The 57671-nt window shown below is 43.2% G+C and carries 42 protein-coding genes and 1 tRNA gene (2 of these 43 cut by a window edge); 9 read left to right on the top strand and 34 right to left on the bottom strand.

From position 1 onward, the window contains the following. On the bottom strand, nt 1–333 hold the 5' portion of the coding sequence (gene fucI, locus AB5062_RS03605; protein ID WP_005849650.1) for an L-fucose isomerase. The gene continues 1443 nt to the left of window position 1, outside the view; only the first 333 of its 1776 coding nucleotides appear in the window; the start codon lies at nt 331–333; its stop codon lies beyond the left edge, outside the window. Nucleotides 334–354: 21 nt separating this feature from the next. Further along, a complete protein-coding gene (locus tag AB5062_RS03610; protein WP_022508263.1) occupies nt 355–1335 on the bottom strand; it encodes a GntR family transcriptional regulator in 981 nt (326 codons plus the stop codon). Between the two features lie 448 nt (nt 1336–1783). Here AB5062_RS03610 and gpmI point away from each other — a divergent pair, with 448 nt between their 5' ends. From gpmI to AB5062_RS03635, 5 genes are all read left to right on the top strand, one after another. Continuing rightward, nucleotides 1784–3298, top strand: a complete 1515-nt coding sequence (gene gpmI, locus AB5062_RS03615) for a 2,3-bisphosphoglycerate-independent phosphoglycerate mutase (RefSeq protein ID WP_005849646.1) — start codon at nt 1784–1786, stop codon at nt 3296–3298. 102 nt (nt 3299–3400) lie between these two features. Next, nucleotides 3401–3982 (top strand): DUF3109 family protein, encoded by a 582-nt coding sequence (locus AB5062_RS03620; RefSeq protein ID WP_005838895.1) that lies wholly within the window; start codon nt 3401–3403, stop codon nt 3980–3982. A gap of 66 nt (nt 3983–4048) precedes the next feature. Beyond that, the gene (locus tag AB5062_RS03625) at nt 4049–5236 is read left to right on the top strand and encodes a porin (RefSeq protein WP_005849642.1); all 1188 of its coding nucleotides are present in this window, start codon (nt 4049–4051) and stop codon (nt 5234–5236) included. A gap of 267 nt (nt 5237–5503) precedes the next feature. Then, nucleotides 5504–7360 (top strand): S8 family serine peptidase, encoded by a 1857-nt coding sequence (locus tag AB5062_RS03630; RefSeq protein ID WP_008668516.1) that lies wholly within the window; start codon nt 5504–5506, stop codon nt 7358–7360. A gap of 22 nt (nt 7361–7382) precedes the next feature. Beyond that, nucleotides 7383–8363 carry a PorV/PorQ family protein gene (locus tag AB5062_RS03635; protein ID WP_008668515.1) on the top strand — a complete coding sequence of 327 codons (981 nt, stop codon included), beginning with the start codon at nt 7383–7385 and terminating at the stop codon, nt 8361–8363. Nucleotides 8364–8449: 86 nt separating this feature from the next. On the opposite strand, the gene AB5062_RS03640 is transcribed toward AB5062_RS03635, so the two are convergent. The 8 genes from AB5062_RS03640 to AB5062_RS03675 all read right to left on the bottom strand — a co-directional run bounded on the left by AB5062_RS03640 (nt 8450) and on the right by AB5062_RS03675 (nt 23673). Then, entirely contained in the window at nt 8450–9592 is a 1143-nt protein-coding gene (locus tag AB5062_RS03640) for a glycosyl hydrolase 53 family protein (RefSeq protein ID WP_368326835.1), read from the bottom strand. A 13-nt stretch (nt 9593–9605) separates the two neighbouring features. Further along, a complete protein-coding gene (locus AB5062_RS03645) occupies nt 9606–11687 on the bottom strand; it encodes an alpha-amylase family glycosyl hydrolase (protein ID WP_005838908.1) in 2082 nt (693 codons plus the stop codon). Nucleotides 11688–11818: 131 nt separating this feature from the next. Beyond that, entirely contained in the window at nt 11819–13234 is a 1416-nt protein-coding gene (locus tag AB5062_RS03650) for a DUF5115 domain-containing protein (protein ID WP_005838910.1), read from the bottom strand. A 22-nt stretch (nt 13235–13256) separates the two neighbouring features. Then, on the bottom strand, nt 13257–14414 hold the full coding sequence (locus AB5062_RS03655; RefSeq protein ID WP_005838912.1) for a SusF/SusE family outer membrane protein: 1158 nt from the start codon (nt 14412–14414) through the stop codon (nt 13257–13259). Nucleotides 14415–14450: 36 nt separating this feature from the next. Further along, nucleotides 14451–16073 (bottom strand): RagB/SusD family nutrient uptake outer membrane protein, encoded by a 1623-nt coding sequence (locus AB5062_RS03660; protein ID WP_005838915.1) that lies wholly within the window; start codon nt 16071–16073, stop codon nt 14451–14453. 11 nt (nt 16074–16084) lie between these two features. Continuing rightward, nucleotides 16085–19165, bottom strand: a complete 3081-nt coding sequence (locus tag AB5062_RS03665) for a TonB-dependent receptor (protein WP_007841979.1) — start codon at nt 19163–19165, stop codon at nt 16085–16087. A gap of 399 nt (nt 19166–19564) precedes the next feature. Beyond that, complete coding sequence (locus AB5062_RS03670) at nt 19565–21781, bottom strand: glycoside hydrolase family 97 protein (protein ID WP_005849631.1); 2217 nt, start codon at nt 21779–21781, stop codon at nt 19565–19567. 41 nt (nt 21782–21822) lie between these two features. Then, nucleotides 21823–23673: a glycoside hydrolase family 13 protein gene (locus tag AB5062_RS03675; protein WP_032952207.1), complete on the bottom strand. Its 1851-nt coding sequence runs from the start codon at nt 23671–23673 to the stop codon at nt 21823–21825. Nucleotides 23674–23921: 248 nt separating this feature from the next. On the opposite strand from AB5062_RS03675, the gene AB5062_RS03680 reads away from it, so the two are divergent. Next, a complete protein-coding gene (locus AB5062_RS03680; protein WP_005838923.1) occupies nt 23922–25517 on the top strand; it encodes a DUF6377 domain-containing protein in 1596 nt (531 codons plus the stop codon). 106 nt (nt 25518–25623) lie between these two features. On the opposite strand, the gene AB5062_RS03685 is transcribed toward AB5062_RS03680, so the two are convergent. The 9 genes from AB5062_RS03685 to AB5062_RS03725 form a co-directional block, all read right to left on the bottom strand. Further along, complete coding sequence (locus tag AB5062_RS03685; RefSeq protein WP_032952208.1) at nt 25624–25920, bottom strand: hypothetical protein; 297 nt, start codon at nt 25918–25920, stop codon at nt 25624–25626. Nucleotides 25921–26043: 123 nt separating this feature from the next. After that, nucleotides 26044–26289 carry a hypothetical protein gene (locus AB5062_RS03690; RefSeq protein ID WP_005838925.1) on the bottom strand — a complete coding sequence of 82 codons (246 nt, stop codon included), beginning with the start codon at nt 26287–26289 and terminating at the stop codon, nt 26044–26046. 139 nt (nt 26290–26428) lie between these two features. Next, the gene (locus tag AB5062_RS03695) at nt 26429–28915 is read right to left on the bottom strand and encodes a PL29 family lyase N-terminal domain-containing protein (protein WP_032952209.1); all 2487 of its coding nucleotides are present in this window, start codon (nt 28913–28915) and stop codon (nt 26429–26431) included. A 72-nt stretch (nt 28916–28987) separates the two neighbouring features. Continuing rightward, nucleotides 28988–29473 (bottom strand): AraC family transcriptional regulator, encoded by a 486-nt coding sequence (locus tag AB5062_RS03700; RefSeq protein ID WP_022508113.1) that lies wholly within the window; start codon nt 29471–29473, stop codon nt 28988–28990. A gap of 705 nt (nt 29474–30178) precedes the next feature. After that, a complete protein-coding gene (locus AB5062_RS03705; RefSeq protein ID WP_005849623.1) occupies nt 30179–31534 on the bottom strand; it encodes an MFS transporter in 1356 nt (451 codons plus the stop codon). A gap of 73 nt (nt 31535–31607) precedes the next feature. Then, entirely contained in the window at nt 31608–34286 is a 2679-nt protein-coding gene (locus AB5062_RS03710; protein ID WP_117829695.1) for a 4-alpha-glucanotransferase, read from the bottom strand. 327 nt (nt 34287–34613) lie between these two features. Further along, nucleotides 34614–36578 carry a DNA topoisomerase (ATP-hydrolyzing) subunit B gene (gyrB, locus tag AB5062_RS03715; protein WP_005838938.1) on the bottom strand — a complete coding sequence of 655 codons (1965 nt, stop codon included), beginning with the start codon at nt 36576–36578 and terminating at the stop codon, nt 34614–34616. Nucleotides 36579–37024: 446 nt separating this feature from the next. Then, nucleotides 37025–37279 (bottom strand): 30S ribosomal protein S20, encoded by a 255-nt coding sequence (gene rpsT / locus AB5062_RS03720; protein ID WP_005838940.1) that lies wholly within the window; start codon nt 37277–37279, stop codon nt 37025–37027. Between the two features lie 42 nt (nt 37280–37321). Beyond that, nucleotides 37322–37393: transfer RNA gene (locus AB5062_RS03725), tRNA-Glu, on the bottom strand. Between the two features lie 243 nt (nt 37394–37636). Here AB5062_RS03725 and recO point away from each other — a divergent pair. Then, complete coding sequence (gene recO, locus AB5062_RS03730; protein ID WP_005838942.1) at nt 37637–38362, top strand: DNA repair protein RecO; 726 nt, start codon at nt 37637–37639, stop codon at nt 38360–38362. Between the two features lie 540 nt (nt 38363–38902). Here recO and AB5062_RS03735 read toward each other — a convergent pair. The 14 genes from AB5062_RS03735 to mraZ all read right to left on the bottom strand — a co-directional run bounded on the left by AB5062_RS03735 (nt 38903) and on the right by mraZ (nt 54980). After that, nucleotides 38903–39352 (bottom strand): GatB/YqeY domain-containing protein, encoded by a 450-nt coding sequence (locus AB5062_RS03735; protein ID WP_005845298.1) that lies wholly within the window; start codon nt 39350–39352, stop codon nt 38903–38905. A 21-nt stretch (nt 39353–39373) separates the two neighbouring features. After that, a complete protein-coding gene (ftsZ, locus tag AB5062_RS03740) occupies nt 39374–40678 on the bottom strand; it encodes a cell division protein FtsZ (RefSeq protein ID WP_005845300.1) in 1305 nt (434 codons plus the stop codon). A 37-nt stretch (nt 40679–40715) separates the two neighbouring features. Further along, nucleotides 40716–42218, bottom strand: a complete 1503-nt coding sequence (gene ftsA, locus AB5062_RS03745; RefSeq protein WP_032952211.1) for a cell division protein FtsA — start codon at nt 42216–42218, stop codon at nt 40716–40718. Nucleotides 42219–42221: 3 nt separating this feature from the next. After that, nucleotides 42222–42959: a cell division protein FtsQ/DivIB gene (locus tag AB5062_RS03750; protein WP_005845306.1), complete on the bottom strand. Its 738-nt coding sequence runs from the start codon at nt 42957–42959 to the stop codon at nt 42222–42224. Further along, on the bottom strand, nt 42956–44332 hold the full coding sequence (murC, locus tag AB5062_RS03755) for a UDP-N-acetylmuramate--L-alanine ligase (RefSeq protein WP_008668485.1): 1377 nt from the start codon (nt 44330–44332) through the stop codon (nt 42956–42958). Before murC ends, AB5062_RS03750 begins: the two co-directional genes overlap by 4 nt. Next, the gene (gene murG / locus AB5062_RS03760) at nt 44322–45452 is read right to left on the bottom strand and encodes an undecaprenyldiphospho-muramoylpentapeptide beta-N-acetylglucosaminyltransferase (protein WP_368326834.1); all 1131 of its coding nucleotides are present in this window, start codon (nt 45450–45452) and stop codon (nt 44322–44324) included. Before murG ends, murC begins: the two co-directional genes overlap by 11 nt. A 64-nt stretch (nt 45453–45516) precedes the next feature. Then, nucleotides 45517–46914, bottom strand: coding sequence for an FtsW/RodA/SpoVE family cell cycle protein (locus AB5062_RS03765; protein ID WP_005845316.1), 1398 nt, complete (start codon nt 46912–46914; stop codon nt 45517–45519). 23 nt (nt 46915–46937) lie between these two features. Further along, nucleotides 46938–48272, bottom strand: coding sequence for a UDP-N-acetylmuramoyl-L-alanine--D-glutamate ligase (murD, locus tag AB5062_RS03770; protein ID WP_011965167.1), 1335 nt, complete (start codon nt 48270–48272; stop codon nt 46938–46940). Between the two features lie 14 nt (nt 48273–48286). Further along, nucleotides 48287–49555, bottom strand: coding sequence for a phospho-N-acetylmuramoyl-pentapeptide-transferase (mraY, locus tag AB5062_RS03775; RefSeq protein WP_005845319.1), 1269 nt, complete (start codon nt 49553–49555; stop codon nt 48287–48289). 12 nt (nt 49556–49567) lie between these two features. Beyond that, nucleotides 49568–51022, bottom strand: coding sequence for a UDP-N-acetylmuramoyl-L-alanyl-D-glutamate--2,6-diaminopimelate ligase (locus AB5062_RS03780; protein WP_117870492.1), 1455 nt, complete (start codon nt 51020–51022; stop codon nt 49568–49570). Between the two features lie 18 nt (nt 51023–51040). Next, nucleotides 51041–53221 carry a penicillin-binding transpeptidase domain-containing protein gene (locus AB5062_RS03785; RefSeq protein ID WP_016271910.1) on the bottom strand — a complete coding sequence of 727 codons (2181 nt, stop codon included), beginning with the start codon at nt 53219–53221 and terminating at the stop codon, nt 51041–51043. A 4-nt stretch (nt 53222–53225) separates the two neighbouring features. Further along, entirely contained in the window at nt 53226–53600 is a 375-nt protein-coding gene (locus AB5062_RS03790; protein ID WP_005845324.1) for an FtsL-like putative cell division protein, read from the bottom strand. 4 nt (nt 53601–53604) lie between these two features. Then, complete coding sequence (gene rsmH / locus AB5062_RS03795) at nt 53605–54519, bottom strand: 16S rRNA (cytosine(1402)-N(4))-methyltransferase RsmH (RefSeq protein ID WP_016271911.1); 915 nt, start codon at nt 54517–54519, stop codon at nt 53605–53607. Further along, nucleotides 54516–54980, bottom strand: coding sequence for a division/cell wall cluster transcriptional repressor MraZ (gene mraZ, locus AB5062_RS03800; RefSeq protein WP_005845333.1), 465 nt, complete (start codon nt 54978–54980; stop codon nt 54516–54518). Before mraZ ends, rsmH begins: the two co-directional genes overlap by 4 nt. A 367-nt stretch (nt 54981–55347) precedes the next feature. On the opposite strand from mraZ, the gene AB5062_RS03805 reads away from it, so the two are divergent. Both AB5062_RS03805 and AB5062_RS03810 read left to right on the top strand, forming a co-directional pair. Next, nucleotides 55348–56166 carry a 1-acyl-sn-glycerol-3-phosphate acyltransferase gene (locus AB5062_RS03805; protein ID WP_005845335.1) on the top strand — a complete coding sequence of 273 codons (819 nt, stop codon included), beginning with the start codon at nt 55348–55350 and terminating at the stop codon, nt 56164–56166. Nucleotides 56167–56189: 23 nt separating this feature from the next. After that, nucleotides 56190–57170, top strand: coding sequence for a GNAT family N-acetyltransferase (locus AB5062_RS03810; protein ID WP_005845337.1), 981 nt, complete (start codon nt 56190–56192; stop codon nt 57168–57170). 88 nt (nt 57171–57258) lie between these two features. On the opposite strand, the gene AB5062_RS03815 is transcribed toward AB5062_RS03810, so the two are convergent. Next, a protein-coding gene (locus AB5062_RS03815; RefSeq protein ID WP_008781261.1) for a deoxyguanosinetriphosphate triphosphohydrolase crosses the window boundary here: on the bottom strand, nt 57259–57671 show its 3' portion. The gene runs 919 nt beyond the window's last position; 413 of the gene's 1332 nt are visible here — the last part of the coding sequence; its start codon lies beyond the right edge, outside the window; its stop codon occupies nt 57259–57261.

A 57671-nucleotide genomic window follows, 5' to 3' on the forward strand; every position in this document is an offset into this window, starting at 1 on the left:
TGTGCCGTTGAATCCCCAGACTGCTTTCGGCCAGTGCGGGTGCATATCCATTGTTTCGGAGCCATAGCACCAGCAACTGGTTACGGTAATGGTGGCACCTACTCCTTCGCGTTCGAATTTCTCGGCACAAGCGGCGCTTTCGGCTACACGACCGATGGTGCTGTCTGCTATTACACATTCCACGGGGCTTCCGTCACCGTTTTTCAAGTTAGATGAAATCAGTTCGGCAACAGCTTTTGCCAGGTTCATAGTTTTGTCTTCAAGGCTTTCGCGGACACCACCCTGGCGGCCGTCGATAGTGGGACGAATCCCGATTTTAGGATACTTTTTCATGATATACATAGGTTTTAGTTGTTAAATTGAATTTCTTAAATGGACTTCGGTAGGGAGATAAGTTCTTATTTCCTGTCCGGTTAGTACAAATTCTGCGGCTTTCCGCCCCAGCTCTTCCCAGTTGATACTGAGTACCGTAATCCCTTGGTCTATTACCTCGTAGGCAGGAGTGTCATTGTAGGCTATCAGTCCGAAATCTTCTCCGCATTTCAGCCCGGTTGTCCGGCTTTGCTTGATTATATTGACTACCTCTATCTGACGGATTGCAATGTATACTTCTCCTTTACGGACTTGTATCCGGTCTGTATTTTCCACAATGGCTGAATCAATGTGATAATCCTGACAGAAACAATTGAAATACTGACAACTGCTACGGGGGTGTTTGATGTCTTCGGGAAATAAAAGTACTAGTTTCTGATATTTTCTCAGATGTTCTTTCAATGCGGCCAATGCATGATAAAAGGAATCGTCAAAATCCTGACATACGTATGAATAGTCCTTTTTATCGAACTTCCCGAAATCCAACAGCAGCAACTTAGACGAATCTATTTTGTAAAGATGGGGGGATAGTTTCTCATTGTCGAAGTTCATCACAATGTATTTATTGTATCTGCCTATTGATTCACGTAAGATGGTATTGAAAAGTCGTTCATTATATTGATGAAACAATAAATCTACTTTGTAGTTGATGGATAGTTTTTTGATAAAACTATTATATAACGAGTATTTAAAGGGAGAATATTCGTCCAGCAGAAGCAGAATGTTTGTAAGCTTGTTGGTAACGTAGTAACCTTTTCCCGGAGTAGAGTCTATTATTCCCCGGTCTTTTAAATCAATGAATGCTTTGAACACCGTATCCCGCGACACTTGATACTCACGGCTCAGTTTGTTGATGGACGGTAATGTGCAGTCCGATTTATATTTGCCCATGGAAATCTCCTGACTGAGTAAATCAGCCAGTTGTTTCACTTTAGTGGTCTGCTGTCCAAAGGTAACTTTCATGAACTGTTTAAGGTTTTACGCGGACAATGCAAACTGTGCTGAACTGTCCCGATGCAAAGGAATGCAATTTATTCATAAACAGCAAGATGAAAAGGTATGTTTTATAACACAAGAATCGAAGCTTCTATATCGATTTCCGGAAGAATGTGTAGTACGTACTAATCAAATAATATAATTAGAGTATTTGCCGAAGTATATTAACCGCATTACAGAACAAAGGGAGGGAGTCGTGTCTTGCCGGTGCGCCGGATATTGTTTTGCTGGTTTGTGAAATGATTGCCGGGCGTATGAATGCAAAATTGACTCGGGATATGGAATTTAAAGACGGACTGCATTTTATCATCGAACTTCCTCTATAAAAAATAGGTGAAACATTATTCATTGACAGGGCTTTTTTGTACCTTTGCACCCGGAAAAAGCAAGGATAAACTTTAAACAAAATAAGATTATGAGTAAAAAAGCCCTTTTAATGATTCTTGATGGTTGGGGTATCGGCGATCAAGGTAAAGACGATGTAATCTTTAACACTCCCACTCCTTACTGGGATTCTCTGTTGGCAAACTATCCGCACTCTGAATTGCAGGCTAGCGGTGAGAACGTTGGTTTGCCCGACGGACAGATGGGTAACTCCGAAGTAGGACACTTGAATATCGGTGCAGGACGTATCGTTTATCAGGATTTGGTAAAGATTAACCGTGCATGTGCCGACAACAGCATAATGAAGAATCCCGAGATTGTTTCCGCTTTCTCTTACGCAAAGGAAAATGGCAAGAACATCCACTTTATGGGATTGACTTCAAACGGTGGTGTACACAGTTCATTCGATCATTTGTTCAAACTTTGCGATATCTCTAAAGAATATGGCATTGAAAATACATTTATCCACTGCTTTATGGATGGTCGTGACACAGACCCGAAGAGTGGTAAAGGCTTTATCGAACAACTGACTGCGCACTGTGAAAAATCAGCCGGTAAAATCGCTTCTATCGTTGGTCGCTTCTATGCTATGGATCGTGACAAGCGTTGGGAACGTGTGAAAGAAGCATACGACCTGCTGGTTGAAGGTAAAGGAAAGCAAGCCACCGATATGGTTCAGGCTATGCAGGAATCATACGATGAAGGTGTTACAGATGAATTCATCAAACCGATCAATAATTCTACCGTAGACGGTACCATCAAAGAAGGTGATGTGGTTATCTTCTTCAACTACCGTAACGACCGTGCCAAGGAATTGACTGTAGTGCTGACTCAACAGGATATGCCGGAACAAGGTATGCATACTATTCCGGGCTTGCAGTTTTATTGCATGACTCCGTATGATGCGTCTTTCAAGGGTGTTCATATTCTGTTCGACAAGGAAAATGTTCAAAATACGTTGGGTGAATATCTGGCTGCTAACGGTAAGACTCAGTTACACATTGCAGAAACGGAAAAGTATGCTCACGTGACTTTCTTCTTCAATGGTGGTCGTGAAACTCCGTATGATGCCGAAGAGCGTATCTTGGTTCCATCTCCGAAAGTGGCTACTTACGACTTGAAGCCTGAGATGAGTGCTTATGAAGTGAAGGATAAATTGGTAGAAGCCATCAAGACCCAGAAATTCGATTTCATTGTCGTGAATTACGCTAATGGTGATATGGTAGGTCATACAGGTATCTATGACGCTATTGAAAAAGCAGTGAAGGCTATTGACGAGTGCGTGAAAGATACAGTGGAAGCTGCCAAGGCTAATGATTATGAAGTAATCATTATTGCCGACCACGGTAATGCCGACCATGCACTGAATGAAGATGGTACACCTAATACGGCTCACTCTTTGAACCCTGTTCCATTTGTATATGTAACAGAGAACAAGAATGCTAAAGTGGAAAATGGTGTATTGGCAGATGTTGCTCCTTCTATCTTGCACATTTTGGGTATGCCCCAGCCTGCCGACATGACCGGACGGGATTTGATAAAATAATGTAGAAAGTATATTTATTTGTCATTCTGAACAAGGTGAGGAATCTGTAATGAAGCATGGATTCGTCACTTTGTTCGGAATGACATTTTAATTTAATAAGAGATGATACAGATAGATGATGTTGTAATCTCCCTTGATGTGTTTCGTGAGAAATTTCTTTGTAATCTCGATGCCTGCAAAGGTGAGTGCTGCATAGAGGGAGATGCCGGTGCACCGGTGGAATTGGATGAAGTGGAAAAACTGGAAGAGGTGCTTCCTGTTATTTGGGACGAGCTTTCACCCGAGGCACGGGCGGTGATTGATAAGCAGGGAGTGGTTTATACAGATGAAGAGGGCGATTTGGTAACTTCCATCGTCAATCAGAAAGATTGTGTATTTACCTGTTATGACGAGAAAGGGTATTGTTATTGTGCCATCGAGAAAGCCTTCCGGGCAGGTAAGACCGATTTCTATAAACCAATCTCTTGTCATCTTTATCCCATCCGTATAGGTGATTATGGCCCTTATAAAGCGGTGAATTACCATCGTTGGGATGTATGTAAAGCCGCCGTGTTATTGGGAAAAAAAGAGAACCTTCCTGTATACAAGTTCTTAAAGGAACCGTTGGTGCGGAAATTTGGTGAAGAATGGTATAAAGAGCTGGAGGTTGCGGCAGAAGAATTGAAGAAAAGAGGAATGATTTAAGCATCTTCGGTTTTATTATCCCTGATTTATTACATTAACCGAAATTTAATACTACGAAAATACCCCATGAAAAGACTACTCTTGTCATGCTGTATCTTATTATGCGTCGTATTGACTTTGAAGGCGCAAGAACAGCCGTTAATCAGTCCGGATGATTCTATCCGTAGTTTGGTGGGACGTTTGTTTCCTAATAGCAATCCGAATCTTTCGGCACACATGAACCTGCAATTCTCCACTTCGGGAGTTGCCAACTTTATTGAAGGAGATTTAGAGGATGCCTCTTTTAAACTGAATCGTGTAAAACTGGAGATATTAGGTTCTTTCAGTAAACAATTTTCTTATCATTTCCGTCAGTCGTTTAATAAATACAGCAATCCCCACTCGTTGGATAATTTGTCCTCTTCCATTGAGTATGCTTTGGTGAATTGGAAAATGTCTGATAAATTCACGTTGACTGCCGGAAAACAAGATATCGCTTTGGGTGGCTATGAATATTATGTCAATGCCATCAAAGTCCGCGAGTATAGTGAGTTTAATGATAACATCAGTTGTTATCAGGCAGGAGTGGCGGGAAGATTCAATCTGTCATCCACCAATGAGTTGGTGCTTCAGGTAGTAAATAACCGTAGTGGAGAAAATGATGAAACCTATCTTTACGGTTTGCCGCAAGGAGTGGAAAAAGCTAAAGTTCCTGTTCTGTCAACAGTCAATTGGAACGGGTTCTTCTTTGATAACGCGGTACAATTACGATATGCGGCCTCATATGGGCAGCTGGCGGAAGGTAAGAATCTTTGTTGTTTTACGGCGGGTAATATTTATGAGAAAGGCCCTGTTATTGCTTATATTGATTTAATGTATTCTCGTGAAGGGCTGGATAGCAAAGGCATTATCAGTGATTTGCAAGGTCCTGTTTTAACAGCTCCGTCCACGGCGCAGAATGCGGAATACTTTAGTACCGTGGTAAACTTTGACTATCGCGTTCATCCCAATTGGAATCTTTATTTGAAAGGCGCTTATGAGAGGGCAGGCATTTATAAAGCAAACGGGCATTTTGAGAAAGGGCTTTATCGTACTACATGGAATGCGCAGGCGTGTGTGGAATATTTCCCGATGCGTAATAGTGAACTGCTTATCTTTGCCCATCTTTTATATAAAGGGCATCATTTGACCCGGCGTGCGCAGGCTTTGGGAAGCACGAGTCCGGACACGCAACGTATTTCTGTCGGGTTGGTTTACTCTATTCCCGTTTTTTGATGTTCCTTATCATATCTTCACTCCGTTCCGTTTGATATTTCACATGGGTGAAGCAACTGCTTCACCCATGTGACAACGGCTGTTTACCTAAGTGAAATCGCTTCTTCACCAAGGTGAAGCAATGAACGCAGCCGGACAAAAATACAAGAAAAAAGGCTTACCTTTTTATTTCAATGAGGTTGTTTCCCCTTTTCATTGCAAGACCGGGGAAATACGCTATATTTGTGAAATAATTAATTACTTCAACTAACAACACAGAATATTATAATGAAAAAGACTGTCCTTTTTTTTCTGATGATTATATTGATAGCCTCGTGCCATCAAGAAGAAATTCCTTCTGTTTCCGATAAACCGGAAGGGAATCAGCTGATTTTTGATTTATCAGATGAAGATGCACTTCAGGGTTGTATTTATGTGAAACTGAAAGAAGAACCTACAGAAGAGGTGCAGATAAGGAGTATTGGCAACACGGTAAGGACAGGAATTAAGGTGTTGGACCGGGCTGCCTCTTCTTTGAAAATAGAGAGAATGGAACGTACGTTTCCCTACGCCGGCAAATTTGAAGAACGTACTCGTAAGGAGGGGCTTCATTTATGGTACAATGTTTGGTTCTCCAAAGACACATCAGCGACTCGTGCAGCTGCTGAAGTAGCTTTTCTAGATGGTATTGAAATGGCTGTTCCTGTTCCTAAGATAGTTTCCAGGGCAAGGCCGGAAACAGTATGGGATATGTATGGTATCAGAGTGGGGGAGTGGTTGTTCAATGATCCGGATTTATCCAAACAATGGTATTTTGATAATCCCGGTACAGAATCCTGGCAGAGGGAAGGTGCGGATATCCGTTTAGTTGATGTGTGGAAACAATACAATGGGAATCCGGCTATTATTGTAGCGGTTGTAGATGGCGGCATTAATCAGGAGCATCCTGATTTGCAGGATAATTTATGGACGAATCCGGGTGAGATACCAAAGAATGGTATAGATGATGATGGCAATGGGTATATAGATGATGTACATGGTTATAATTTTGTAGATGATAATGCAATTTTGGTCCCTCATCGTCACGGAACTCATGTGGCGGGTACTATTGGTGCGACAAATAATAATGAAACAGGTATCAGCAGCATTGCAGGAGGGAACGGAACTCCCGGCAGTGGGGTGAAACTCATGAGTTGCCAAATTTTAAAAAGTCTGACTTCCACTGGAGGAGAAGTCGCTTCTGATCCGTTTATTGCTGCCGCTATTAAATATGGTGCTGATAATGGAGCTGTTATCAGTCAGAATAGTTGGGGATACGCTGTCGGAACGGGGAGGAATACCTCTTCATATATTAATCCTGTACATAAGGAAGCCATTGATTACTTTATAAAATATGCCGGATGTGATAACAACGGAGAGCAACTTGACGGAAGTCCAATGAAAGGAGGGATTGTATTGTTTGCATCAGGCAATGCGAATACTTCTGACCCCAGGATAGCGGCGCCGGCTGATTATGACAAGGTAGTTGCGGTTGCAGCCATTGAGGCCGATTATAGAAAGGCTTCTTATTCCAATTATGGTACATATATGGATATTTCTGCTCCCGGAGGAGCATTGAACGGAGATGGGCGGATATGGAGTACGACTACAAAACTGGCCGGTAATTATGAATATCTGGCCGGTACATCTATGGCGTGTCCGCTGGTCAGCGGTGTGGCAGCACTGGTGATAGAGAAGTATGGGGTAGGCAAGAAAGGTTTTACACCGGAAACTCTGAAGGAAATCCTCTATCAAAGCGCATACGATTTGGATGAATATAATCCGAGGTATACCGGCCAGTTGGGGCACGGATGCGTGGATGCCACAGCTGCTTTAAAGATAGATGTTTCTAATCTTCATCCTTTTACATTGAAGTCCAATCAGGTAACTGATAATACTCTGATATTTAGTGTAAGCAGCAGTATGGCTGGTAATGGAGAACTGACTTTGTATAATGGCATTGGCAATAAGGTGCTGAGTCTTCATTTGGAACTTGAAGCCGCCTCCTTGCATTCTGTGGACATAACCAAGCTTTCTGCCGGATATTATACATTGGTGTACCGAGCGAACGGGATGGAGATCAGAGAGAAATTTATCAAGTACTAATCCTGATAAAATGAAATAGGACATGAAACGAATAGGACTATATCTGTTTATAATAGGCATAACTTTTATTAAAGCTTATGGACAAGAGGATTCCGGACCTGTCAATACCGGAGCGGCAAACTATCTGACTATACCGGTTGATGCACGCAGCGCAGCCATGGGAGGTGCCGGTGTGGCGATTTCGAGGGGAAATAATGCCGTTTTCCATAATGGTGCGGCAACTTTATCGGAGGCCATGCACAAAGGTGGGGTTACGTATACTTATTCCCCGTGGATGCGTGACTATGAGTATGGATACTCTCTTCATAGTTTAGGCGGTTTTTATAAAATTAATAAGCGCAATGCCATTCTGTTAGGTTTCCGTTATTTCGGCTATCCGGAGATGGATGGAATAGGGGAGGATGCTTCGGGAATACATCCCAAAGAAATAGCTGTGGCGGCAGGTTATGCATACGAGGTCATAAAGAATCTTTCGGTTTCCGCTACTTTTAAATATCTGTATTCGGATATGGGTAAGATAGGAAATAGCAACGGTGCGAGTTCTGTGGCTTTTGATTTGGGGATATTATATAAGCGTGAGATAAAGGATTGGGAAGGTGCCGGTTGGTCGGTCGGGATTCATGCGAGTAATCTTGGACCGAAAATAAAATACCTAACCTCTAAAGAGGCTCTTCCTGCAATGGTCAAAGTAGGAGGTGCTGCTGACTTGCCTTTTGCATCAATGCATAGGTTGACTTTGACCGCTGATCTGGGTTACAGGCTTTCCCCCGATGATGTACAGGCGTTAAATGTAAGTGCCGGGGCGGAATATGCATGGATGGAGCATCTCATGTTGCGTGGCGGTTATCATTATGGTGATAAGAATAAAGGAGATGCCAGTTATGCTACGGCCGGGGCAGGAGTGGAATATGCAGGTGTGCATTTGGATTTTGCGTGGATGTTTGCGGGACATGAATGTCTTGCCAGAAATACGTTTTGGATTTCTTTAGGATACTCTTTTTAACTCTTGCACGGTTAGTCCTAGAAGCCTATATACATATATTAGGCTTCTAGGTTATCGATTATTAACAGGAAGATTATGAGTTATCTTTACTTTTTTTTTGTAGATGATTGGAATGCATTCATAATGGCTGTGGGTTTTCCGTTTTTGTCAAAGGCTCCCATATCATATCCGTTCCATTCGTAACATTCCGGTTCCCAGTACCATACACCAGCGCAAGATTCCATGTCTCGGGCTTTGTTTATAAAATCGGCAAGGACTTGGGCGGAAGCGGAATCATTTTGTTTTACCCCTATTTCGGTTATCATGACTTTTACTTGGAAAGTCTTTGCTAGTTGGCTGATGTGTTTTAATGCTAACAAGTTCATTTCTTGCCATAATTTTGTGGAATGAGTTTGTGGATAGTGTGACAGGCCAATCATATCCAATTTTCCTCCAGCTTCTTTGAACTGCTTGAACCACCAAGTTAAGTCGTCCCAGGCATTGTCTATGTGAACAATAACGATACTTTGGGGGAAGATTTTTTTTACGGCATCGTAGCCGGTATTGACAAACTCGGCCAGATTTTGTGTGTTTTGTGGATATTTCACTCGCTCATTGGTACTGTTTAAGCCTTTGACATCACATTCTCGGATATCATAGAATGCACCGCTGAGTGCGACATTCTCATCCCACAACATTCCTGGACGGATTTCGTTACCCACTTGTACCCATCGTGGGGATATGTCTTCCGCCTTTAATGCTTGCAAGATGTCGATGGTATGGGCGGCAATGGCCGTCTTTAGTTCCGCTACTGATTTGCCGATCCATGCCTTGGGCTTGAACTGTTGTCCGGGATCAGCCCATGAGTCGCTGTAATGGAAGTCTACCATGACATCCAGACCTTGTTCTTTGGCTCGTCGGGCTTTGTTCACAACGTCTTGTTTACTGTTCCATCTGTCTTTGGGATTTACCCATACGCGCAGGCGGATGGCATTTATGCCCAGCTCTTTCATCAGTTGGAAGCAGTCGGTTTCTATGCCTTCATGATTGTAAAACTTCAACCCTTTTTTTTCCATTTCACTCACCCAACTGATGTCGGCTCCTTGAGTAAAACTGGTTTTGGAAGGTGCTGGTGTATCGGAATTATCTGTTCCGGACTGTTCGTTGCCGTGGCTTCCGCAAGCTGACGAGGATAATACCAGCAAAGCGGTTAGCATATAATTCTTGAGGTTATGATATATTTCTTTCATGTGTTTTCGTATATTAGTTTTTTAGAAGATAGACAACGGAGGCATATCCGTCTAGTTTTAAATAAAAGTTTCCATGGTCTTCCTTCTCCTGTACATTTCCGGATACGGCGATAGCTTTCTCCGTCCTGTCCGTCAAGGGAATCTCTATTTCAGAATTGCCAAAATTATGAATAACCAATAGTTTCTCGCTATCTTTAGTCATGTACCAGGCGGCAATACTTTTGTATTTTTTTTCTCCCTCTCCCGATTCGTTGAACAGAGCATGACGGGTCATGGTTCCTTGGGCCAGCGCTGGATAGGTGTTACGCAATGCGGTAAAGATCAAGTAGGTATTCAATACTGACTGATGGTCTGCCGTCTGTTTGGTTACATCGGGGATGTTTGTGCTTACTGTGGCATCTATTTTGTCGGTATAGTGGGTGGTATAACTGTCTCCCCACAACATAGGTCCGCGTACATATTCATCTCCTTTGTCTTTGGTGCCGTATAATCCTAGTTCTTCACCATAATAAATATAAGGTGAGCCGGGAGTAGTGAGCAGGACAGCGGCTGCTAATTTCTCCTTGGCGGTAGATTTACCTAGCTTGGAGGCTGCACGATCTTCATCATGGTTGCTTAGTTTGGTTGCTGCGATGTACCCGGGACGATAGGCGGCATATTCTTGCCTATAGTTCAGGATGTCTTTGGTGAAATAACATCCGGTGGCATTATTGAGAGCCCATTCCAGACGATACCAGAAAGAGAACTCGAACAAAGCGGGCAGACCGGCATAATAGGGGGCTACTTCGTTGTATTCGGACAGTACTTCACCCACCATGTAGAAATTGTCTGTGTGTCCTTTTTGCTTGTAATAAGTGTTCATGTCTTCGTAGAACATATTCAGGAAACGGGGATTTTCGTTGCTGGTAGCACTGTGGTAGATGTGCTTGACAGCATCCAGCCGCAGTCCGTCCACACCTCGGTCTATCCATCCTTTGGCACTGTTTGCCATGGCTATGTACGCAGGGGAAGAAGTGGCTTGTTCCACCGCACCATAGTTGAGGTCGGCAAAGTAGTCGGTGGCAAACTGGGAATGATAATACCATAAGTTCATGGAATCGAACAGAATATCGGCCGCTGTTTTGTTATCAAGAGTGAATGCAGTTCCCAAAGTGACTTTGTGGGAAGCAGAAGTAGCACCGTATTTAGTTCCTGCAGGCCAAGAAGGATCGTTACTAGTGCGGATTAGAAATCCCCAAGAGGACACGAAGTCTGTGGTCAGTTCATAATGGTTGTTCCCTTTGTCATAGAATTTTTTACATATGCCTTCTCCGAAATAAAGGTATTTGGCTCCGTTTGTGCCGGGGTCAGGGTTGTCCGCATCGGCTTTTTCGGCCCGGGTTACTGTGACGGTGGGTTGCGAGGCTTTGCTCCAGTCGAGGCTGAATGTATAGATGCCTTTTACTTCTGTATCTTCGGAGGAGGTTGCGAACCATTCATTGGCGGCATATTCTTCTTTGGGTATCATGGCTATTTTTCCTTCTGCTATCTCTGTTTGAGGAGATTGGGAGAAGAGATAGTAGCTACGATAAAGATTATCAGTAGATGAGGTGGCTTCCTTGAACCAAGGGTGGGCTTTGCCCGTATGGTTCATTACATAATCCAGGTATATTTTTATGTTGCGCTTGTGGGCTTCGGTGATGAGGCGGTCGAAGTCGGCCTCTGTACCTAGTTTGGGATTGACTTTGGTATGGTCTGTCACATCATAGCCGTGATAGGACATGGCAGGATGGATGGGGGAGAGCCAGAGGGCTGTCACTCCGAGGCTGTTGATGTAATCCAGCTTGTCAATGAGTCCGTTGAGGTCGCCGTATTTGTCACCGTCTTTGTCTGCAAAGGAGTAAACTAATAATTGATAGGAGATGTCGGCACGCTTGGTACCATCCCAATTGTCGGGGGCGGCAGTGATATTTTTCCAAGTGGCGGTAGGAGGATCAGGGTTTTCGGGAGTCGGAGGAACCGGTATTTCCGGCGAATCGTCAGAACAGGCTTGTGACAGAGGTACCAAGCAAAGCAGGAATAGTATACCTACTAGAAAGAGATGGATTCGTTTCATGGTTTCTTTGTTTATAAGGGGTAAAAGAATAAGGCGGAGTACAGTATTACGGAAATTCCGCAAGCCGTAAACCGCCTTTTGTCGGTATAGGTACGGGGAGGATACAAGAAGCGTACCTATACTTGTATTGATTAGTTCTTAGTTAGGGTCAACAGGTTCATGCCGTCGCATTGAGGGATGAACCTGATGGTATAGTTTCCGGCCGTAACAGCGATGTTGCCGGCATTGAAAGTCGGTTCGGCTATCGAACCACCCCAGTTGATGTCCCAGTCATTATTGGCGCGGATTTTGATTTCACCATCCGTTAGGTTGGTGGTCAGATTCCAACTTCCATCTTCTTCGTTGTAAGTCATGTCGGTATCGGCATCCCATCCGGATGGGGTGGCGCTACCTATCACTCCGAGAGTTGAGATGAGGGTATGCTTGTAAGTCATGGCAGTCAAATCCACTTCCATCATGTAGAACCCTGCTTCCGGAGCGTCGATATTTCCTGCACCGTTTTCATCAAGTGTACCTGCCAGAGCATCACCACTTACTTTTTCCCAATCGCCTGTCCAGTTATCTTTTTCTGGGTTCGGCTTGTATTTGAATTCTCCGTTCAAATAGGCGAAACCTCTGTATTTGCCATCAAAGTTTATTCCGGCTAGCGGGCAAGTACCTGACCATGAGGTGTTATTACCTATTTCATAGATGTAAGGAGCGAAACCCAGCTCTTCCAGTGTGTAGGTGTATTCCATCATATCCAATGTCATTCTATACATGCCGGCTTGAGTTATCATGCCGGCTTGTGGATTGTTTGTTGTAAGTGTTCCTTCGGTAGCGGTATCTCCATCGGTTACGGTTCCCAATACACCAGCTCCCCAGAATTCTCCCTCGGTATTGGTCTTCGGAATAATTTTCCAGCATTGATTATCAGCGGTTGTGGTGAATACGATGGAAAATTTGGAATCTTCATAAACGTCTGTTCCCGAATGGCTGAATCCCACCATGCCGTCAGCGCTCCAACCATTTACCGAGGTTTCATCCTTGTCGTTCTTTATTGTGAACATGTCGCCTACAAGATAGTAACCGGTGTCAATAAATGGTGCGGCCGGAGTGAAATTTACGTCAAACGAACCGGCATTTACCAATAAGGCTTGTCCGTCTTTTATGGCATTGGCATATACTTGGGCAATGAAGGGACGCGCTATAGGACGTTTCCCGTAAGTTTCCACTACCAGCTTCTGAATGGTCAGGCTGTCAATCATTCCGTCTGTATTGGATTCCAGTTCTCCTGCCTTACCTTTCTCGGTAGAGAGCTCTACCCGTACATTGCCCAAGGTATATCCTTCGGGAAGTGTGGCATTAGATAGAGTGAACAATTTGATGCTGCTCCCCGGATTGGATAAATTGATGTCATCGACCTTGGATGCCGAGAAATCGGGAAGGGTTATTGCAGCTTCTTGTTCGTTGGCTTGAGGAGTTGCCCAATCAGTGTAATCATCTGTGCATGAAGACATGCACAGAACAGTCAGACCGATTAATGAATGGATTGATATATTTTTCATCTTGATTCAATTAAAAAGATTATTATTTGATTTCGCCTTCGCCGGTAGCGAAGTTCAGGTAGAGCTGCTGTCCCGCTTTGCCTGCTACTCGTGCTTGGTCTCCATCGTTGGCACGATATTCAATTTTGCCGTCGAAGACCATGAACTCGCTCTTCCACCACTCAAAGGTAGGAATTTTTACGTATGCACGCACACCGTCACCATCGCCACCCGGGACACTGGCAGCAAAAGCAGGTGAGACAAAAGAAGCGTTAAAAGTATCGGGAATGGTACATAACCAGCCTTCAGCCTGCTCTTTCCAGTCGCTGTTGCCTACAACAGGTCCCATCAACCATATTTCAGGTTTGTTAAACTGTATATCATAGACGAGGTTGCGTCCCGAAACGGAAGAGGTGATTACCATTAAGTACCATCCCGGAGTATCAGTAGCGATATTGTCTCCGTTGTCTTTGATATTGCCTGCCAAATCGCCGTTTATACTGTTTATACCAGAAAATCCTGTTTCATTTCCATCCCAAGCTTTGCTCTGATTGAATTTGATGCCGGCATCGTCTATCCATACCATAGACCAGAATACATGAGTTGCACCGTTTACGGGAATCATCTTGGTTGCCGAATCCCAGTTCCATTCGTTAAATCCGCCTACGATATATAAGTTTTCGGGGGTATTGACCGGAGGAAGCGAGAAAAGTAAATGTACTTTATTCAATGACACTACATTGGAAAGTATTTCGGTTCCTTCTATTGCTTTGTTATCACTGGTCATCATAACTGCTCTCAAGCGGATATAGACCGCTATATCCATCGGAAAATCAACATCGGTTGCACCTTTGTTTACTTTCATATCTGTAAGTGTACTAGCTAAAAGAGGTGCGTCTATACTGATTTTTGTTCCTGCATTGACATTACCTATTTCTGTAAAATCGGTCATGGATTCATCGAATGCCACTTGCACATAGTATCCAACGTTGGCGGGGAAGCCGTAGTCGGGTTGTGAACAGGATATTTCGATAGAGGAAGAATTGGCCAAATCGATTACTGTACCGCTGATAGCTGGAGTGTTTAGGACAAATTCGGTGGGTGAGATTAGCGTTGGGTTGGAGTCGCGATCATCATCACATGCGGTGAATATACCCAGTCCCAATCCGATAATCAAAAATGATTTAAGTATTTTATTCATTGTATTTTCATTTAATATTTATAAAACAAAAAGTTTTCAGTATCCCGGGTTCTGAGTCAAATTGGAGTTGGCAGTCAACTCATTGGTCGGGATGGCAAAAATATTAAGATGTGCATCAAAACTACGTCCTTCATAAGATCCGCCTTTCCATTGCCAAGTGTAATTGTTGTTGCCTCCATAGCGGTTGAATCTAATTAAGTCCATACGGCGGCGGCCTTCAAAATAGAATTCTCGGCTCCATTCATCGCAAATATCATCCAGGCTATATGCATTTGTACGGGTAGAAGCATGTGCACGACTTCGGATGGAGTTAACTGCTTGTGTACCTTCAGATGTAGTGTTTCCTCCATTCAAGCGAGCATCGGCTTCTGCAAAAGTCAGATAGGCTTCTGCAACACGTAGCAAGAAGTAGTCGGTATCGGCGAAGGTGGCATCATGTCCGGCTGAACCGTCTGTTTTGAAGTTGGTGAATTTTGCAATAGCATAACCGCTTTTAAAGGTAGATACATCTTCATTGTTTAAGGTACGTCCCACACCGTCGAATAAAGCACGGTCGTCTTTGGCTGCTACATACATGTCGTAGCTTGGCAGTTCGGGGGCATCATTCTGAGGGAAGAATTTGCGGATGAGGTCAGGACGTGCGCGGTTACCGCCCCAGTTTTGTGCAGAAACACCGTTGGTGGCTGTCAGGTCATTAGGGTTTGCATGCATCTCACCATCAAAGCAACCAGCTATCAAGAACAGGGAAGTACCCCAACTGGTGGTTGTCAGACCGTCTTGAAGTAAGGGTAGAAGAGCTTCGTAAGCAGCATCAGTTTCCCCGTTGTCACCCATGAATAACATTTGATAGGCAGTCCATCCGCCTTTTCCCACAGTATTGAGCCGGTAGGAGGATTTTATTACTTTGTCGGCATATTCTTTTGCTTTTTGCCATTGGGCCGTTCCTGTATAAATTTCCGAATTCAAGTACAGGCGTGAGAGCAACAGCCAGCAGGCAGCTTTGTCTACACGACCATAACCGGCATCTGTCGATTTTTTTGCTTTTGCTTCGGAAAGGGCCGGTTCTATTCCGATCAGTTCCTGTTCAAGCCATTCATACATTTGAGCTCTGGATCTTTGTTCAGGTTTGGTCATTGGTTCCAATGTAAAGGGTATGTTTCCCCAACCATCCATCAGTAAGAAGTAGTGTAGGGCACGTACAAAGCGGATTTCGGCAGACATGGTGGCATCTGTATCTCCAGCCATAGCCAGATATTGGTTACAATAGGTGATGCCGGTAGTCAGACGGGCATAGAACCCGTTTAACATAGGATGGGAAGCATTGTAAGTATTGTAGCAGAAACTGGCTACACCTTCATCTCCCCAGCCGCAGATAGCTTCATCAGTGGTCAGTTCGTTGGAATTGAACAATTGGCGGATAAAGCCTGTCGTACCACCATCCAAACCGTCAATATCACAGTCACCGTTAGCACCACCGTTTCCGGCTAATGCCATATTGGCGTAGCACTTGTTGAACAATCCGTTTAAATCAACATTGGTATCGATGTTCGGATCGATAGGATCTACATCTAAGTCTCCGATACATGAGGTTGCCCCCAAAGCCAACATCATGAATGTGGCAGGAACGATATTCTTTATGTATTTTTTCATATACTGCATAATTTTGCGAATTAGAAATTCAGGTTAAGACCAATAATAAATGAGATAGGACGCGGATAGAGATTGTTATCGAATCCGTTATTGATTTCGGGGTCGATGCCATCATAGTTTGAAATGGTGAAAACATTCGATACGGTTCCATATACGCGTCCATTCAAACCGCGATAGCTTCCGTTCTTGAAGAGATTGGAAAAGCTGTATCCTAAAGTGATGTTGTCACACTTCAAGAATGAGGCGTTACGCACCCAGTAGTCCGAAGCTTTGGCGGTAATTTCGTAAGTTTGCCAATTTCTGGCTACAGCGTCTACCGGACGGTTAGACAGGTAATTCAAAGAGTTGGACCATACTTCACCAGGATTCATGTTGCTCCATCCGGCGTTGATTCCATCATAAACATAGTTACCTAGACTGGCACGCAGTGAGAATCCGAAGTCCCAATTTTTGTATTCCAGGCGGGAGGAAAGCCCCATAGTTACGTCGGGAGCAGCATTTTTATAAAGGTATTTGTCATTTTCGGTAATCTTACCGTCACCGTCCCGGTCTACTACTGCATTTTCTATCGGGTTGCCTTGTGGGTCATATACTTGTTGGTATACATAGAATGAATTAGCTGGATACCCTACTTGATTGTATTGCAGATAAAAACCCGAACCTTGACCTACTTTGATATCGGTATTGGCTACAGGAGCACCACTATCGGATACACCACTTAGATCGGTAATCTCATTCTTATTATAAGTAAGGTTATAATTAATAGTCCATATTAAGTCATTGTTTACAATGGGTTTCCAGTCTAAGGCAAATTCGATGCCTTTATTTTCCAACGAACCGATATTTTGCCATGCTTGATTTCTATAGCCAGCCATGGACGCTAATGGTGCATAGTTCAGCAAATCTTCGGTTTTACGGTAATAAGCATCAATACTGGCTGTCAGCCGTTGATCCATAATACCAAAATCAACCCCAATATTATAGGTAGTAGTGGTTTCCCATTTTAAATCAGGAGTATAGTTGTCCGGGCGGTATAGGGTTCCGTTACCTATCAGTGGATAAAAACCGTTAGTACCTGTGCTTACTGAGTATGTGGGAATCCAGTTATAATTGTTAATTTTTTCTCCTGCCTGTTGACCTGTCATGCCCCAGCCTAAGCGAAGTTTCAAGTCAGATATCCAAGATATGTCTTTTAGGAAGTTTTCTTCTTTTGCTTTCCAAGCTAAGGCTACAGACGGGAACCACGCCCAATGGTCTTTGAAGCGTGAAGTTCCATCATCGCGAACGGTAGCTGTAAGATAGTAACGGTTCATAAGTATGTAGTTGGCACGTCCGAAGAAGGAAACCAAATAACTGTCGGTCTTGTATTGATACGGAGTGTGAGGACGCTCTGTGCCGGCTAATGTGGGGTCATCGTTCGTCATCGGATAACGACCTACGTAGTCACTGTTTGTGCTTTTCCAAAAATGTTGCCATTCGTAACCTCCCATAATATCAAAATGGTGGTTATCATTAAAGTCTTTATAATATTGGGCGTATGCATTCAATGAAAGGTTGCGTTTTAGGATACTTTCACCTCCAACAGAACCATAATACATGGCACTAGGGGAAGCAGTAGATTTATTCTGTGCTTGGCGTCCTTTGGAAACATCGGCACCTAGAGATAAATGAAGGCGAAGGTCTTCAAGACCATGTACTTTATAGTCGATATCGGCACTTCCCACAAAGGCGCGGCTGTGGGCAACTTCTGTGTTAAAAGCAAGCATGGCTAATGGGTTGGCACATTCTGCCGTGCTGTTATAGATGAACGGCCATGTGGAGTCGCCTAATGATGCGGCTGATGACCATTGGAAAAATCCCCCATAATTTTGTAATGTCTGATCCAATGCATTGCCGAATTGGGCTTTGTGATATTCGGATGTGAAATTATAAGGATCTTGGGTAGGGTCCATCTTTACAGCAGCACCTACGGCTCCACCGTCGGCATATGCAGAACGTGCGTACATTCCTTTCGCATTGAGGTTCATAGTCAAATGATCGTCAAAAAAAGACGGATTAAGATTCAATGCAGCTGTGACACGTTTGAAATCAGAATTTTTCAAGATACCTTCTTGATTGGTGAAACCTACAGATACACGATAAGGAAGGTCTTTTACTGCACCCGATACGGTTATATTGTGGTCATGACTGAGAGCGGTACGGTAAATAAGATCTTGCCAGTCGGTGTTGGCTGTACCCATGGCACGATAAGCATCGCTGTTTTCTCCGTATAAATCGGTGATAAGTTGACGGTATTGGTTGCTGTCAAGTACATCAACTGTTCCTTTTTTCTGACTCAATGTGACACTACCTGAATAGGAAACTGAAGGCTTTTGCCCTTTGCGTCCCTTTTTAGTAGTGATGATGATAACACCGTTTGAGCCGCGTGAACCGTAGATAGCAGTGGCTGAAGCGTCTTTTAATACGTTGAATGATTCGATATCCTGCGGATTAATCATGGCTAGTTTGTTAGAGAGGCCTTTTACTCCCTCATTGTCCATAGCCATACCATCAATAACAATTAGAGGGTCATTAGATGCGTTCAGTGAAGAACCGCCACGTATACGAATCTGGGCGCCACTGCCTGGGGCACCATCATTACTTGTTACATTGACACCGGCTATTTTCCCAGAAATCATATCCTGTGCGTTTATTACTAAGCCTTTGTTCTTTCCATCCGGTTTCATGGCTGTTACCGAACCGGTCAGGTCATTCTTTTTAGCCACACCATAACCGATAACGACTACTTCTTCCAAAGTTTCCGTATCATCTTTCAGTATCACATTTAGTGAAGTAGCAGCCGGAAGTTCCTGGGTCAGGTATCCGATAAACGAAATAACAATTATATCACCTTTATTGGCGTTTAACAGGAAGTTACCGTCAAAATCAGTGATAGTACCATTGGTTGTTCCTTTTACCACAACATTGGCACCGATAATTGGTTCGCCTGTTGTGTCCTTTACAAGTCCTTTGACAGTCATTTGCTGGGCAAATGCGTCTATGGACAAGAAGCATCCTACTATCAGTGTGAGTAGGATCTTGAACATCAAGTTTCTTTTCATGTCTTTAAATTTAAAGTTAAATAATTATTTCAAGTTTATATTCTCAGTTAAAAAATACCTATTGAAAACTGTTTTCCCAAACAACCTGATTTTCTAATCAATCTCTGTTATAATGTATGTTTTTACCTTTTAGAATGATTGGCGGCTGCTTTAGCTAACCATCATCCTCACTTACTTTTTGTTTTGTTTGTTACAAATGTAGCGGTCTTATAAAGCGATTTTTGAGATAAGAATAAAAATATAAATGATTTAGTGCTAGTGCAAATCATATATAATTGATTCATAGTATAATATACTGATTGGCTTATCTTAAAAATATAACTATATGTGAACTGTTCAAGGCTCATTCGGCTACATTTTATGAGGATTAATGTTAACTGTTTGTCAAAAGATCACTTTCTATAATCTCTTAATACCTTTTAATTCTGATTTATCTTTTACCTCTTTAATGCTGATTGCATAACCACCACCGCTTGCTGCGTGTAAGTTCAGTTTGCTTTTGTTGGTCACAATGCCTTTACGGATGGTATATGCCTGCGGATTATCTTTCCAGTCGGCATCTTTTGCGTCTGCATATACAGTTGCGATGTATTTTTTGTCCGGATCAAGGAAATCAAATATCAGTTTTGAAGAATGACCGTTCTCATCTGCCGTACAGCCGATATACCAGTCGTTGGTTCCTTTAGCTTTGCGGGCAATGGTAATATAGTCTCCCGGTTCGGCTTCCAGATATTTGGTTTCATCCCAGTCAATGGCTACATCTTTTATGAATTGGAAGGCATCCATGAAGCGTTCATAGTTTTCAGGTATGTCGGCAGCCATTTGTAATGGGCTGTACATTGTTACATACAGGGCCAGTTGGCGTGCCAAAGTAGAACGTACCTGTGAATTGTTGGTAGGATTCATTTTGTTACAGCGGGTTTCAAAGATACCCGGAGTGTAGTCCATCGGACCACCTATTAATCGTGTGAAAGGCAAGATGGTAGTATGGTTTACGTTGTTACCGCCAAATGATTCATATTCAGTTCCGCGTGCCGATTCGTTACCGATCAGGTTGGGATAGGTGCGGCATATTCCGGTAGGGCGTACAGCTTCGTGGGCGTTTACCATGATTTTGTAGTCCGCTGCTTTTTTCACCGCATACAGATAGTGGTTATCCATCCATTGTCCATAGTGGTGTTCGCCACGTGGAATAATGTTGCCTACATAGCCACTTTTTACAGAATTATATCCGTTGTCTACCATGAATTGGTATGCCTGGTCCATGTGGCGTTCATAGTTACGTACAGAAGCCGAAGTTTCATGATGCATCATCAGTTTTACGCCTTTGCTTGCAGCGTAGCTTTGAAGTTCTTTCACATTGAAATCGGGATAGGGAGTTACAAAATCAAAAACATAATCTTTGCTTTTTCCGAACCAGTCTTCCCAACCTTCATTCCAGCCTTCTACCAATACTTGGTCGAATCCATGCTCTGCTGCAAAATCAATGTAACGTTTTACGTTGGCAGTGTTGGCAGAGTGTTTGCCGTTAGGTTTTGTTTTGTTGTAATCTGTTTCACCCAGTTTTACACTGGATAAGTCGTCCGTGTAAGCCCATGAGCCTTTTCCCGTAATCATATCCCACCATACGCCGATGTATTTCACAGGCTTGATCCAGGAAGTGTCTGCTATTTTGCAAGGTTCGTTCAGGTTTAACGTAATGCGTGAGGCAAGAATGTTGCGGGCATCATCACTAACGATGACGGTACGCCATGGTGAAGTGCAGGGAGTCTGCATATATCCTTTGTCACCTTGTGCGTCCGGAGTCAGCCATGATTCGAAAATCATGTTCTTGTCATCCAGGTTGAGGTGCATGCAGGCATAGTCTATCAAAGCTGCTTCGTGCAGATTGATGTACAGACCGTCGTCTGTTTTCATCATCAGGGCAGTTTGTACACCGGTGGGGCTGAATGCGGTTTGCGAGGAGTTCTCCGTATAAGCCTTTGAAAACAATCCTCTGATTTCCGACAGGCGGGAAACGGTATAGTCATATTCCTGTGTGTCATAATCTCCCGGAATCCAGTAAGCGGTGTGGTCACCTGCCATGGCAAATTGTGAATGTTCTTCTTTGATCACGAAATAGTTCAAGTTCTTCTGCTGCGGAAATTCATAGCGGAAACCCAGACCGTCGTTGAACAGGCGGAAACGGATGATTATAAATCTGTCATTGGCAGGCTGGTTCAATGTGACCGCCAATTCATTATAATGGTTACGGATTTCTTTTTCTTCTCCCCATACCGGCTGCCATGTTTCATCGTTGGTAGATGTCCGGACATCCTTTATCTCGAAACCGTTATAAAGGTTTGTCTTGATGTCCAGTTTGTCTATGTCTTTTTTATCAGTCCATTCGAAGTCGGTTTTGGCGTTTGCGTCTTCTTTTTTTAATTCCAACCCCAATTTACTGGGTTTGATAACTTCCTTTTGTTTATAGGTCAGTTCATACGTGGGAGTGCCCTGACCATCTAGAGTAAATGTCATCTCCAGATTACCATCCGGAGAGTTCAGTTTTTGTTGTGCATTTGCAATGAATGAGATACAGAGAAATGCGATAAGTGAAAGATTCTTTTTTAAATTCATAATATGTACTGGTATTAAATTATAAGCTTTTACTGGTTGTTTTAAAATTCTAAAACTAGCATTTCACGCCCCGGAAGTGTTAGGTTTTTATTCAAGTCGATATTTTGATCCGTTAAAACATCATGGGCTGATGTTGTTGGAAGTACTTCTTTGTATGGAGTCAGGTTTATGGTTTGCGTTTTGTCTGTTCCATTCATGAGAACCGTTATCGATTTGTTTCCGTATTTTCGTTCATAAACGTAAATCCCTTTGTTGGGAGCGAAGTGTTTCAATCTGCCTTTGGCTATGACTTCATTCCCTTTTCTCCATTGGAGTAATTTCTGCATATAAGTAAAGGCTTCATTTTGCTGCGGAGTACGGTTAGCCTCATTGAAACAGTTGCGTGGGTCATTTTTCCAACCTCCGGGGAAATCACAACGTAACAGACCGTCGCCATTGGCTTTATCTGCAGCCATCAGAATTTCTGTCCCATAATAAATCTGGGGAATGCCACGTGTGGTCAGCAGGAATACAAGTGCTTGTTTGTAGCGGTCAATATTTTGCGTGGCTTCTTCATTTAAATAAAAGCGTGAAGTATCATGGTTATCAAGGAAAACGAGCAGATTCATCGGATCTGCATATACCAAATCCTGAGTAAGATAATCGTAAAGACGATATAATCCGCCGTTCCAGTCAGTTGTTTCTTCGTCAAAGGCTTTGTTCATTTGTTCCATCAGCGGGAAATCCATCACGGTACGGAGATTGGAGTTTCTGGGAGCAGCCAGTCTGCTGTCTTTCTGCCAGAAAGAAACCAGCACATTACTGTTCAACCAAGTTTCACCTACTATGTTGAAATCAGGGTACTCATCGGTCACGGCTTTACACCATTCTGACATCATGTCGAAATCTGCGTAAGGATGTGTGTCTTGACGGATGCCGTTAATCCCTGCATATTCTATCCACCAGATACTGCTTTGGATCAAATAGCGGGCTACATGGCGGTTGCGTTGGTTCAAGTCGGGCATTGATTCTGTAAACCATCCGTCTACGGCTATCTTGCGTTCATAATCAGAAGCGTGGATATCCTGTACACTCGCTGTTTTATAAGAAGTTTGTGTGTAGTTTCCTTTAAAATTGAACCAGTCTTTGGAAGGCATATCTTTGAAAAGATAGTTTTCGCTGCCACAATGGTTGAAAATCATGTCCATAACAACTTTCATTCCTTTGCTGTGTGCTTGTTCTACCAGCTTGCAGAATTCTTCATTGCTACCTAATCTGCGGTCTACTTGATAATAATCGGTAATGGCATAGCCATGATAGGATCCTTCTTTCATGTCATTTTCCTGTATGGGGTTCAGCCAGATTGCCGTAACTCCCAAGTTGGAGAGATAATCCAGATTATTTTCAATACCTGCGAGGTCGCCCCCGTGACGGGCGAACGGATCGTTACGGTCTACCTTTGCTTCCAACATTTCCGGTACGACATCGTTCGAGGGATTTCCGTTGGCGAAGCGGTCTGGCATAATCAGATATAATACGTCACCCGAGTTGAAGCCTTCCACGTTGGAAGCATCTGCCTTACGCTGTTTTATTTCATATGGCACAACAGTTTGCTTTTTACCTTGTTTCAGTGTAATATGAAAAGTCTGCGGAGTAGCTTCCGATAAATCCATATATAAGATTAAGTAATTGGGATTTTCTTGTTTCACAACATCTTTCAGAAGAATGTCTTTAGAAGAGATGCTTACATCACTGGAGGAAATATTGTCGCCATACAGTAGGATCTGTAGTTCGGGATTCTTCATATCCGCCCACCAGAAGGTTGGGGCTACTTTTTTAATTATGGCTGCGGACACTGTGTGTTGCAAACCGAATAACGCGAGTAATGCCATAAGTGCGAATGTTCTTTTCATAATATATAGAAATTAGTGTTTATATCTTCATTTCATTTGGATGTTGCAAATGTAGGAGTGGAATAGCTGAGATTTGAGTACTAGAATAAAAATATAAATGTTTTATAGATTCAACTTATTGATAATTAGGCGCATTTGTCTTTGCTGTATTGCTGAAAATATAAACGTCAATGAAAATATTTTCGTTGAAAAACTTTATTCTAATTACTTATATTTATATATTTGTGAATCTATAATAAGTATATAAGATGAAGAATGTAACCTATTTCTTTATATTGTTTTTGTTGACTTTGACAACTCCTTTGTTTGCTGATAAAAACAGCAATGAAGAAGTGTTGAAAAGGTTGGATCGGGTCATAGATAATAAGACCGCTTGTCATGTACAGAAGGAAAAAGAGATTGTGGATTTAAAGCAACGTCTTCACCGTTCTAAAGATAATAGGGAGAAATATGAACTTTGCGGTTCTTTGTTTAACGCTTATCTGCATTATCAAGCTGATTCCGCATTGTATTATATTAATGGAAAAATGAATTTGTTGCCTCTGTTGAATCATCCGGAGTTAAAGAATGAGATTGTCATTAACCGTGCCGAGGTGATGGGGGTGATGGGAATGTATAACGAGGCTTTGGAACAATTGGAGCGGGTAGACCCGTTGGAATTGGAACGGGAGACTTTGGCTTATTATTACCGGACCTATCGGGCTTATTATGGTTGGGTGGCCGATTATACCACCAATGATGCCGAAAAAGTGAAATATTTGAAAAAGACCGATGCTTACAGGGATTCTATTCTTATTGCTACTGATCCTTGTGTGGACAGGAGCATTGTATGGGCCGAGAAAAAGATTATTAATGGCAGGGTGGATTCTGCTTTGGTTATATTGTCGGACCTATTGAAAGAAACGCCGGATGAACGGCAAAAAGGGTATATTTATTATACTTTATCCGAGGCTTACGATATGCGGGGAGATATTCAGAAAGAAATTTATTATCTGGCCTTGACCGCTATTACAGATTTGAAATCGTCTATTCGTGAATATGCATCCTTACAGAAATTGGCTCAACTGATGTATGAGGTAGGTGATTTGGATCGTGCTTATAAGTATTTGAATTGTTCAATGGAGGATGCGGTAGCTTGTAATGCCCGTTTGCGGTTTATTGAGGTAACGCAGTTCTTTCCTATTATTGATAAAGCATATAAATTGAAAGAAGAAAAAGAGAGGCAGATTTCCCGTACTCTTTTAATCAGTGTCAGTTTGCTTTCTTTATTTTTGCTTGCTGCTATTTTTTATCTGTACCGATGGATGAAGAAATTATCAGTGATGCGCCGTAATCTGAGTCTGGCTAATCAGCAGATGCAGGAAGTAAATGCTGAGTTGGCACAGACGGGGAAGATCAAGGAAGTATACATTGCCCGTTATTTGGACAGATGTGTGATTTATCTGGACAAGTTGGAGTTTTATCGTCGTTCTTTGGCGAAACTGGCAATGGCCTCCCGTATAGACGATTTGTTTAAAGCGATTAAATCCGAGCAGTTCATACGAGATGAACGGAAGGATTTTTATAATGAGTTTGATAAGTCTTTCCTGGAGTTATTTCCTCATTTCATTACTTCTTTTAATGAGTTATTGGTAGAGGAAGGAAGAATATATCCCAAATCGGGCGAGTTGCTGACTACGGAATTGCGTATATTTGCTTTGATCCGTCTGGGAGTGACTGATAGTAATCGGATTGCCCATTTCTTGGGGTATTCTTTGGCAACGATTTATAATTATCGCAGCAAGATGCGTAATAAGGCGATAGGAAACAAGGAAACTTTTGAACAGGAAGTGATGAACTTGTAGAGATATGATTACAATAATACCAGCAAATGTAATATAAGTGTATTCACTGTTATTCCGTGCTTCAGTAAGTATTAGCTCTAACCTTGGGAGTTTGGTCGTATTTATTCTAAATGTGGCAAAATGTAATTGTTCCCCAAACGGATAGCATTACTTGTCCAATAACACAATTGATTTTAGAAGATGGATAAGTCCCGCCTTGGACATTGAGGATAGGCAAGTCGAATATCTTTTCAGTTAACTTGGTCTCGAAACTTTCTAATTGTTGAAATTGGAAAGCACCTATTTTGTCCTCGTTATTATTATTTTTTATTTTGTTCAGGTACTTGTCATTTTCTTCATAAACAGCAATGGCAACTTCATAAATTTCAAACCATGTCTTTGAATCTTCGACCATTAAATTCATAAAACAGAGAGTACAGTACCTATGTGAGAGATAAAAATAGCACCACAACTAGTAAACTTCCAATAAGTGTTCAGCGTATCTTCGGAGATGTTTTGGTAGAAAATAGTAACATTGATAGCATATCTATACAGGTAGATAACCATAGGCTGAAAGACAAAATACTATAAATGTAATAGGAGAGATAGAGTATTGCCATAGGTGGCTTATTTCAATATTGCGGCAATGTCGGTAGGTGCGATAAATATCTTTGGAAATCAATGGAGTGGATTCTGTAAATACGACCTCATTTGTCATTTTGATTTCTTTAGGAACGGTTTTTGTCATCGAATCGCTGATGCTATTGAATGCCTGATAAAAATTATTGGACATAGTACTGATTGTTTGGCATAAATAAAAAAGCAGAGAGAGAATGAGAGTTGAATAACTCAAAATAATTCTCTCTCTGCTTGGGAGTAGTTCTACAGAGAGGAGGATATTAAATCCTTATCTCTGTGTGTTTAGACTTTGATTACTGTGCCGGATAGGGAGTCAGGTTTACAGTAATGGTGTCTTCTACTTTTTCATTTGTTGAAGTAGTGATAGTCAATTTCACATTGACTGGGGTTGCTACAGATACTTTGTTTGCATCACCAGCATTTGCTGTAAGTTTAATATCTTTACCGTTTATATTTGCTGTCAAATATTGGGTATATTTAGCTTCGACTTCGCAAACTACATTTTGAATATCATCTTGTGTTCCAGAAATGTTATCTACACGGTAATAGATGTTCTTGTCATTCTTATCAGCAGCTTTACCATATTTCACAGTTACTATGTTACCACTACCAGAGATGATAGAAATACCAGCAGGCATAACTGTTGTATAGTTTTTGCTTTCAGCAAACATAACTTTGAAGTCAGCAATCGGGAACTGTACGCCTGCATAGGTAACCTTACCACCTGTTAACGTATAAGCCTTGTTAGTTTCCCCTTTTTCAGTTAATGTGATAGTACCGTTGTCACTAACAGCAATCTTGTCAGCATCATCTTCAATAGCTTTGTATCCACTTACAGTTCCAGCAGAGAAAATGTTGGCTTTAGTGATTTCACTAGCATAAACTGTTACAATCTTATTCAAATAGTATGACGGGTTAAATGTATAAGCTGCTGCCAATGTTGCATCGCTTGGCTTTTCAATAGTGAACGGCAAGTTAATAACAGCAATTGTTCTGAAATAATTGAGTGTTCCAATTTTAACAGCTGCAACAACATTTACCTTAGCTGTAAACTCACCACCATTTTCAATGATTTTGGCTAATTGACTACCGTAATTTGTGTTGAAGTTAACTTTGATACCTGCTATTTGGGCTGCTTCAGTTGTTGTTTTACCTTCAGAGTCAACAGTAGCGATATTCTTAACAAGATCGGTTAGATTTTCAGTTTCTATCTTGCCTGTTTCAGCATTTTCATATACCCATTCTACTTGGGGTTCAAGTACCATTTCTTGATATTCAGCATTCCAAACGACACGTTTGTCTGCACCCATGGCATCGAAGTAGGGCTTTAAGTCAGAGATAAATGCTTGTTCAGCAGTTTCAGTCACTTCTGTTACAACATGCTTCTTGCTTACGATAGAAGTAATTTCTTCTGCATCAGGAGTTTTTTCATTAAAGTTCAAGGTTACATTGTCAGATTTAACCTTACCGAAAACATTCATATAATGAACTGTAAAGTAAACATTTCCTGCAGCCTTGTCATTAAGATTGATAGTCATACCATCGAATGATACGCCATAACGGATAGAGTCTGCTTTTGCTTGAGCATTATCAGCCATTGTGATGTATGAATCGAATAGTTGACCTGCCCATTTTTTTTCAGGGACAATTGTTACAGATTCACCTGGCTTAGCATCCACGTATGATGTGAGATAAGTATCACCTTGCTCATTAATCTGGTATTTACCGAATGGAATATTAACATCTTGGGCATCCACCAAACTAAAATTAAAATCACCATTGAATGGAGAGTAAACATTTTCGTTAACAACCAATGACGCTACAGCATTGCTATTGCCGTATGATTCAACTATTTCATCATTAACAGTAATACCTTCTACAGGAATTTCATACAATCCGGTTGTAGAAGCTGCTCTGCTGCTGCTTAATACTCCACTAAAAGGAACTACTTTTCCTAATTTGATAGGCAGTTCTTCACCTTTAGAGTTTACAGCCTTAACGGTTTTTCCTGATAAATCGTAAGAAACCGGGGATATCTGAACTATAATAGAACTGGTAGATTGTCCTACCATATATTCACCTTTGGCAGGTTTTTCTTTAGAACCACCTTCCCATTTCGGCCATGCTGTTCCTTCTTTAGCAATGCTATAAGCAATATTGAAATTGTTTTCCAATACAGTAATCTGAGCCAATCCTTCGTTCAAGGGCAGACGAACAGATTTTTCATTCTTACCGTCTTTGTCACAAACAACCATGATAACGTAGTTGTTAGGATCAGTAGGATCAGCGTAGTAGTAAGGAACATTTGTTGCAGGAGTAGCGCCGGCAAATTCTTCAAATTCTGTACCGTTCCACAAATACCACTTGCCGTTTTCCTTTTTCACTTCAGGTTGAGCATCCTTGCCCGGTTCACCCTGTGCGCCGTCCTGGCCTACAGCTTTAACGGTAGTCTTCTCACCGTTGCATACCCAAAAACCATCTTCCGAGATAGTCCATTCTGTACCTGCAGCACCTGCTTCACCGTCCTTACCGTTGGTAATGGTGTAGCTGCTACCGTCATTGAAAGCAACAGTGAAACCGCCTGTGGCAGGAGTTACAGAAGTAATCCAGTTGGCAGCATTGATTTTTGCTTCCAGGTCTTTGATTTGACCTTCAACGCCATCCACGCGCGAAGTCAGCTCGTCAATGTCATCATCGTAGTCTTTACAAGACACAAATGTTCCTGTTGACGAAACCATTAAGGCTCCGAACAGGATTGCACTTAAAAACTTTTTGTTCATAATAGAAAAACTTTAAATTTATAAATTTAAAAAACTAAAATTGGTTATACATACCATTTATTATAAAAGGACTTAATTGTTTTCCTCCTGTTTCAGCGGATTCCTCTCGTGTGCCACATACTGCCGGGGCGTCATGCCCGTCACTTTTCCGAACGCCACATAGAAAGGGCTTTTCGAACCGAAGCCGCTGCGTACGGGAACTTCCTCTATGGGGCATCGTTCGCTGCGGAGCAGTTCTTTGGCGTATTCCACTCGGTAAGTGTTTACTAGTTCTTTCAGGTTGCAGCCGAAATAGCGGTTCACCACATTACTTAAATAAGTCTGGTTTGTCTCCAGCATCGCACTCAGTGTCTTCAGCGAAAGAGAGGAATCGAGGAATACTTGACGCACTTCCATCAGGTATAATATACCTTTATATATAAGAGCATCTATCCGGCGGACGTCCGTCCGCAACGCAAACTCCTTCTCCCATCGGCGAGAGGCGGCACGATAGAGCAAAGTCTTTTGGCGCACCGAAGTGTAGCGGGTCTTTTTACGTCGCAGAAACAGGTATTCCATTCAATTCTTTTTTCGTTTTTTTATTTGCTTATTTTGTCGATCTCTTAGTAAGAGATCGACAAAATAGATGTAATATGCATAAAATCAAATAATTAAATCAGTGAGAAGTGGCCTGTTGAGAGAAAGATTAAATAAGAAAAAAGGCTTTTTTTTGCTTTAGATCGTATTTTTTTAATGAAAAGTGTATTAGTTATCAAAACTTTCCTTATTTTTGCACGAGAATTATATATCTCTTACTAAGAGATATATAAAAACCTATCTTGTATTTTGTAGTCTAAACAGATAAAAATCAATTATTTATCTCTTCGTTTTATTATATACTTGGGCGCAGAATGTAACTCATGTGTCAGAAATGAGTACCGCTTTGTACTTTATTATATGGCGTCTGATTTTTTCTATCGGCATCCAGAATTCATGGAGAAGTTGGAATAATGCTGGACGGAATGAAGATGAATGTGTCAAAACCAAAATGACAGCTTTGAAAAGTTGCAGATAGTAATTATAACGCGTAAAAGGGTCGTATCAAACTCTGTATTGAGTAATGATACGATCCTTTCTTTAGTCTTTTAGGATGCTCAAATTTCAGATTATAAGTTCATGTTTTCAAAAACAAAGTTTTGACACCGCGGAGTGAATTTCAGTTTCGGGAAACAGAACATTGAACGGTGGTGATGGAATGAGCATATATTACTTTCGGGAAACGCTTTACCTCTCTTTGATAATACTTACACAGCCGGCACCGATAATCAGGAACACTCCAGCCAATACCAGCATGTTTACTTCCGGAGCGACACTACCCGGACTGGTAAACATCTTCAGTACGATACCTCCTAAAGAAGCTGCGACAATCTGTGGAACACAAATAGTTCCATTGAATAATCCCAGATAGGTTCCCATATGTCCTCCTGTTAATGCATTGGTCAGAATGGTAAAGGGAAGGGCCAGCATGGCTGCCCATGCGCAACCTATCAGGATGAAGGATGCAAATAAAGCATATTGATTATGGATAAAGAAAATGGAGATGAATCCAATGCCTCCCAATACCAGACTGAGTACGTAGGCAAGTTTGCGGTTCTGAATCATCGGGATGATCGTTGCCCAAATAACGGAACCGATGGCTTGGACAGCAAATAAGATCCCGACCCAATCTCCCGCTGTCTGGTATTGTGCGGATTGTGTATCCAGTACCACTCTGGAAACACCGTTTGTCATGGTTGTTATGACCGGTGTGTCGAACACATTCAAAGCAACTGTTCCATTGGTGTAAGTCCACATGAACATGAAGGCTGCCCAGCAGAAAAATTGTACCAGTCCTACTGTCCAAAAGGCTTTGGGAGCCTTGACCAGCAATTTGAACATATTTGTCTTTTCTTTTTTGCTTTCATGGGTGATGCCATGATATGCTGCATATTCTTCGGGAGGAAATTCCTTTACTTTGGCCGAAGTATAGATCACGCATAGAATCAGTATCAATGCGCCGATGTAGAAAGAATAGATGACAGAGTCGGGAATAACACCTTTGGGAGCAATATTACTGATGCCGATGGCGGCAAAAATAAACGGGAAAAGATATCCTGCCAGACTGCCGGCATTACAGAGAAAGCTCTGAATGGAGTAAGCCAGTCCTTTTTGTTTTTCATTCACCATATCGCCCACCATCATCTTGAAGGGCTGCATGGCCATATTGATAGAGGTATCAAGGAACATCAGTGATATCAGACCGAATACCATAGCTGCACTGACTGTCATTCCGAAACTACCTGCATTAGGGAGCAGGCACATGACGCAGACAGCAACCAGAGCTCCTGCAAACAGATAGGGGATACGCCGTCCGAAACGCGTCCAAGTGCGGTCACTCAGTGCGCCTATGATGGGTTGGACGATGATTCCTGCCAGCGGAGGTAATATCCAAAAATAGCTTAAACTGTGTGGGTCTGCTCCCAAAGTGGAAAAGATACGGCTGATATTCGCGCTTTGCAAAGCGTAGGCTATCTGCACGCCAAAGAATCCGAAACTAATATTCCATAGTTTCCAGAAACCTAAATCGGGAATTTTTTTCATGGTATGTGTGTTATTGATTATCGTTGGGGTAGGGAGTCACCACAGACAGCCCCAGGCTGTCTGTGGTGGATGGTTAGAATCTGCCGGTGGTGTCAATCATCTCTACCAGCTTTTCATTGAACTTCTTGTTCTTTATCAGTTCTTCCAAAGTGAGATGCATACGATATCTCCAGTAATGTCTTGGATTGGCAGGTACGTTGATACGTTCCGCGTTCACATCGGGATAGCGGATTTCTTCGTCTATTGACAGCCAGTCCTGAAAGGACAGGATGCACAGCAATGACGGACATTCCAGATGGTGGCGTACTATTTCCTCGCAAACCCATCCCGGAGCTGAAACCGGAACTTCTCCCCAGTGTCCCATTACATGGTTGTAGTAGCGGCAGGTCTGTTCATAATCTTCTTCCCACCATCCCCGCAGAGTAGACATGTCATGAGTGGAAATAGTACAGACCGAGCGGTACGGATATTCCCACACGTGACCGAACTCGTGTTTGGGATTCTTGGGCATACGTTGGATTTCCAGGCTGAGTATTTGCAACTGGTCCATTACCCAAGGCACACAGTCGGGAACCATTCCTAAATCCTCTCCGCACACCAGCATAGAAGTGGCTTGTGTCAGGATAGGCAGCTTTTTCATCGCTTCCTGATACCAGAACTGGTTATGGCGTTGGTAATAATAATGATTATACAGACGGTTGAAAGCATCTTTCTCCTTCCAGTCGAGGCGCCCGAAGATGAAATCATTCTGAACGGCAATTCTTGGATGGTACATGGAGGGGTGCTTGCGGTCGGGAACAAATAATACATTGCTTATCAAGGCATATACTCCCTCGCGTATATGGATACTTTCTTCATCTTTCTTATCGGAGAAATAAGCCTCCACTTTGCGTTGGGTATCATATTCCGGGCGCATTTCATAAATGTCATCGTGAGCATGTTGTACGAATGTTTCTTTTACAAAGGAAGCTTTGTCACCAAACATCTTGTTTAGCATCTCTTCGTTGATGAACGGTTTGGTCATGAAGTCCTTTTGGAACGGCAGCCCGTAACTTTGAATTTCGTCCACACTCATAGGCAATGCCGGTACAAACTGTCCCAGCAAACCATGTACCGAATGAGATGGGATTTCCCAGATACGGAAGAAACCAAGAATATGGTCTATGCGGTAAGCTGTGAAATACTCTGCCATTTTGCGGAAACGCTTCTGCCACCATTGGTAGTTGTCTTGTTCCATTACCTCCCAATTATAGGTGGGAAAGCCCCAGTTCTGTCCGTTCACGGAGAATGCGTCGGGCGGTGCGCCTGCCTGACCGTTCATGTTGAAATAATACGGCTCAATCCATGCCTCCACACTGTTGCGGCTGATGCCGATAGGGATATCACCTTTAAAGATAATACCTTTTTCGCGGGCATAGTTTCCTGCATCAAGTAATTGGATATGTAAATGGTACTGTGTGTAGTAGTAAAAGGCGATTTCTTCATAACAAGAGCTGTCCGGTGCGCATAAGGTTGCTATTTCTTCTGCCTTGTACTCTGTATGCTCAGGCCATTGGCTGAAATCCGGAGTGCCATACAGATCTCTTAGATAGCTGAATGCGGCGTATGGCAGCAGCCAATGTTCATTTTCTTCAAAGAATTTTTTGAATTCGGCCGAAGCTAGCACTTTCCTTCCGGTTTGTTGGAACATCACTTTCAAATAGGCACGTTTGGCATTGTTCACCGCTTCATAATCTATTTGGGGAAGAGCGTTCAATTCTTGCCGGCGGGCTTCAAAAACAGCCAGCGCTTCCTTATCCTTCATCTTACCCAGCTGGTTCAGGTCAATATACATCGGGTGGAATGCATAAATGGAAATGCTGTTGTAGGGATAAGAATCCATCCAGGTATGGGTAATGGTCGTATCGTTGATAGGGAGGATTTGTACAGCTTGCTGGTGGGTCTTTGCCGCCCAGTCTATCAGTTTCTTCAAATCTCCGAAATCTCCTACTCCAAAACTTTTCTCACTGCGGAGAGAAAATACAGGGATAGCTGTTCCCGCCACCTTACGGGCCGATGAAGTGAAATGAACTTCAGTTTCCGGTGTCAGGTAAATTTCTCCTTTTTTTAATTCCGGATTATTAAGCATCCGGTTGTCGTGGTTCTCCCATTCCTCTACCTGCTTGCTGTCGGCGTTGCAGGCTACGAACTTATAACTTAGCGGAAACTCCAAAGTAGAAACATTCAGTGTGATGGTCCACTCGTTCGGTTGTATTTCTTCCATCAGGACCGTCTTTTGAATATCCCAATTGCCTAAAGCCGGGCAATCTCCGCTGATAGCCAGCACTTGACGCTTATGATGCAGACAAGGGCATAAGGCCCGGAAAGTAATGCTTCCATCGGCGCTTGCTGTGACTTTTATAGTTGTCTCAGACTGATAATCACCCCTGAAGGCGGAACTGTATAAGTAAGATTCAGCCGGAAGGTCTTTCCAGAAATCATTTAATATGTAGTGGCAGTTTTTCTTTTTTCCGGGGCAAAACAAATGAGCCATGGTTCCGCTTTCACGGCGGATGCACTGTCCGTCACGATATACTCCATAGCGGTAGGAAACAGGCACGCATGCAGGGAGGTCCGGCATTTCAGCTTCACCTTCCCAATGTTCCCCGTTTGGAGTGCGAAGGATGATAGGTTCACTATTGTTTCCGTCCAGTATCACCCCCAGTTCTTCTCCCCAGGCTGTACGGTATTCAATTCGAAATGTGAGTTTCATGTTATTATTCGAGTTAAATGGTTTAATGTCCCAAAATTAAGACTTTCTGGCAGAATATCGTCTTTCATCCAATTAATTTATAAGAAAAATGAATGAGGTTATGTTTGTTACCGGCGGTGAACTATTACAATTTCTGCCCATTTCATCGAAAAAAAGAGTCGGTATGAGTATCTGTTTCTTCGGGCATTTAAAGGAGGAAAAATATAAATGGGGTCAGGTTGGTTTTCATTGATAAAAAAGCCCCGATCCAGAGAAAAGCAGGATCGGGGCTACCTCAAATTGTAAGATGTGAGGATGGATTTTGATTAAAAAATAATGAATGAAAAATTACGCGTCTATATTCGCATATGTCGCGTTTTTCTCTATGAACTCGCGGCGTGGAGCTACATCGTCTCCCATCAGCATGGAGAAGATATAGTCTACGTTGGCGGCATTGTCAATTGTTACCTGTTTCAGAATACGCGTTTCAGGGTTCATTGTTGTTTCCCACAGTTGTTCGGGATTCATCTCACCTAGACCTTTGTATCGCTGTGTATGGATTCCGTTTTCTTGTCCGTCACCATATTTTTGAATGAATGCCTGGCGTGCTTCTTCGGTGTAACAGTATTCACTGATTTTTCCTTTGCTGCATTTATACAATGGCGGATTGGCAATGTACAAATGTCCGTTTTCTATAATTTCCGGCATATAGCGGTAGAACAATGTCATGATAAGGGTGTCGATGTGAGAACCATCGACATCGGCATCGGTCATGATCACCACTTTGTGATAACGCAGCTTGTCGATGTTCGCTTTTTTGCTGTCATCATTTCCGTCCACACCGAAACGGACACCCAGGGCGGTGATGATATTATTGACCTCATCGCTTTCAAAAGCCTTGTGCCACATCGCTTTTTCCACATTCAGGATTTTACCCCTCAAAGGTAGAATTGCCTGGAAGGCACGGCTACGTCCTTGCTTGGCAGAACCACCTGCCGAGTCACCCTCGACCAGGAATAGTTCACATTCCTCCGGATTACGGCTCGAGCAGTCGGCCAGTTTGCCCGGCAGTCCGCCACCGCCCATCGGACTCTTTCTTTGAACAGATTCACGTGCCTTGCGTGCGGCGATACGCGCTGTTGCAGCCAGGATCACTTTGTCAACAATCTGTTTTGCTTCTTTCGGATGTTCTTCCAGATAATATGTAAGCGCTTCGCCTACAGCTTGGTTCACGGCACCACTCACTTCGCTGTTGCCCAGCTTGGTCTTGGTCTGTCCTTCGAACTGCGGCTCGGCTACTTTCACTGAAATGACGGCAATCAAGCCTTCGCGGAAGTCCTCTCCCGAAATCTCGACTTTTGCTTTTTCCAGTGCTTTGGTATCTTCCGCATATTTCTTCAGTACACGGGTTAATGCGCTGCGGAAACCGGCCTCGTGTGTGCCGCCTTCTATTGTATTGATATTGTTTACATACGAATGCAGGCTTTCACGATAGCCTGTATTGTACATGATGGCACATTCAATGGGGGTATTGTTTTTTTCGGTATTCAGATAAATGACATCATTAATCAGCGCTTCGTTGTTACGGTTCAGGAAACGTACAAACTCTTTCACTCCTTCGTCCGAATGGAATATTTCTTTCTTGAAGCTGCCATCTTCTTCTTTGATCCGGCGGTCGGTCAGTGAAATGGTGATACCTTTGTTCAAGTAGGCCAATTCACGCATACGTGCCTGTAGAATGTCAAACTTATATTCGGTAACAGTGAAGATGGTATCATCCGGCCAGAAAGTCTGTTTTGTTCCGGTAATATCAGCTGTTCCTACTTCTTTTACAGAATACAAAGGATGTCCGCAGCTGTATTCCTGCTGGTAGATCTTGCCACCGCGGAATACCTGTGTGGTCATGTGAGTAGACAAGGCGTTCACACAAGAAACACCTACACCGTGCAGACCGCCTGAAACCTTGTAAGAACCTTTGTCGAACTTACCTCCCGCGTGCAGCACGGTCATTACCACTTCCAATGCAGATTTCTTTTCTTTTTCGTGAAAGTCTACCGGGATACCACGGCCATTATCCTGTACGGTAATGGAGTTGTCTTCATTGATGGTGACTTCTATATGATCACAGTAGCCGGCCAATGCCTCGTCGATAGAGTTGTCCACAACCTCGTAAACCAAGTGGTGCAATCCCTTTTCGCTGATGTCTCCGATATACATGGCGGGACGTTTACGTACAGCCTCCAAACCTTCCAATACCTGGATGTTACTGGCCGAGTAATTGTTTTCGCCGTTTATCTTTTCTTCTTCACTCATGTTTGATTCAATTATCTTAAATATTAGCTTTCAAAGATACGAAAAATTGCTGAGACAGGCAGCTTTTATGGACTAAAAAACGTAAAAAAGAGGGGATTGGACAGGTTTGGAATGAGGTCTGTCCGTGAACGCCGGGAAAAGTAGGGGAGTGATGTATTTATTTCGAGGGTAAGTCTTCTGAAGATTAATGGGGCTTCTTTTTCCTTCAAATCCTTCATTGACGCTTAACAGGCTTTTTATCAGCATCTTATCATGTATGATTCTCTTCTAAATCCTTCATGAATGCTTCAGATTCTTCAGGGCTGTTTTCCGCGGAGCGAGGACTTGCGTATTTTTTCGATGTTACGTTTGCAATATGTATTGCTTGTGTTTTATGAAACACATAAAAAGACAAAAGGCCGGATTGAAAAATCCTGCCTATTTTATCTTTTAGTTTAAGACTTTGCTTAAGCGAGTTTGCTAATGTAAGCAGCCAATTTTGACTTCAAGTTAGCGGCTTTGTTCTTGTGTATGATATTGGTCTTAGCAAGCTTGTCCAACATCTTCTGAACGCCCGGATACATTGCAACAGCTTCTGCCTTGTCAGTAGTTGCACGAAGTTTTTTAACAGTGTTACGCATTGTTTTTGCATAATATCTGTTATGAAGTCTTCTCTTCTCTTCCTGTCTGATTCTCTTTAATGATGATTTGTGATTTGCCATTTCGACTAATCTTTAATTTTGTTCTTTTATTATTTTTATTTGTAGCCCGTGGGGGAATCGAACCCCCCTTTCAAGAATGAAAATCTTGCGTCCTAACCGATAGACGAACGGGCCGAGCCTTGATTCTGCCGAGCCTTAGCTTGGCTTGCTTTCGGAGAGTGTTTTTCTCTTTTGCGGTTGCAAAGGTAGGAACTCTTTTTGAATTGACAAAATATTCGGCATATTTTTTTTGTAAATACGTGCATTTTCATCTAAAAACCCTATTTTTGTATGTTCCAACGATGCGTATATTTGTGTGGAAAAGCAAAAAACGTATTGCGGACAACGATTACCTAGTATATAAAAGAGAGAAAGAGTATGCTTCAAAAGACGGTGGGAATTGTACTTCATACCTTAAAATACAATGATACTTCGAATATCGTTGATATTTATACGCGCGAGAATGGCCGTGCTTCTTTTCTTGTGTCTGTTCCCCGTTCACGGAAATCGGCGGTGAAGACGGTATTGTTCCAGCCGCTTTCCATGATAGAGTTTGAAGCGGATTATCGTCCGATGTCCAATTTGTATCGTATAAAAGAAGCGAAGTCGTGGTATCCTTTCCGCACGTTGCCATACGATCCTTATAAATCTTCCATTGCCATGTTCTTGGCGGAATTTCTGTATCGTGCTTTGCGTGAAGAAGCGGAGAACGGGCCGTTGTTTGCTTATTTGGAGCATTCTATCCGGTGGCTGGACGAATGCGACAGAAGTTTCTCCAATTTTCATTTGGTTTTTCTGATGCGTTTTTCACGTTTCCTCGGTCTGTATCCTAATACGGAGGATTATAGGGAAGGATGCTTTTTTGATATGCTGAATGCCTGCTTCGTGTCTGTCCGGCCATTACATGGCGCTTTTTTGAAACCGGAGGAGGCTTCACGTATCAACCTTTTAATGCGTATGAATTATGAAACAATGCATCTTTTTACTATGAGCCGTCTGGAGCGTAACCGCTGTCTGGTTATTATGAATGATTACTATCGTTTGCATCTGCCGGATTTTCCGGTGCTGAAATCGCTGGATGTGCTGAAAGAGTTGTTCTCGTGAAATCCTTTCTATCTGGATGTGTTCATGTTCACGCCTTTTTTTATTTATCGTTTCACTTTAGTGAGGAAGCTTTAGCACTCTAGTGATGAAGTTTCATCATCCTAGTGAAACAACTTCATCACTAAGGTGAAACGATGAATTAGTCCAGGAAGCAAATGAGTATTCTTCCTGTCTTGAAAGTTAAGATGGAAAGCAGGTGCAATCTTTTGACCACGATATTGTATGACTCATTCTTGTCCTTTAGCATGATGGTCAAGGACATCGGTCCGGTGCGGGTGTTGCGGCGGCTGAAGGTGCTGACAGCGCACTGAAGGAACTACTGTCAGCCTTATGCGCTGTATATCAGATTTTTATTGTGGCTGAACACACTGAAGGATACTTTGAATTCCAGGGTATTGGTGAAGTGAGAATGATAAACGGGAAACTGGATAGGGTACTGCATACGTTTGCTTCTTACTGATTTTATAAAAAACGAAACTTCTGCCCGTAAAGATGAATCGGGGCAGAAGTTTCGTTTCTCGAATATGGATTGCCGGAGTATTATCCCAGTAATTCTTTCACTTTAGCCGAGATGGCACGTCCTTCGGCTTTGCCTGCCAACTTTTTGGTGGCGACACCCATGACTTTACCCATATCCTGAGGACCGGCGGCACCCACTTCTGCAATTATTTCTTTCAAAGCGGCTTCCAGTTCTTCGTTACTCATTTGTTTGGGCAGATAGGCTTCAAGCACTGCCACTTGGGCCAGTTCGGCTTCAGCCAAGTCGGCGCGGCCCTGACCTTGGTAAATGGCGGCTGAATCTTTCCCTTGTTTTACCAGTTTCTGCATGATTTTCAATGCAGCGTCATCCGTCAAAGTGTCGTTGGCGCCCGGTGCTGTCTTTGCTTCAAGGAAGAATTTTTTCACATTACGCAAAGTTTCCAGTTTCACTTTGTCCTTGGCTTTCATAGCCTCTTTGATATCGTTGCTGATTACGTCAAATAAATCCATGGTTCTTTTCTATTTTAGTTGTTAAAATGTGATCGTTATTCCGCCGTTTTCGGCATCGTTATTGAATGTTTCCTCTTCTTCGGCTATTGCTTTAGACTGGATACTTTCCAACACAGTTTTGGTACGTTGGAAAGTAGGGGTCGTTTCCACCATACTGATAATGTCATCATTGTCCAGATCCTCCAGGCTGAAGATGTAAATGTTATGGCGTTTCTTCTTGTTGCTGTTCTTGAAGGTGTCTTTGCCGTAGTAATCTCCACGACGTTCATCCTTGCGCTGTTCCTCTTCTTCCAGTTCTTCCAGTTTCTTTTGTTCCTCGATGGTGCGTTTGTTCATCATGTTGTCCATGCCCGGTACATCCTTGATGCCGAAGCCGGTGGCAAGTACGGTGAACTTCACCTGTTCTTCCAGCGACTCGTCGATATAGAGCCCCCATTTGGTTTCCACGTCTTTGCCGAATTTGCTCATGAAGTCATGAACCTCATTCATCTCTTCCATCATCAACTCGCTCTTGGTGCTGAAAGAGATGTTGAACAGGATCTTCTTTGAGTTGAAGATATCGTTGTTGTTCAGCAGCGGGGAATGGAGCGCATCATTGATAGCCTGGCTCACGCGGCTTTCCCCTTTGCCGTATCCCGTACTCATAATGGCTACTCCACCATCTTTTAGTACTGTTTTCACGTCATTGAAGTCCAGGTTGATGGTACCGCGGATGGTGATAATCTCGGCAATACTCTTGGCTGCTATGGATAAAGTGTCATCCGCTTTGCCGAAAGCGTTCATCACGCTGAAGTCCGAATAAATATCACGCAGACGTTCATTGTTGATCACCAGCAGGGCATCTACATGCTGGCTCATTTTCTCCACGCCGTCCAGCGCCTGGTCAATCTTCCGGTTTCCTTCAAAAAGGAACGGAATGGTGACAATACCTACGGTGAGGATATCCATATCTTTGGCTGTCTTGGCAATGATCGGAGCCGCACCGGTTCCGGTACCTCCTCCCATTCCGGCAGTGATAAATACCATTTTACAGCCGTCGTTCAACATTCCTTTTACGTCTTCTATACTTTCTTCGGCTGCTTCACGTGCACGCTCCGGGCGGTTTCCGGCTCCTAATCCTTCTTTTCCCAGTTGCAACTTCACGGGAACGGGGGATTCGGCCAACGCCTGGTTATCTGTGTTGCACACAACAAATGTTACATCGTGTATACCTTCTTTATACATGTGATTTACGGCATTGCCGCCGCCACCTCCCACACCGATTACTTTAATGATAGTCGGGTTTTCTGCCGGGAAATCGAATGGCATTATAGTTTCATCAGACATAATCTTCTATATTATATTAAGGTGATGTAATTCGTTATTATTCTTCCAGAATCCTTCCAAACAAGTCGGTCAGCCGTTTGATCGGACTGTTGGCTTCTTTCAAACTCTTGATTTCTTTTTCCAGGTCGCGTATTTGGTTCAAAGCTTCTGCCACTCCTAGATCGCGTGCTTTGGCCAGTTGCGACAAGGCATTTTTGTATTTGCCTGCCTCTTTCAGCTCTTTTGCGTTTCTTATCAGGCTCTCGCAAGTGGCTTTTCGCAGCTTCTCCTCTTCCTCTGCTTTCTTGGCTGCCGCTGCTATTCTGGCTGCTTCTTCTTTCTCTCTTTTCCTTTTGTCTTCCACATTCTCGCCGCTTTCATCGAAGAGAGGTACTTGGATAGGACGTTCCGGGCGGTAACAGTTCTCTTTTCCGGCTCCTAGCAAAGCGATGATTGTATTGCATGTACCATCTTTTTTCAGTTCCATCATGCCACCTTTCAGGCTTAGCTGGCTTTCTTTGGCCATTCTTACCTTTTCTACTTTGGTACGGTTGCTGAATGCTTCCTCCATATTCTTTAGATTTGCAGCACCGCCGGTAATGATAGCTCCTGCCAGCAGTTTGTCTTCATATCCCGAAAGAACAATCTGGTTCCATACATTGGCCAGTATCTCATTGACACGCGCTTCTACGATGTCTTCCAGTAAGTGTGACTCAATACTGCATTTCCCGTCCAGCGAGTAGGTAGGGTTGTCATCTCCGTCTTCCGACTTGTCGGCATAGGCATTGCCGTATTTCTTTTTCAGTTCTTCGGCATCTTCCTCTTCAATCTGCTGGCTGCAAATGTCTTTGGTGATGTTGCTCCCTCCCAGTGGGATGACTGCCAAATGGCGGAGTATGTTGTTTTTGTAGACAGATACGGTAGTCGTATCTGCGCCAAAGTCGATGAACATGCAGCCCGAACGTTTTTCACTGTTGGTCAGTACGGCATTGGCCAGAGCCAACGGTGAGATGATGTAGTCGGCTATTTCGATTCCTGCCTGTTTGAAACATTTGTCAATGTTCTGCTTCACGCTGCTGCGGGCGATGATATTAAGGAAACGCCCTTCTATATGATCGCTGGGAACTCCTACAGGATCGGCCAGCAGGTTGATGCCTACTTTATATTCCTGGGGGGCCACTTCCAGTATTTCCTGGTCTATGATGGGGACTTCGCGGTTGCTGTCCATGATGGAGTCAATCAGTTCCTGTGAAATTTTGGTTTCTTCTTCCAGATGACGTACCTCCGTATTACGGATGGTGCGTAGAGATTGTCCTCCGATACCTACATAGACCTTTCCGATAGAAGCCTTTAATGTCGATTCCAGTTTCTTGATAATCGAAGTAAGGCTTTGTGCGGTTTTGTCCAGATTGTAAATCACTCCCTTACGGATAAAATCCGAAGAGTTTTCGCTGGCGAGGGCCAGCACTTGTATGCTTCCGTCCGCATGTTTCTTTCCTGCAATACCTGTGATCTTGGAGGATCCCAGTTCTATTGCTACTATAAAATCTGTTGCTGCCATATCTTACTTCTCTTTTTTAGTACAAATAATCTGATTATTAAATTCCAGACTGATGCGGCTGTACTTGTTCCAGCCTACTTGGTTCAGTCCTTTCTCATAAAAAGTTTTTAGTTTCTCGAACTTTTCCTCATAATTCCCGGGCTTGCCTAAGAATATGATATGTTCGCCAACCCGTGGAACCAGTTCCAGTTCTTTGGCTTGTGTCACGTTGATCTGCTCTATCTGGGCATCCCATAGCGGATGGGCCTGTAGAAAGACTCCTAAGGTATATAGTTCCTTGACGGCAAAATCACGATCCACGTATCCTGTAACAACAGCTACGTGTGCCGAACTGTTGGGTATCGGCATGATTTTTCCTTTATTGTCAATATAATAGTTGTCTCCGTTGTTTGCCATCACTCTGAGGATGGGGAGGCGCTGTGTCACTTCGATACCTATCTTGCATCCCGGTGTACGGTAACATTCCACATTTTCAATCAAGGGATGTTGGCTGAGTTCTTCTTCCAGCAGGCGGGTGTTGATGTCACCCATCTTCTTACCCACAGGGGAGAGCTTCTTACCGTTCAGTAAGCGGAGTATCCCTTTCTGGCTGATAAAACCATGGTCTATACTGTCCTTGATAATCAATTCCATACCCTTGCAAACCTGGTCGGCAGGCTTGGTGTTGAAAGCGGTAACGGCTACAATAAGGTAGGCGGTTATCAGCAACAGAAACAGGAGTATGAGAATTTTCTTTATCATTTTTTATTCAGTAATCCGCAGATTTGGGGTACATAGTTATCTATGTCGCCCGCACCTAGGGTGATTAATACTTCTATATCTTTCTTGCTCAGTACGTCTAGAATTTCTTCTTTCTTGCACATGCTCTTCTCGATGCCCGGACGCAGATGGTCGTAAATCAGTTTGCTGGTGACGCCGGGGATGGGTTGCTCGCGTGCCGGATAGATATCTACCAGGATGACTTCGTCCAACAAGGAAAGGCTGTCGGCGAAATCTTTGTAGAAATCACGGGTACGTGTGTAGAGGTGCGGCTGGAAAACAGCCGTCAGCTTCTTGTCCCGATAGAGGGCACGCATGGAGAGTATGCTTTGTTTTATCTCGGAAGGATGGTGCGCATAGTCGCTCAGGAAAACCACCTTGTCGTTCTTTATCTTGAAATCGAAACGACGGTCTACTCCGCGGAAACTTGCCATACCTCTCTTTATTTCTTCATCAGTCAATCCGCTCATCTGCGCCAAAGCCATGGCGGCTACCCCGTTCTCAATGTTGATGCTGACGGGGACACCCAACTGTATATTGGGGATATTTCCCAAGGGTGATACGTAATCAAAGAAAATCTCACCGTTCCCAATACGGATATTCTCTGCATGAAAGTCACCCTCTTCTTGGGAATAGGTGTACAGTTTCACACCATTCTGCAAAGCCGGTTGCAGCTCGATGCCTTTACGTATAATCAATGCACCTCCCGGCTGGATGAGTGAGGTGTATTTGCGGAAGCTTTCCAGATAAGCCTCTTTGGTTCCGTAGATATCCAGATGGTCGGGATCGGTTGCGGTGATCACCGATATGTAGGGCGAGAGCCAATGGAAAGAACGGTCGAACTCGTCGGCTTCAATAACCATGTATTCACTGCTGTCAGACAACAGCAGGTTGGTGCCGTAATTCTTTGAGATGCCTCCCAAAAAGGCGTTGCATCCTACATGGGATTGGTGTAACAGATGGGCTGTCATGGTAGAAGTGGTGGTCTTACCGTGAGTGCCGGCTACACAAAGTCCTTTTCCTGCATGGGTAAGCATTCCCAATACCTGCGAACGTTTATGTATCTCGAAACCGTTTTCCCGGAAATAGGTAAACTCTTTATGTGTATCGGGGACAGCCGGAGTATAGACAACCAATGTAGTTGCCGGGTCGCGGAATGCATCCGTTATCAGTTCCGTGCTTTCTTCGTAATGGATGGCTGCTCCTTCTTCTATCAGCTTTTCTGTCAGTTCACTGGGCGTACGGTCATATCCGCCTACCTTCTTGCCTTTTGACAGGAAGTAGCGTACCAATGCGCTCATGCCGATACCTCCGGCACCGATGAAATAAACAGATTTTAATGTGTTAACGTCCATTTTCTTTTCTGTATTTATCAGCCAGTTTGAATACCTCCCAGGCAATAACGTTGGCTGAGTCGGTAAAGGCTAATTTAGCAATATTTGTACTTAAACTTTTCAATGTTTCCGGCTGTTTCACGGTTTCAACCGCTTTGTCCAGCAGAGCTTCTTTGGCAGCGGCGTCCTTGATATAGAGTGCTGCGTTTTTATTGACCAGCGCCAGTGCGTTCTTGGTCTGATGATCTTCGGCCACATTAGGCGACGGAACCAGAATGACGGGTTTCTGCAACAAACAGAACTCGGAGATGGAACCTGCTCCGGCACGGCTGATTATTAAATCGGCAGCACTGTATGCGGCGGCCATATCGCTGATAAAATCGGTTACGTGGAGCATTGGTAACTCACCGGCCTGGGCTACTGCGGCGCGTGCTTCGCCGATATATATTTTCCCGGTTTGCCAGATAAACTGCGCGCCGGATGCTTTAATCTTGTCCAAACCTTCCATCACGCAGTTGTTGATGGTGCGTGCTCCCAAGCTTCCTCCTACAATCAGGATTGTTTTCTTGGATGGGTCCAGCCCGAAGGAACGGATAGCCTCTTCACGGCTGATGTGATGGTTGCGCAGTCCTTGGCGGACAGGGTTTCCGGTCAGGATAATCTTGTCTTTTTCAAAGAAACGTTCCATGCCGTCGTATGCCACGCATATTTTGCAGGCTTTCTTTGCCAATAGTTTGTTGGTTACTCCGGCATAAGAGTTCTGCTCTTGTATCAGTGTCGGAATACCCATCATCCCGGCCATTTTCAAAGTAGGACCGCTGGCATATCCGCCTACACCTACTGCTGCATGTGGCTTGAAATCCTTGATGATTTTACGTGCCAATAGCTGGCTTTTGACCAATTTGAAAAGAACCGAAACATTTTTCAATAAGTTCTTACGGTCGAATCCGGCAACAGGTAATCCTTTTATAGGGTATCCGGCAGCAGGAACGCGTTGCATCTCCATTCTGCCTTCAGCGCCTACGAACAGGATTTCCGCTTCGGGATGTTGTTCCTTGATGGCGTTGGCAATAGAGACTGCGGGGAAAATGTGTCCCCCGGTTCCTCCTCCGCTGATGATGATTCTTAAATTTTCTTCCATAATTCCTTTTTAGTCGAATTATTCGCAAAAGTATAAATAATACTTTTAAAATGAATGGTTTATATTATATTTCTTCTTCCGGCTCCCGCTTCCCGGCTGCATTCAGCATTGCCTTCAAGTCATCGGGCAGCGAGTTCTCCTCCGGCGGGAGGGAAGTGGTGGCATTGTCACCCGACGGAAGTGTGGTAATGGCTTCCTGCATGGCAGCTACCATTTCCTGATGCCGTTCGGTCTTGGCTGCCAGTTCGGCTTCTTTCTGCGCTTGTTGCTCGGCGGCTTTCTGTTCTTCTTTCTCAGCCACGTAGCGGCTGACACTTAATATCATACCGATGTAGGCGCAGTTGATGAGTGTAGAGGTTCCTCCTTTGCTGATAAGCGGCAGGGGTTGTCCGGTGACGGGGAACAGACCTACGGCCACCATCATGTTAAGCATCGCCTGAGATACCAGCAACAGGGCGATGCCCATCACCAGAAAGGCAGGAAAACTTTTTTCACTTCTTCGGGCTATTTTACCCGCCCGCATCAACAGCCAGATGTAGAGAATCACTACAAAGGCGCCTCCCAGCAACCCCAGCTCTTCTATGATTATAGCAAAGATGAAGTCCGAGAATGCTTGTGACAGGAAATCCCGCTGCACACTGTTACCCGGCATCTTTCCTATGATGTTGCTGGAGGCGATAGCAATATTGGCGTGTGCTATCTGGGCGTCCTTGTCTATATCATATTTGGCGGCGGGAACGGCTTCTTTGTCCTCAAAGAAGCCTTTTATACGGTTCTGCCAGGTTTCTACACGGTGCATCATGGGGACTTTGTTCAGTTTGTGTGTGGGCATAATCATCACTATGCCTACAAAAAAAGCCACCATAACTCCGGCTATTCCCATTAACTTGGCCAATTGCTTCCAGGGTACCCGGCCGATCACCATCATTAAAAAGACTACTCCGAAAAGCAGTGCTGCGGTAGAGCCGTTTTCGGGAGCAATCAGAATGAAAACAATTCCGGTGATCCACATGATATATTTAAATGCTTTCGGATTGGCATTGTCTTCTTCCTGAAACTTGGATAGAATAAATGCGGTGACAATAATCACGGCCATTTTTGCCAGTTCGGAAGGCTGGAACTGGATACCGAAGAAAGTCATCCAACGGGCTGCACCATTGACACGGTCTCCGGTAATCAATCCCATACCCATTACAAATATCAGCAATAATGTCGATAGGGGTAGCAGGAAGACGGGAAACACACGGAAATATTTGTAGGGAATGTTATGTACCAGTACCACAATGCACACACCTACCATCAGGATGACACTGTGCTGGGTGATAGGTCCCCAATGATCCCCACTTTTGTAGGTAAGCGTGCTGGCGGCACTAAATACCTCGACGATAGAGATCAGACAAAGAAACAGGAAAATAATCCAGATTACTTTGTCGCCCTTGAACAAGTCTTTTATCAGATCCATTATCTATATACCTTAATACTATATTACAGGTTTCTTACACATTCCTTGAACTGCTCGCCACGGTCTTCGTAACTTTTGAAAAGGTCGAAGCTAGCGCAGCATGGACTTAATAATACGGTTTCGCCTTTCTTGGCCATCCGGTAAGCAGCGTCTACGGCATCCTTCATGCTTTGTACATCGGCTACAGGCAGGCCGAACTTGTCAAAGAAATCATGCAATTTCTCATTGTGCAATCCCATGTAGATCAATCCGGTACATTTTTCTTTTACCAAGTCGGCAATTTCGTTATAGTCGTTGCCTTTGTCTTTCCCGCCTAATATCAGGATGGTTTTGGTTTTCATGCTTTGCAAAGCATACCAGCAGGAATTCACATTGGTAGCCTTGGAGTCATTGATATAATCCACCCCTCTTACCCGGCAGACTTTTTCAAGGCGGTGTTCCACTCCCTTGAAATCACCCAAGGCCTCGCGGATACACTCTTTGCGGATACCCGCCAGGTTGGCAGAGATACCGGCCGCCATGGAGTTGAACAGATTATGGGTTCCGGTCAGCGCCAGTTCCTCCTGTTCCATGTTGAAAGCGATTGGTTCTGTAAAATAAACCTTGTCCTGTTCCACGTATGCGGCGGTTCCTTCCTCTTTCCTTTCGGCAAAAGGGTAGTAATGGCCATGAATGCCATATTTGTGTAATTCACGCTGGATGATGGGGTCATCGTTCCAGAAGATGAAGGCATCGTCCGGGGTCTGGTTCTGGATAATGCGGAATTTGGCATCCACATAGTTTTGCATCTGGTGGTCGTAACGGTCCAGATGATCCGGCGTGATGTTCATCAATACGGCAATGTTGGCATGGAACTTGTACATATTGTCCAATTGGAAACTGCTTAACTCGATCACATAATAATCATAGTTGCATTCTGCTACCTGATATGCCAGACTTTGGCCGATATTTCCGGCTAGTCCCACATTCATACCTGCTTTCTTGAAGATATGATAAATCAGCGAAGTAGTTGTTGTTTTTCCATTACTTCCTGTAATGCAAATCATTTTGGCATTGGTATAACGTCCCGCAAATTCTATTTCGGAGATGATAGGGGTGCCTTGTGACTTTAACTTAAGAATCATCGGGGCATCATTCGGAATACCCGGACTTTTGATTACTTCATCCGCATTCAGAATGAGAGATTCGGTATGTTTGCCTTCTTCCCATTCGATGCCTCGCTCGTTCAGCATGTTTTTGTATATGTCCTTAATCGTGGACATGTCTGAAACGAAGGTGTCGAAACCTTGTTTCTTTGCCAGAACGGCTGCTCCCGCACCGCTTTCTCCGGCTCCTAGTATGACAATTCTTTTAGCCATAATCTTCGTTTATCTTATCTTATCTTTAATGTAATAATCGTAATTGCAGCGAGTACGATGGTGACAATCCAGAAGCGTACCGTGATTTTTGACTCATGGAATACGCTGTTGGGTTTCATGAACAGATAACTGCAATTGGGGTCTAACTGTGCTAATGTAGTGCGGAAATGGTCGTGGATAGGGGCACGTTTGAATACGCGTTGCAAATGTCCTTTCTTTTTTCCGCTTTTGAAATATCTCACCTGTAGAATGACCGAAAGGTTTTCTACCAAGAAGATTCCACAGAGAATAGGTATAAGCAACTCTTTATGAATGATGATTGCAAATACCGCTATGATACCACCAATGGTCAAGCTGCCGGTATCGCCCATAAATACTTGGGCGGGAAAAGCATTGTACCAAAGGAAACCGATCAGTGCGCCGATGAAGGAGCAGATAAAGATTACCAGTTCTTCACTGCCGGGAATGTACATGATATTAAGGTATCCTGCATATTCGATGTGGCTGGATACGTATGCCAATATGCCTAAGGTAAGACCGATGATAGCAGAATTTCCGGCTGCCATCCCGTCCATCCCGTCATTCAGGTTGGCACCGTTAGATACGGCAGTAACTACGAAGATGGTAACTAATACGAAAATAATCCAACCTACAGCCTGGGCATTGTCTCCCAGAAAACCTACGAAATCAGCATAATCCAAATTGTTGTTCTTGAAGAAAGGAATCGTAGTTTTGGTGGACTTCTGATCTTGTTCCTTGTGCACCACTTCCACAATTTCTCCTCCTCTTTGTATTTCTACGTTCTCACGGATAACCACGCTCGGACTTAAATATAAGGTGAGTCCCACAATGAGTCCCAAACCTACTTGGCCGATGATCTTGAATTTGCCGTGCAACCCTTCTTTGTCTTTACGGAAGACCTTGATATAGTCGTCCAAAAAGCCTAACGTACCCAGCCAAATGGTGGTAATCAACATTAATATCATGTAAATATTATGCAGCTTCCCCAACAAGAGGCAAGGTATGAGAATTGCGACAATAATAATTATACCTCCCATCGTCGGCACACCAACTTTTTTCACATTAAAAGGGTCTATAGATGCGTCACGTTGGGTTTCGGTTATTTGTTTACGTTTGAGCAGGTTGATGAAATATTCACCGAAGATAGCTGAGATCAACAATGATAAAATGATTGCCATCAATGAACGGAATGAAACGTAACCGAACATACCGGCTCCGGGAAAATCGAACTTTTCTAAATATTGAAATAAATAATATAACATCTTTTGGTTGGTTTATTCATTAGCAAAAATATCTCTTAATACTTCTTTATCGTCGAAATGGTGCTTTATACCTTTGATTTCCTGATAATTTTCGTGTCCTTTCCCGGCAACTAAAATGACATCTTTAGCTTGGGCCAGCATACAAGCTGTACGGATCGCTTCTTTACGGTCGGCTATGCTTATCACTTTACGCATATCCTCTTTAGTCAGCCCTGCCAGCATATCATTGATGATTTCCTGCGGCTCTTCAAAACGGGGATTGTCAGAGGTGATAATGACTTTATCGCTTTGCTTTACCGCTTCTTGTGCCATCAAGGGGCGTTTGCCTTTATCGCGGTTGCCGCCGGCGCCTACTACCGTAATTACATGACCTTTGCCATTCAGGACCTCGTGAATGGCATTCAGCACATTTTCCAAGGCATCCGGAGTATGGGCATAGTCCACAATGGCGGTGTATCCCTTGGGTGAGCGCAGTGAGTCAAAACGCCCGGCAACGGGGCGAAGAGTACTCAATGCCAGCAATACCTCTTCTGTCTTTTTCCCAAGCAGGCAGGCTGCTCCATAGACTGCCAGCAGGTTGGAAGCATTGAAACGTCCGATGAACTGTACATTGACTTCCACATTATTTATATCAAGCAGCATTCCTTCGAATCCATCTTCCAGCACTTTTCCTTTAAAATCACTCAAGCTGCGCAGCGAATAGGTGTGTACCTTTGCTTTGGTATTTTGAGTCATGACCAATCCGTTTTTGTCATCCAGATTGGTTAAGGCAAAGGCTGTTTTAGGCAGACCGTCAAAGAATGCTTTTTTGGCTTTCAGATAGTTCTCTACAGTTTTATGGTAGTCCAGATGGTCACGGGTAAGGTTGGTAAATATACCGCCTACGAATTTTAAACCACCGATCCGTTTTTGTGCTACAGAATGTGAGCTTACTTCCATAAAGGCATATTTGCATCCTTCATCTGCCATGCGCCCCAGCAGTTTGTTTAGTGTAATAGGGTCAGGGGTGGTATGGTCAGTTGGAATGACTTCCTCATCTATATAATTGCATACAGTGGAAATGAGTCCTGTCTTATATCCGAATTTACGGAACATATTATATAATAAGGTGGCAATAGTCGTTTTTCCGTTGGTGCCTGTAACACCGACCAGTTCCAATTTCGAGGTGGGGTCGCCGTAAAACGTAGTTGCCAGTTTCCCGACAACGTCTTCCGTATCGTTCACTTTGATGTAGGTAACATTCTCAATCAATGTCTCAGGAAGATTCTCACATACCACTGTACGGGCTCCTTTTTCTATTGCTTTTTGGATATAAGTGTGTCCGTCAGTCTGCGTTCCTTTTACAGCAACGAAAATATGACCGGGCTCTATCAGGCGCGAGTCCATGTTTATTCCCGAAATTTCTTGGGATGCATCACCTATGATTTCATTGACTGTTATTCCTTTAATAATCTTTTCCAGTTTCATATTCTTCCTGTTACACTGTTAATTTAATCGTAATTGTATGGTTTGTCCTTTGCGCAAAGTGTTGCCGGCCGGGATACTTTGTGACTTCACTTTACCGATGCCGGTAATGCGGGCTTTCAATCCCATGCTTTCAAGCAGATAGACAGCATCCTTTGCGCCCATACCAATAACACTTGGTACAAGTTTATTGTTAATGTCTTTTTTGTTGAATAATACATTGTCCGGATTACTAGTCACATTTCCCCATACCGGTTTGCCTTCGGTTGATTGTTCCGAAACTCCGGATGAATTTACATTTATCCGGTTCAGTACATAATGTGCCGCACTTATATCCCCGTTTTTTACATCCGGAATAAGGATAGAAGTTGAGTCTTTTGCCTCTTTCAAATCTTGTGCCAGATGTTTGGCAAATACGCGTTCAGCAATTTTACTGAACACGCTGCCGGCCATCAGACCACCCGAGGCGGGGAGTCCAGGTTTCTGGATGGCTACAATGCAACTGTATTTAGGCGCTTCTGAAGGAAAATATCCACAGAAACTTACCAAATAACGGCGTGTGCCATTCGTGTACCCGGCTTTCCCTTGTGAAACCTGTGCAGTACCGGTTTTCCCGGATACATGGAATTGCTTGGATCCTGCTTTCTTTCCCAGTCCTTCGCTGACGACTTTTTCCAAAATCGTTTGTATCTCGCTGATAGCCTTGGGGGAAGCGATGGCCGGGTTGAGTATTTCAGGAGCAATATCTTCCACTACCTGCCCGTCTTTGACTATTGATTTCACAAAACGGGGCTTGACCATTACTCCGTTATTGGCTATAGCATTATAAAATGCCAGTGTATTGATGGGGGGAATTTGGGTTTCATAGCCAATAGACATCCATGCCAGTGCAGTACGTGACCAATTGCTCAAGTCTTTGTTGGGGATGCGGATGTTCGGCTTGCCGGCACCGGGAATATCGAGATCTAACGGAGTGGCAATGCCTACTCGATGCAGTCCGCGTACAAACTTTTCCGGATTATCATGATAATGATCATCGATCAACCGTGATACACCGATGTTTGAGGACACCATCAATGATTTTGTTGTGTTGATAGTGCCGTAGCCTCCACGATGCCAGTTATGATCTTTCATATAGCGGCCGTGCATCATATAGACCCCGTTACCGGTTTCCACCACCGTTTCCGGAGTGATGACTCCGTCGTCCAGCGCTACCAGTATGGATGCGGTTTTGAAAGTAGAGCCTGGCTCCATCATGTCTGAGATGGCGTTATTGCGTATTTCTCTGTAAATGCCGTCATTGCATTTGGTCATGTTGACGATAGCTTTGATGTCTCCCGTCTGCACTTCCATCAGAATGGCAACGCCTACAGTAGCGTTGATTTCTTTCAATTCATCCACCAATGCTTTTTCTGCGATGTCTTGCATACCTACATCAATGGTCGTAATGATATCACAGCCATCTACAGGAGGAATATCTACAATGTTCAGGTATTTGTTCATTACCTTTTGACGGTGAGTGATACCGTTTCTGCCTTTTAATATGGAATCGTATGAAAGTTCCAGCCCGTTCTTTGCACCTTGTTCTATATCTGGATACATATCTCCCAATGTACGCATTGCCAGTGAGCCAAAAGGTTTTTTCCGTTGATTGAATGCCTGTTCATGGAATCCGCCTTTGTATTTGTTCAGGTTAAATACGGGCAGACGTTTTGCTTCTTTATATTGTATATAAGAAATGCGTTTGGGGTAGAGCAACCAACTGCGGCTCTCTTTTTTTCTTCCGTTTTTGATGTGCTGTTTGAAAAAGGCGGCACTTTTATCAGGGAATATTTCATGTAACCCTTTGCAGATTGTGTCAAGGTTTGCATAAAGAACTGAGTCTTTGATATGTTGTAGCTTCAGCCGTTTCTTTTCCTCTTCTTCGGTTTCGCCCTTCCTTTTATTTATCATGAAGTCCATGTAAATCTTATATTCGGGAAGGCTGCTTGCCATCAGCTGGCCGTCGGATGAGATGATGTTGCCACGGGTAGGACGTACGGTGACGTTTTCTTTTACAAAACGGTCGGCTACGTCTTTCCAGTATTGACGCTCGGCAAACATGATGACGCCGGCTTTGCAGATAATGGCAATGCCTATCAACACCATGACCAGGATGATGAAGGAGAAGCGGAGCATTATGTTTTTTTGGTTGGGCATCATGGGCTTAGTCTTTCTTTATTAAATAAGGACGGTTGGTAGCCGTTTGCAAGGGGCTGTCTTCCGTCGAAATATATTCTTCAATACGTGACTGGCGGCTCTTTTCCATCAGTTCGGAAGAGCGTGTCAATGCATCGTATTTGATATCGATCAAATCTTTTTTCAACTTGTCAATTTCAATGAGTTCCTGTTGGCTGCTATAACGGTTGTCTATGTATAGTACAGTCAGGATCATGATGAGAATCAGCAAACGGGTCTGTCTTTTGAAAAAGTCGTTCGCAAGGATATCTCCTCCTAATATGCTGCGGATAGACATATGCTTGGGCGAAGCAGATTGTCCGTCTTTGGGTTGTTGTGTATTTTGTTTCAGTTCTTCTTCCATCTCGTTATCTCTTTTCTGCAATTCTCAACTTGGCGCTTCGGGAGCGCGGATTGCGTGTCACTTCTTCGTTGCCGGCAACAATAACTTTGTTGTTGACTAGTTTGAAAGGTGTCTGTACATTACCAAAGAAATCTTGTTCGGCCTTGCCTTCTATGTTTCCGGTTTTCATGATATTCTTTACCATGCGGTCTTCTAAAGAGTGATAGGTGATTACTACCAGTCTGCCTCCCGGTTTCAGTGCCTTGGTTGCTGCATAAAGCATTTCTTTCAATGCTTCCATTTCCTGATTTACCTCTATGCGTAAAGCTTGGAACACCTTTGCGAGCTCTTTCTTTTCACGTTCCCGCCCGAAAAGCGGTTTGATGACTTCGAGGAAATCACCGATGGTGACAATTTGTTTTACACCTCGTGCTTTAACGATGGCTGATGCCAGTTTGCGGCTGTTCTTCAATTCACCATATAAATAGAAAATATTAGCCAAACGTTCTTCGTCATAGGTGTTCACTACATCAGCAGCTGTCATACCTGCGCGTTTGTTCATCCGCATGTCTAATTTGCCCTCGAAGCGGAATGAGAATCCACGTTCGGAGTCGTCAAAGTGATGTGAGGAAACGCCCAGATCGGCCAAAATGGCATCCACCCCTTCCACGCCATAATAACGTAGGAAGTTGGGAAGGTAGCGGAAGTTACTACGCACAAAAGTGAAGCGGCTGTCGCTTACAATATTCTTCTCGGCATCTTCATCTTGGTCAAAACTATATAGATGCGCGGTGCTACCCAGCCGGCTTAGAATTTCCTTGGAATGTCCTCCGCCGCCGAAAGTGGCATCTACATAAATACCTCCGGGTTGGATGTTCATTCCGTCTACGCTCTCGTTTAATAATACCGGTACATGATATATCTGTTTTGCTTCACTCATTCTATTTCTACGTTGTTATTAGTTCCCATAATTTCTTCCAATTCTTTTCCAAAGTCCTCCGGTGTGATGAAGGGTTTGTCTGCTATTTCTTTAGACCAGATTTCTATAGTGTCGTCCAATCCGATAAAACGTACATCTTGCTGTATTTTAGCTAATTTCAAATATCGTTTTGGAATCAGAAAGCGCCCGTTTCCATCCAATGTGATAACTTCTACATCCGAAACGAACTGACGGAAAATCATTTGGTGTCTGGAATTCCAGCGATTGAGTTTGCAACGTAGTTCGTTCATTTGTTCGTTCCACACATTTTCAGGGTAAAGTACCAGGCAGTCTTGGTAGGTGTCTTTGCGTAAAATCAGGCACTCCTGGGAGGCAGCTTGTAGCTGCTTCCTGAATACGGCAGGCAGGAACACTCTGCCTTTTGCATCCGTCTTTGCTTCAGAATTCCCAAGAAATCGCATGTTTACACCTTATTATATTGTTCAAGGTGTAAAATTACACAATTCCCCACAATTCCCCACAATATTTTAAGAAAATATTTCGAGAAGTTTTCAACAGGCTGTTAATGTAGCTAGTAGCTTGGTAAACAGGAGGTTTAAAATTAATAATTTTATGATAAAAAATAATGGAAAGGGCAGCTTCTCGGAGGTTGAAAAACGAAACCAAACTATTGCACATTCGTTTTTGTTTTGCGCAAAAATGAAAGAATTTGTATAGTTTCATACACAAAAACTCTTAATTTCTTTAGAGATTAAGAGTTTTTTCTGTCATAAATTGCCAATATAAAAAAAGATAAGTTACTTTTGCATGGAAAAGAACGTTTGCAAAATGACTGACGACTCTATATTTTTAATCGACATAGAAAAGATATTGAAAACGAAAGCCGGGAAAAAATATAAATATATTCCCCGTTTTGTCGTTTCGTACCTGAAGCATATCGTGCATCAGGATGAACTGAATGTCTTTTTAAAAGACTCCAAAAATAAAGTCGGAGTTGACTTTCTGGAAGCTTGTATGGAGTTCCTGGATGCAAAAGTGGAGATAAAAGGTTTGGAAAACTTGCCTGAAAACGGTAAATGCACTTTTGTCAGCAATCACCCGCTGGGGGGACAGGATGGAGTTGCTTTGGGGTATATATTGGGAAAACATTACAATGGTAATGTACGCTATTTGGTCAATGATTTGTTGATGAATTTGCATGGTTTGGCTCCTTTATGTATTCCTATCAATAAAACAGGCTCGCAATCCAGGGATTTCCCGAAGATGGTAGAGGCAGGGTTTGCCTCGGATAATCATATCATTATGTTTCCTGCGGGGTTATGTTCCCGTAGACAGGGTGGGGAAATCAAGGATTTGGAATGGAAAAAGACATTTGTCACTAAAAGTATTGAAACGCATCGTGATGTGGTACCTTTGCACTTTGAGGGCCGGAACTCAGACTTTTTTTATAATTTGGCAAATATATGTAAGGCACTTGGCATTAAGTTTAATATTGCTATGCTTTACTTGGCAGATGAAATGTTGAAAAATCGTCATAAAACCTTTACCTTGACCATTGGAAAACCCATTCCTTGGCAAACTTTCGACAAGACAAAGACCCCGGCTCAGTGGGCGCAGTTTGTAAAAGATGTAGTCTACAAGCTATAATAGACAAAAGAGAGAAAAAAGATATGGAAGAAATTATTGCACCGATTAGCAAAGAGATTCTGAAGGCGGAACTTTCCGAGGATAAACGCCTGAGGTTTACGAATAAAAGTCATAATGAAATTTACGTCATAACGTATCAGGATTCGCCCAATGTGATGAAGGAGATTGGCCGGTTGAGAGAAATAGCCTTTCGTGCTGCAGGTGGCGGAACAGGAAAGGCGATGGATATCGATGAATATGACGTGATGGAAAATCCATATAAGCAATTAGTTGTATGGAATCCTGAAGCGGAGGAGATTTTGGGAGGTTATCGTTATCTTTTGGGGGATGAGGTGCAATTTGATGAACATGGGAAGCCTGTGCTGGCTACTGCTCACATGTTTAATTTCTCGGAAGTTTTTTTGAAAGAATATTTGCCTTACACGGTGGAGTTGGGACGCTCATTTGTTACATTGGAATATCAGTCAACCCGTGCCGGTTCCAAGGGATTGTTTGCTTTGGATAATTTGTGGGATGGTTTGGGCGCATTAACCGTGATTAAGCCTAATGTGAAATATTTTTTTGGTAAGATGACTATGTATCCTAGTTATCATCGTCAGGGGCGTGACATGATATTATACTTCCTGAATAAACATTTCGGTGATAAAGATAAATTGATAACTCCGATGAAACCGCTGGAAATAGAAACAGATAAGAAAATGTTGGAAAATCTTTTCTGTTATGATTCCTTTAAAGAAGATTACAAGATCTTGAATACGGAAGTGCGTAAGCTGGGGTATAATATTCCTCCTTTGGTCAATGCATATATGAGTCTGTCTCCTACAATGCGTATGTTTGGAACAGCGATTAATTATGGATTCGGAGATGTGGAGGAAACCGGAATTCTGATTGCAGTCAATGAAATTCTGGAAGACAAACGGGTACGTCATATCGAATCGTTTGTAAAGCAACATCCTGAAGCTATGAAAATAACTTCAGGCGCTCATCCCATACTGACCAAATAATCGGACTAATAGTAGTATTTGGGGAAACATTGTCAGGTGCAGATAAAATTTACAGGATTCATCTTGCTCGCATCTGACAATGTTTTTATTATACTGCCGGCAGACTGTTGCCTTTGATTTTCCGGTAGAGGTCGAGCGCATATACGTCTGTCATGCCCGATATGTAATCCAGCACGGCTTGAATTTTTCCATATAAAGTAGGTGCGTTGACATTGTACTGTCCGGATATGCGGTTGATAAGTAGTTGTGAATACGCTTTTTCCGGAGAGCGCACTGCATTAATCATCAGGTCAATCAAGGTACTGATAACCCTGAATCCTGCCAATTCTATGTCCAGCACATCGCTGGAACGATATATTCTTTGAAAGGCAATTGCAGAACAATTGTCATAGGCCTCTTTCAATGGACTGCAAATGTGCATTATCAGGGTGCCTTCAAATTCCCCGGTCAATATCTTTTCTTCATTTTCAGTAAATACTCGTGTGCATTCCTTTATCAGTG

Source organism: Phocaeicola sp. RTP21359st1_B8_RTP21360_211022, assembly GCF_040911965.1.
GTDB classification, from domain to species: Bacteria; Bacteroidota; Bacteroidia; order Bacteroidales; family Bacteroidaceae; genus Phocaeicola; species Phocaeicola vulgatus.

What these genes read in the sequence shown, in the direction of transcription:
- AB5062_RS03610 (WP_022508263.1), bottom strand. Translation starts at nt 1,335, where the DNA reads ATGAAAGTTACCTTTGGACAGCAGACCACTAAAGTGAAACAACTGGCT.
- gpmI (WP_005849646.1), top strand. Translation starts at nt 1,784, where the DNA reads ATGAGTAAAAAAGCCCTTTTAATGATTCTTGATGGTTGGGGTATCGGC.
- AB5062_RS03620 (WP_005838895.1), top strand. Translation starts at nt 3,401, where the DNA reads ATGATACAGATAGATGATGTTGTAATCTCCCTTGATGTGTTTCGTGAG.
- AB5062_RS03625 (WP_005849642.1), top strand. Translation starts at nt 4,049, where the DNA reads ATGAAAAGACTACTCTTGTCATGCTGTATCTTATTATGCGTCGTATTG.
- AB5062_RS03630 (WP_008668516.1), top strand. Translation starts at nt 5,504, where the DNA reads ATGAAAAAGACTGTCCTTTTTTTTCTGATGATTATATTGATAGCCTCG.
- AB5062_RS03635 (WP_008668515.1), top strand. Translation starts at nt 7,383, where the DNA reads ATGAAACGAATAGGACTATATCTGTTTATAATAGGCATAACTTTTATT.
- AB5062_RS03640 (WP_368326835.1), bottom strand. Translation starts at nt 9,592, where the DNA reads ATGAAAGAAATATATCATAACCTCAAGAATTATATGCTAACCGCTTTG.
- AB5062_RS03645 (WP_005838908.1), bottom strand. Translation starts at nt 11,687, where the DNA reads ATGAAACGAATCCATCTCTTTCTAGTAGGTATACTATTCCTGCTTTGC.
- AB5062_RS03650 (WP_005838910.1), bottom strand. Translation starts at nt 13,234, where the DNA reads ATGAAAAATATATCAATCCATTCATTAATCGGTCTGACTGTTCTGTGC.
- AB5062_RS03655 (WP_005838912.1), bottom strand. Translation starts at nt 14,414, where the DNA reads ATGAATAAAATACTTAAATCATTTTTGATTATCGGATTGGGACTGGGT.
- AB5062_RS03660 (WP_005838915.1), bottom strand. Translation starts at nt 16,073, where the DNA reads ATGCAGTATATGAAAAAATACATAAAGAATATCGTTCCTGCCACATTC.
- AB5062_RS03665 (WP_007841979.1), bottom strand. Translation starts at nt 19,165, where the DNA reads ATGAAAAGAAACTTGATGTTCAAGATCCTACTCACACTGATAGTAGGA.
- AB5062_RS03670 (WP_005849631.1), bottom strand. Translation starts at nt 21,781, where the DNA reads ATGAATTTAAAAAAGAATCTTTCACTTATCGCATTTCTCTGTATCTCA.
- AB5062_RS03675 (WP_032952207.1), bottom strand. Translation starts at nt 23,673, where the DNA reads ATGAAAAGAACATTCGCACTTATGGCATTACTCGCGTTATTCGGTTTG.
- AB5062_RS03680 (WP_005838923.1), top strand. Translation starts at nt 23,922, where the DNA reads ATGAAGAATGTAACCTATTTCTTTATATTGTTTTTGTTGACTTTGACA.
- AB5062_RS03685 (WP_032952208.1), bottom strand. Translation starts at nt 25,920, where the DNA reads ATGAATTTAATGGTCGAAGATTCAAAGACATGGTTTGAAATTTATGAA.
- AB5062_RS03690 (WP_005838925.1), bottom strand. Translation starts at nt 26,289, where the DNA reads ATGTCCAATAATTTTTATCAGGCATTCAATAGCATCAGCGATTCGATG.
- AB5062_RS03695 (WP_032952209.1), bottom strand. Translation starts at nt 28,915, where the DNA reads ATGAACAAAAAGTTTTTAAGTGCAATCCTGTTCGGAGCCTTAATGGTT.
- AB5062_RS03700 (WP_022508113.1), bottom strand. Translation starts at nt 29,473, where the DNA reads ATGGAATACCTGTTTCTGCGACGTAAAAAGACCCGCTACACTTCGGTG.
- AB5062_RS03705 (WP_005849623.1), bottom strand. Translation starts at nt 31,534, where the DNA reads ATGAAAAAAATTCCCGATTTAGGTTTCTGGAAACTATGGAATATTAGT.
- AB5062_RS03710 (WP_117829695.1), bottom strand. Translation starts at nt 34,286, where the DNA reads ATGAAACTCACATTTCGAATTGAATACCGTACAGCCTGGGGAGAAGAA.
- gyrB (WP_005838938.1), bottom strand. Translation starts at nt 36,578, where the DNA reads ATGAGTGAAGAAGAAAAGATAAACGGCGAAAACAATTACTCGGCCAGT.
- rpsT (WP_005838940.1), bottom strand. Translation starts at nt 37,279, where the DNA reads ATGGCAAATCACAAATCATCATTAAAGAGAATCAGACAGGAAGAGAAG.
- recO (WP_005838942.1), top strand. Translation starts at nt 37,637, where the DNA reads ATGCTTCAAAAGACGGTGGGAATTGTACTTCATACCTTAAAATACAAT.
- AB5062_RS03735 (WP_005845298.1), bottom strand. Translation starts at nt 39,352, where the DNA reads ATGGATTTATTTGACGTAATCAGCAACGATATCAAAGAGGCTATGAAA.
- ftsZ (WP_005845300.1), bottom strand. Translation starts at nt 40,678, where the DNA reads ATGTCTGATGAAACTATAATGCCATTCGATTTCCCGGCAGAAAACCCG.
- ftsA (WP_032952211.1), bottom strand. Translation starts at nt 42,218, where the DNA reads ATGGCAGCAACAGATTTTATAGTAGCAATAGAACTGGGATCCTCCAAG.
- AB5062_RS03750 (WP_005845306.1), bottom strand. Translation starts at nt 42,959, where the DNA reads ATGATAAAGAAAATTCTCATACTCCTGTTTCTGTTGCTGATAACCGCC.
- murC (WP_008668485.1), bottom strand. Translation starts at nt 44,332, where the DNA reads ATGGACGTTAACACATTAAAATCTGTTTATTTCATCGGTGCCGGAGGT.
- murG (WP_368326834.1), bottom strand. Translation starts at nt 45,452, where the DNA reads ATGGAAGAAAATTTAAGAATCATCATCAGCGGAGGAGGAACCGGGGGA.
- AB5062_RS03765 (WP_005845316.1), bottom strand. Translation starts at nt 46,914, where the DNA reads ATGGATCTGATAAAAGACTTGTTCAAGGGCGACAAAGTAATCTGGATT.
- murD (WP_011965167.1), bottom strand. Translation starts at nt 48,272, where the DNA reads ATGGCTAAAAGAATTGTCATACTAGGAGCCGGAGAAAGCGGTGCGGGA.
- mraY (WP_005845319.1), bottom strand. Translation starts at nt 49,555, where the DNA reads ATGTTATATTATTTATTTCAATATTTAGAAAAGTTCGATTTTCCCGGA.
- AB5062_RS03780 (WP_117870492.1), bottom strand. Translation starts at nt 51,022, where the DNA reads ATGAAACTGGAAAAGATTATTAAAGGAATAACAGTCAATGAAATCATA.
- AB5062_RS03785 (WP_016271910.1), bottom strand. Translation starts at nt 53,221, where the DNA reads ATGATGCCCAACCAAAAAAACATAATGCTCCGCTTCTCCTTCATCATC.
- AB5062_RS03790 (WP_005845324.1), bottom strand. Translation starts at nt 53,600, where the DNA reads ATGGAAGAAGAACTGAAACAAAATACACAACAACCCAAAGACGGACAA.
- rsmH (WP_016271911.1), bottom strand. Translation starts at nt 54,519, where the DNA reads ATGAGTGAAGCAAAACAGATATATCATGTACCGGTATTATTAAACGAG.
- mraZ (WP_005845333.1), bottom strand. Translation starts at nt 54,980, where the DNA reads ATGCGATTTCTTGGGAATTCTGAAGCAAAGACGGATGCAAAAGGCAGA.
- AB5062_RS03805 (WP_005845335.1), top strand. Translation starts at nt 55,348, where the DNA reads ATGACTGACGACTCTATATTTTTAATCGACATAGAAAAGATATTGAAA.
- AB5062_RS03810 (WP_005845337.1), top strand. Translation starts at nt 56,190, where the DNA reads ATGGAAGAAATTATTGCACCGATTAGCAAAGAGATTCTGAAGGCGGAA.